General features: G+C 67.0%; 49 protein-coding genes (2 of these 49 only partly in view). 27 read left to right on the top strand and 22 right to left on the bottom strand.

Annotation, left to right across the window (positions count from 1 at the left end; translation table 11 throughout):
- Both QH168_RS27210 and QH168_RS27205 read left to right on the top strand, forming a co-directional pair.
- On the top strand, nt 1–851 hold the 3' portion of the coding sequence (locus tag QH168_RS27210; RefSeq protein WP_280468832.1) for a DUF475 domain-containing protein. It extends 244 nt beyond the left edge of the window; the window shows 851 of its 1,095 coding nt (coding positions 245–1,095); its start codon lies beyond the left edge, outside the window; the stop codon is at nt 849–851.
- Nucleotides 852–934: 83 nt separating this feature from the next.
- The gene (locus QH168_RS27205; RefSeq protein ID WP_280468831.1) at nt 935–1,537 is read left to right on the top strand and encodes a Tellurium resistance; all 603 of its coding nucleotides are present in this window, start codon (nt 935–937) and stop codon (nt 1,535–1,537) included.
- Between the two features lie 37 nt (nt 1,538–1,574).
- Here QH168_RS27205 and QH168_RS27200 read toward each other — a convergent pair whose 3' ends face one another.
- Together QH168_RS27200 and QH168_RS27195 are read right to left on the bottom strand one after the other, a co-directional pair.
- Nucleotides 1,575–2,534, bottom strand: a complete 960-nt coding sequence (locus QH168_RS27200) for a DUF389 domain-containing protein (protein WP_280468829.1) — start codon at nt 2,532–2,534, stop codon at nt 1,575–1,577.
- A 96-nt stretch (nt 2,535–2,630) separates the two neighbouring features.
- Nucleotides 2,631–3,092 (bottom strand): SRPBCC family protein, encoded by a 462-nt coding sequence (locus QH168_RS27195; protein ID WP_280468827.1) that lies wholly within the window; start codon nt 3,090–3,092, stop codon nt 2,631–2,633.
- Nucleotides 3,093–3,180: 88 nt separating this feature from the next.
- On the opposite strand from QH168_RS27195, the gene QH168_RS27190 reads away from it, so the two are divergent.
- Nucleotides 3,181–3,747: a hypothetical protein gene (locus QH168_RS27190; protein ID WP_280468826.1), complete on the top strand. Its 567-nt coding sequence runs from the start codon at nt 3,181–3,183 to the stop codon at nt 3,745–3,747.
- 2 nt (nt 3,748–3,749) lie between these two features.
- On the top strand, nt 3,750–4,724 hold the full coding sequence (locus tag QH168_RS27185) for a Kiwa anti-phage protein KwaB-like domain-containing protein (protein WP_280468824.1): 975 nt from the start codon (nt 3,750–3,752) through the stop codon (nt 4,722–4,724).
- Here QH168_RS27185 and QH168_RS27180 read toward each other — a convergent pair.
- The 4 genes from QH168_RS27180 to QH168_RS27165 all read right to left on the bottom strand — a co-directional run bounded on the left by QH168_RS27180 (nt 4,700) and on the right by QH168_RS27165 (nt 9,539).
- Nucleotides 4,700–5,764 carry a hypothetical protein gene (locus QH168_RS27180; protein ID WP_280468823.1) on the bottom strand — a complete coding sequence of 355 codons (1,065 nt, stop codon included), beginning with the start codon at nt 5,762–5,764 and terminating at the stop codon, nt 4,700–4,702. The genes QH168_RS27185 and QH168_RS27180 overlap by 25 nt on opposite strands.
- Nucleotides 5,761–6,102 (bottom strand): PadR family transcriptional regulator, encoded by a 342-nt coding sequence (locus QH168_RS27175; RefSeq protein ID WP_280468822.1) that lies wholly within the window; start codon nt 6,100–6,102, stop codon nt 5,761–5,763. The genes QH168_RS27180 and QH168_RS27175 overlap by 4 nt, the downstream gene beginning before the upstream one ends.
- Before the next feature lie 46 nt (nt 6,103–6,148).
- Complete coding sequence (locus QH168_RS27170; protein WP_280468821.1) at nt 6,149–7,561, bottom strand: lipase family protein; 1,413 nt, start codon at nt 7,559–7,561, stop codon at nt 6,149–6,151.
- A 286-nt stretch (nt 7,562–7,847) separates the two neighbouring features.
- The gene (locus tag QH168_RS27165; protein ID WP_280468819.1) at nt 7,848–9,539 is read right to left on the bottom strand and encodes a cutinase family protein; all 1,692 of its coding nucleotides are present in this window, start codon (nt 9,537–9,539) and stop codon (nt 7,848–7,850) included.
- Nucleotides 9,540–9,730: 191 nt separating this feature from the next.
- Here QH168_RS27165 and QH168_RS27160 point away from each other — a divergent pair, with 191 nt between their 5' ends.
- On the top strand, nt 9,731–11,644 hold the full coding sequence (locus QH168_RS27160) for an acyl-CoA thioester hydrolase/BAAT C-terminal domain-containing protein (RefSeq protein WP_280468818.1): 1,914 nt from the start codon (nt 9,731–9,733) through the stop codon (nt 11,642–11,644).
- A gap of 69 nt (nt 11,645–11,713) precedes the next feature.
- Here the strand turns inward: QH168_RS27160 and QH168_RS27155 are convergent, their stop codons facing one another.
- On the bottom strand, nt 11,714–12,064 hold the full coding sequence (locus tag QH168_RS27155; RefSeq protein WP_280468816.1) for a DUF6463 family protein: 351 nt from the start codon (nt 12,062–12,064) through the stop codon (nt 11,714–11,716).
- 29 nt (nt 12,065–12,093) lie between these two features.
- Here QH168_RS27155 and QH168_RS27150 point away from each other — a divergent pair, with 29 nt between their 5' ends.
- The gene (locus QH168_RS27150; RefSeq protein WP_280468815.1) at nt 12,094–12,702 is read left to right on the top strand and encodes a TetR/AcrR family transcriptional regulator; all 609 of its coding nucleotides are present in this window, start codon (nt 12,094–12,096) and stop codon (nt 12,700–12,702) included.
- A gap of 75 nt (nt 12,703–12,777) precedes the next feature.
- Here the strand turns inward: QH168_RS27150 and QH168_RS27145 are convergent, their stop codons facing one another.
- The 5 genes from QH168_RS27145 to rpsF form a co-directional block, all read right to left on the bottom strand.
- Nucleotides 12,778–15,435, bottom strand: a complete 2,658-nt coding sequence (locus QH168_RS27145; protein WP_280468814.1) for a replicative DNA helicase — start codon at nt 15,433–15,435, stop codon at nt 12,778–12,780.
- Nucleotides 15,436–16,130: 695 nt separating this feature from the next.
- On the bottom strand, nt 16,131–16,589 hold the full coding sequence (gene rplI / locus QH168_RS27140; protein WP_280468812.1) for a 50S ribosomal protein L9: 459 nt from the start codon (nt 16,587–16,589) through the stop codon (nt 16,131–16,133).
- A 17-nt stretch (nt 16,590–16,606) separates the two neighbouring features.
- Nucleotides 16,607–16,858 (bottom strand): 30S ribosomal protein S18, encoded by a 252-nt coding sequence (rpsR, locus tag QH168_RS27135; protein ID WP_036541619.1) that lies wholly within the window; start codon nt 16,856–16,858, stop codon nt 16,607–16,609.
- 56 nt (nt 16,859–16,914) lie between these two features.
- Entirely contained in the window at nt 16,915–17,466 is a 552-nt protein-coding gene (locus tag QH168_RS27130; RefSeq protein WP_130918294.1) for a single-stranded DNA-binding protein, read from the bottom strand.
- 94 nt (nt 17,467–17,560) lie between these two features.
- The gene (gene rpsF, locus QH168_RS27125) at nt 17,561–17,848 is read right to left on the bottom strand and encodes a 30S ribosomal protein S6 (protein ID WP_280468811.1); all 288 of its coding nucleotides are present in this window, start codon (nt 17,846–17,848) and stop codon (nt 17,561–17,563) included.
- 139 nt (nt 17,849–17,987) lie between these two features.
- Between rpsF and QH168_RS27120 the strand changes: the two genes are divergently transcribed.
- From QH168_RS27120 to QH168_RS27105, 4 genes are all read left to right on the top strand, one after another.
- Nucleotides 17,988–19,376 (top strand): hypothetical protein, encoded by a 1,389-nt coding sequence (locus QH168_RS27120; RefSeq protein ID WP_280468809.1) that lies wholly within the window; start codon nt 17,988–17,990, stop codon nt 19,374–19,376.
- Nucleotides 19,377–19,399: 23 nt separating this feature from the next.
- On the top strand, nt 19,400–20,053 hold the full coding sequence (locus QH168_RS27115) for a class I SAM-dependent DNA methyltransferase (protein WP_280468808.1): 654 nt from the start codon (nt 19,400–19,402) through the stop codon (nt 20,051–20,053).
- A 113-nt stretch (nt 20,054–20,166) separates the two neighbouring features.
- Nucleotides 20,167–21,519, top strand: a complete 1,353-nt coding sequence (locus QH168_RS27110; RefSeq protein WP_280468807.1) for a WS/DGAT/MGAT family O-acyltransferase — start codon at nt 20,167–20,169, stop codon at nt 21,517–21,519.
- Between the two features lie 207 nt (nt 21,520–21,726).
- The gene (locus QH168_RS27105; protein ID WP_280468805.1) at nt 21,727–22,854 is read left to right on the top strand and encodes an NAD(P)H-dependent flavin oxidoreductase; all 1,128 of its coding nucleotides are present in this window, start codon (nt 21,727–21,729) and stop codon (nt 22,852–22,854) included.
- Nucleotides 22,855–22,985: 131 nt separating this feature from the next.
- Here the strand turns inward: QH168_RS27105 and QH168_RS27100 are convergent, their stop codons facing one another.
- Nucleotides 22,986–23,759, bottom strand: coding sequence for a winged helix-turn-helix domain-containing protein (locus tag QH168_RS27100; RefSeq protein WP_280468803.1), 774 nt, complete (start codon nt 23,757–23,759; stop codon nt 22,986–22,988).
- 99 nt (nt 23,760–23,858) lie between these two features.
- Here QH168_RS27100 and QH168_RS27095 point away from each other — a divergent pair, with 99 nt between their 5' ends.
- Nucleotides 23,859–25,328, top strand: coding sequence for an ABC1 kinase family protein (locus QH168_RS27095; RefSeq protein WP_280468801.1), 1,470 nt, complete (start codon nt 23,859–23,861; stop codon nt 25,326–25,328).
- 96 nt (nt 25,329–25,424) lie between these two features.
- Here the strand turns inward: QH168_RS27095 and QH168_RS27090 are convergent, their stop codons facing one another.
- Nucleotides 25,425–26,024 (bottom strand): GDSL-type esterase/lipase family protein, encoded by a 600-nt coding sequence (locus tag QH168_RS27090; RefSeq protein WP_280468800.1) that lies wholly within the window; start codon nt 26,022–26,024, stop codon nt 25,425–25,427.
- 64 nt (nt 26,025–26,088) lie between these two features.
- Between QH168_RS27090 and QH168_RS27085 the strand changes: the two genes are divergently transcribed.
- From QH168_RS27085 to QH168_RS27075, 3 genes are all read left to right on the top strand, one after another.
- A complete protein-coding gene (locus QH168_RS27085; RefSeq protein WP_280468798.1) occupies nt 26,089–26,871 on the top strand; it encodes a 2OG-Fe(II) oxygenase family protein in 783 nt (260 codons plus the stop codon).
- Nucleotides 26,858–27,622, top strand: coding sequence for an SDR family NAD(P)-dependent oxidoreductase (locus QH168_RS27080; RefSeq protein WP_280468796.1), 765 nt, complete (start codon nt 26,858–26,860; stop codon nt 27,620–27,622). Before QH168_RS27085 ends, QH168_RS27080 begins: the two co-directional genes overlap by 14 nt.
- Nucleotides 27,623–27,902: 280 nt before the next feature.
- Nucleotides 27,903–30,278 (top strand): lysylphosphatidylglycerol synthase transmembrane domain-containing protein, encoded by a 2,376-nt coding sequence (locus QH168_RS27075; RefSeq protein WP_280468794.1) that lies wholly within the window; start codon nt 27,903–27,905, stop codon nt 30,276–30,278.
- 124 nt (nt 30,279–30,402) lie between these two features.
- On the opposite strand, the gene fadD5 is transcribed toward QH168_RS27075, so the two are convergent.
- The gene (fadD5, locus tag QH168_RS27070) at nt 30,403–31,971 is read right to left on the bottom strand and encodes a fatty-acid--CoA ligase FadD5 (RefSeq protein WP_280468792.1); all 1,569 of its coding nucleotides are present in this window, start codon (nt 31,969–31,971) and stop codon (nt 30,403–30,405) included.
- Nucleotides 31,972–32,305: 334 nt separating this feature from the next.
- Here fadD5 and QH168_RS27065 point away from each other — a divergent pair, with 334 nt between their 5' ends.
- The 3 genes from QH168_RS27065 to QH168_RS27055 all read left to right on the top strand — a co-directional run bounded on the left by QH168_RS27065 (nt 32,306) and on the right by QH168_RS27055 (nt 35,627).
- Nucleotides 32,306–33,283: an NAD(P)H-dependent flavin oxidoreductase gene (locus tag QH168_RS27065; protein WP_280468790.1), complete on the top strand. Its 978-nt coding sequence runs from the start codon at nt 32,306–32,308 to the stop codon at nt 33,281–33,283.
- A gap of 105 nt (nt 33,284–33,388) precedes the next feature.
- Entirely contained in the window at nt 33,389–34,003 is a 615-nt protein-coding gene (locus QH168_RS27060; RefSeq protein ID WP_280468789.1) for a TetR/AcrR family transcriptional regulator, read from the top strand.
- A gap of 22 nt (nt 34,004–34,025) precedes the next feature.
- The gene (locus tag QH168_RS27055) at nt 34,026–35,627 is read left to right on the top strand and encodes an FAD-dependent oxidoreductase (protein WP_280468788.1); all 1,602 of its coding nucleotides are present in this window, start codon (nt 34,026–34,028) and stop codon (nt 35,625–35,627) included.
- Nucleotides 35,628–35,644: 17 nt separating this feature from the next.
- Here the strand turns inward: QH168_RS27055 and QH168_RS27050 are convergent, their stop codons facing one another.
- On the bottom strand, nt 35,645–36,604 hold the full coding sequence (locus QH168_RS27050) for an MBL fold metallo-hydrolase (protein ID WP_280468787.1): 960 nt from the start codon (nt 36,602–36,604) through the stop codon (nt 35,645–35,647).
- Between the two features lie 149 nt (nt 36,605–36,753).
- Here QH168_RS27050 and QH168_RS27045 point away from each other — a divergent pair, with 149 nt between their 5' ends.
- Genes QH168_RS27045 through QH168_RS27035 form a run of 3 tightly spaced genes read left to right on the top strand, consistent with a single transcriptional unit; the run spans nt 36,754 to nt 44,335 of the window.
- The gene (locus tag QH168_RS27045; protein WP_280468785.1) at nt 36,754–37,026 is read left to right on the top strand and encodes an acyl carrier protein; all 273 of its coding nucleotides are present in this window, start codon (nt 36,754–36,756) and stop codon (nt 37,024–37,026) included.
- Nucleotides 37,023–42,662 (top strand): type I polyketide synthase, encoded by a 5,640-nt coding sequence (locus tag QH168_RS27040; protein ID WP_280468783.1) that lies wholly within the window; start codon nt 37,023–37,025, stop codon nt 42,660–42,662. The genes QH168_RS27045 and QH168_RS27040 overlap by 4 nt, the downstream gene beginning before the upstream one ends.
- Nucleotides 42,659–44,335: a fatty acyl-AMP ligase gene (locus QH168_RS27035; protein ID WP_280468782.1), complete on the top strand. Its 1,677-nt coding sequence runs from the start codon at nt 42,659–42,661 to the stop codon at nt 44,333–44,335. Before QH168_RS27040 ends, QH168_RS27035 begins: the two co-directional genes overlap by 4 nt.
- Nucleotides 44,336–44,352: 17 nt before the next feature.
- On the opposite strand, the gene QH168_RS27030 is transcribed toward QH168_RS27035, so the two are convergent.
- A complete protein-coding gene (locus QH168_RS27030; protein WP_280468781.1) occupies nt 44,353–44,754 on the bottom strand; it encodes an RNA-binding S4 domain-containing protein in 402 nt (133 codons plus the stop codon).
- Between the two features lie 3 nt (nt 44,755–44,757).
- Nucleotides 44,758–45,348 carry a C40 family peptidase gene (locus tag QH168_RS27025; RefSeq protein ID WP_280468938.1) on the bottom strand — a complete coding sequence of 197 codons (591 nt, stop codon included), beginning with the start codon at nt 45,346–45,348 and terminating at the stop codon, nt 44,758–44,760.
- A 622-nt stretch (nt 45,349–45,970) separates the two neighbouring features.
- Between QH168_RS27025 and QH168_RS27020 the strand changes: the two genes are divergently transcribed.
- The gene (locus QH168_RS27020; RefSeq protein ID WP_280468779.1) at nt 45,971–46,408 is read left to right on the top strand and encodes a hypothetical protein; all 438 of its coding nucleotides are present in this window, start codon (nt 45,971–45,973) and stop codon (nt 46,406–46,408) included.
- A gap of 81 nt (nt 46,409–46,489) precedes the next feature.
- Here QH168_RS27020 and QH168_RS27015 read toward each other — a convergent pair whose 3' ends face one another.
- A complete protein-coding gene (locus QH168_RS27015; protein ID WP_280468778.1) occupies nt 46,490–46,765 on the bottom strand; it encodes a hypothetical protein in 276 nt (91 codons plus the stop codon).
- Nucleotides 46,766–46,916: 151 nt separating this feature from the next.
- On the opposite strand from QH168_RS27015, the gene QH168_RS27010 reads away from it, so the two are divergent.
- Together QH168_RS27010 and QH168_RS27005 are read left to right on the top strand one after the other, a co-directional pair.
- Nucleotides 46,917–48,101 (top strand): AAA family ATPase, encoded by a 1,185-nt coding sequence (locus QH168_RS27010; protein ID WP_280468777.1) that lies wholly within the window; start codon nt 46,917–46,919, stop codon nt 48,099–48,101.
- 91 nt (nt 48,102–48,192) lie between these two features.
- Nucleotides 48,193–50,145, top strand: coding sequence for an acyl-CoA dehydrogenase family protein (locus QH168_RS27005; RefSeq protein WP_280468776.1), 1,953 nt, complete (start codon nt 48,193–48,195; stop codon nt 50,143–50,145).
- Nucleotides 50,146–50,164: 19 nt separating this feature from the next.
- Here QH168_RS27005 and QH168_RS27000 read toward each other — a convergent pair whose 3' ends face one another.
- From QH168_RS27000 to QH168_RS26990, 3 genes are all read right to left on the bottom strand, one after another.
- Nucleotides 50,165–50,587, bottom strand: a complete 423-nt coding sequence (locus QH168_RS27000; RefSeq protein ID WP_280468775.1) for a peptidoglycan-binding domain-containing protein — start codon at nt 50,585–50,587, stop codon at nt 50,165–50,167.
- A gap of 110 nt (nt 50,588–50,697) precedes the next feature.
- Nucleotides 50,698–51,885, bottom strand: a complete 1,188-nt coding sequence (locus QH168_RS26995; RefSeq protein ID WP_280468774.1) for a BTAD domain-containing putative transcriptional regulator — start codon at nt 51,883–51,885, stop codon at nt 50,698–50,700.
- Complete coding sequence (locus QH168_RS26990) at nt 51,825–53,480, bottom strand: serine/threonine-protein kinase (protein WP_280468773.1); 1,656 nt, start codon at nt 53,478–53,480, stop codon at nt 51,825–51,827. Before QH168_RS26990 ends, QH168_RS26995 begins: the two co-directional genes overlap by 61 nt.
- 424 nt (nt 53,481–53,904) lie before the next feature.
- On the opposite strand from QH168_RS26990, the gene QH168_RS26985 reads away from it, so the two are divergent.
- The 4 genes from QH168_RS26985 to QH168_RS26970 form a co-directional block, all read left to right on the top strand.
- Nucleotides 53,905–54,873: an alpha/beta fold hydrolase gene (locus tag QH168_RS26985; RefSeq protein WP_280468772.1), complete on the top strand. Its 969-nt coding sequence runs from the start codon at nt 53,905–53,907 to the stop codon at nt 54,871–54,873.
- Between the two features lie 163 nt (nt 54,874–55,036).
- On the top strand, nt 55,037–55,324 hold the full coding sequence (locus tag QH168_RS26980; RefSeq protein WP_280468770.1) for a hypothetical protein: 288 nt from the start codon (nt 55,037–55,039) through the stop codon (nt 55,322–55,324).
- A 274-nt stretch (nt 55,325–55,598) separates the two neighbouring features.
- Nucleotides 55,599–56,429, top strand: a complete 831-nt coding sequence (locus QH168_RS26975; RefSeq protein WP_280468768.1) for a hypothetical protein — start codon at nt 55,599–55,601, stop codon at nt 56,427–56,429.
- Nucleotides 56,430–56,444: 15 nt separating this feature from the next.
- Nucleotides 56,445–57,671, top strand: the 5' portion of a protein-coding gene (locus QH168_RS26970; protein ID WP_280468766.1) for a fumarate reductase/succinate dehydrogenase flavoprotein subunit. Its footprint extends 711 nt past the window's final position; only the first 1,227 of its 1,938 coding nucleotides appear in the window; its start codon is at nt 56,445–56,447; the stop codon falls past the right edge of the window.

Here is a 57,671-nt window from a genome sequence, read left to right as displayed (position 1 = left end):
CGCTGGCGATCGTCTGGATCACCGCCGGGCTGAACCCGGTCGAGGCGTTCGACCTGGCGCTCAACCCGCCGCCCAACGATGCCGCCACCTTCCCGGACGGCAGCCCCAGCTACGAGACCCTGCTCACCGACGCCCATCCGCAGATCGCGGCGTTCGGCGGCATGTTCCTCGCCCTGCTGTTCCTGAACTTCATCTTCGCCGACCGCGAGATCACCTGGCTGTCGTGGCTGGAGCGGCCGCTGGCCAAGGCGGGCAAGCTCGACATGCTGTCTGTGGTCGTCGCCGGCGTCGGCCTGATCCTGTGCGCGGAGTTCCTCGCCGAGGAAGAGGTCCGCTCCACGGTGCTGCTGGCCGGTCTGCTCGGCATGATCACCTACATCGCGGTCGACGGCCTCGGCTCGATGTTCCACGCCGAGGACCACGCGGGCCCGTCGGAGGCCGCCAAGGCCACCGGTAAGGCCGGCTTCTTCCTGTTCCTGTACCTGGAGGTGCTCGACGCGTCGTTCTCCTTCGACGGCGTCATCGGCGCGTTCGCCATCACCGCCGACCCGATCATCATCGCGCTCGGTCTCGGCCTGATCGGCGCCATGTTCGTCCGGTCGATCACGGTGTACCTGGTCCGCAAGGGCACGCTGGCGGAGTACGTGTACCTCGAGCACGGTGCGCACTGGGCGATCGGCGCGCTGGCCGCGATTCTGCTGGTCTCGATCGGCGTGCACGTCAACGAACTCATCACCGGTTTCATCGGTATCGCGTTCATCGGTGCGGCGTTCATCAGCAGCATCATGCGCAACCGGCGCGAGGGTGAGCCGGAAGCGGCCCTCGAAAAGGAGCCGACCCCGGTAGGCTGACCGGCGGACGCAACCGAAGACTCGAACGGCAGCGGCCTGGTCAGGCCGCTGCCGTTCTCATCTCCTGAGGGGGGATCGCGGCGATGGCGATCGACGAGCAGCGGGCGGGCGGCGGGAAGGTGACGCTGTCCAAGGCCACGCCGAGTATCAATCTCACCAGGCCGGGCGAGCTGCAAGGTGTCATGCGAGTCGAGCTGACCTGGACGGCCCGCGCCAGGAGCCTGTTCCGCAGATCCACCGCGGTCGAACTCGAACTCGGCTGCCTGTACGAACTCGCCGACGGCCGCACCGGCGCGCTGCGGGCCGCCACCGATGCCGGCGCACTCGAATTCGAGCCGCACATCCTGCTCGACCGCGACGGCGCCCGTCCGGGCGGCGCCGGTCTGAACATGGATCTGGCCCGGCCCGAAACGTTCCGGCGAGTGCTGATCTTCGCTCTCGGTGCGCAGGCGCCGAACTGGGCCGCCGCCAGGGGCACGCTCACCTTGACGCCGACGATCGGCTCGTCCGTGGCGGTGGCGCTCGACGATCCGGTCGCCGATACCCGGTCCTGCGCGATCGCGCTGTTGCAGAATCAGGGCGCCGGAATCACCGTCTACCGGGAGACCCAGTACCTCGCAGGCGCATTGGACGATATCGTCGCGGCGTACCGATGGGGTATGGATCTGGATTCCGCACGCGCTTGATCGCCCGGCCCTGGCGTCAGGACACCCCTGGTGATGCTCACAGCATGCGGCGCGGGTACAGCCTCGCCTTCGGCCGGTGCACCGCCACCCGAGACCACAGCGCGTTCTGCAAAGCCAGTGTCCCCCAACCGGCCACCGCCATCCCGAACAGGTTCAGCGCCAATTGCAGTACGCTGCCCCAGACTTCGTGCCAGGCGCCGAAGACCGCGCCGAGGGCGATATTGCCCGCGGCGGGCACGGTCGTCACCGAGATGAACACACCGACAAGGGCGCCCGCGCGCGCCGAAGTCAGTGAGAGCACACCGGCCGCGGCGGCGATGACGGCCACGATGAACGACCATTTGTCCGGGGAGTAGATGAACGCCGTCTCCGGCCCGTACACGATATCGGCGCGGGTGATCCAGCCGAGCCAACGCGCGATCAGCACCAGCAGGAAGGTCATCACGATCGCGGTGAGGAAGCCGAGCACGAGGGTGCGAACGGCCAGCCCGAACAGTACGAACCGCCGCCGCACCAGTGCGACGCCGAGCGCCGCGATGGCACCGAACTCCGGGCCGAGCACCATCGCGCCGATCACCAGGATCTGTGAATCCACCACGATGGCGATGGCGGCCAGTGTGGTCGCCAAGGTCATGAAGCTCAGATAGGTCCAGTTGAGTTCGGTTTCCTCATAGGAGCGTTGCGCGACATCGGCCCACACCACCGCGTCGGCGCTGCTGCCCGGTGTGCGGACTTCGGCTTCGAATCCGGCCAGCGACAGCCAGGTTCGCACCGGTTCCAGCTCGATGCTGCCGCATTTGTGCACGCCGGTCGCGCGCAGCTGTTCCACCAGGTCGTTGGCGGCTTCGCGGGCGATCTGAGCGAACACCAGATCTCCCTGCGGGCGCAGCGCCGCACCACGCAACACCGCAAGGCCGCTCACCGCGTCTTCGGCCTCGAGAATCGCGATCACGGCGTCGGTCTTATCGGCCGGTGCCATTATCCGCACATGCAGCATGGGCTCAGTCTGGCCTACGAACACGCACCGAGCCGGGCGAAACCGGTGGGCGAGTCCGATTCGGCGAGCGCGCGCGTGCGGCGACGATCGGTTCGCCTATGCCTGCCGCTCGGCCAGTTCCGCCAAACGCTCGATCGAGGCCGCCAGCTTGTCGGAGGTGGTGGCGCGGGCTCGGGGCAGCCGGTTCTCATCGGTCAGCCGCGACCAATCGTAGGTGTGCCGCACCAGGGCACGACCATCGTCGAGCGCCTCGACCTCCCAGCGCCACAGATGCCCCGGCGGCTGCTTGCCGGGCTCGGAGGGACGCCAGGCCAGCAACCGGCCCTCGGTGAACTCCTCCACATGGTTGTCCCGGACGTGCCCGTTGGTGAGCGTCATGGTGAACACATCGCCCACCGCGCGCACCCGCTGATCGAGCCCCGCCTCGGCCAGATTGTCGTTACCGTCCCAGCGCGGTTGCTGCGCGGGATCGGCGATCAACTCGAATATCACCGACGCGGGCGCCGCGATCTCCCGTTCGGCGCTGACGATGCGAACCTCTTCTGCTTCGGTGCTCATATCACCGATCGAAGCACAGTGCCCGCGGCCGCGCAGGTCTCGATCGGTTCGCGCCGATCTTGTCGGTACCCGGTTATACAGTGGCGCTATGGCAGCAGCGGTTCACCCTGCGCCGGGCCCGTCCCCGCGGCGCGCAGCCGACGATCTGGTGCAGATCGCCGCGCGAACGCCACTGTTCTTCTCCAGCTACACACCGCTGTTCGCGATCCTCGCGGCCCGGTTCGCCGGGACGCCGTGGCTGGCGGTGGTCTGCCTCGCGCTCATGGCGTTCGGGGTGGCGTGCACGGTGTGGGTGCTGTATCTGCTCGGTTCCTCGGCCCGGTCGAGCATCACGGTGGCCCAAGTGCACGACACCGGCACCGAATCCGGTGGCTATCTGGTGTCCTATGTGCTGCCGTTCCTCACGGTCGAAACACCGGACGCGCTCGACGCGCTCGCCTACGCCCTGTTCCTGCTCGTCCTGCTGCTGATCTACGTCCGCACCGATCTCATCCAGGTCAACCCGATGATCTATCTGCTGCTGCGTCGAATCGTGAAGGTACAGACCGATACCGGCGACAGCGCGTACGTGATCGTACGGTCGGTGCCTCGGCCCGGCGATACCGTGACGGTGGCCCAGCATGCGGGTATTCGAGTGATGACGGAACGAGGGTGATCATGCGAACCAGCCAGGCATGGGCCGACACCGATATCGCTGGTGAACCGATCGACCTGCTGTTGGGTTGGCGAGACGGCCGTAAACGCCTACAGGCATTGCGCATCGAGTTCGCCGCCGCCCTCGGTGCGGAGTTGCGCGGGATCGCCGCCGCGACGCTGGACCGGATCGGTGCCATGGCGCCGATCGACTACGACACCACCGCCACACTGGTCGACGGCGAGGAGTTCTTCTCCTTCCCCCTCGATCGCCTGACCGCCGACGCCGCACCCGGCGAACCCGACGCGCACATCACCCAGCTGTTACGGCTGATCGCCCGCTCGGCCACCCTCGACACCGTGCTACCGCGCCAGATGCGCGACGGCACCTTCCTGTTCTACGTCCTGATCTGCGAATCCGCGGGCCCGGACCGGCGCCGAACGGCTTTCGTCCGGTTGCAGCACGGATTGCGGGTGGCCTCGGCACACCGCATTCTCGCCACCTTCGGTGAACGCCTGAACCGGGTCGGCGATCCGGTGTTCGCCTTCGCCGAGGAATTCGATCTGGTGATCGCCGCCGACGAGATCGCGATCCTGAAACCCGATACCTTCCTGCGCCTGTTCACCGATCTGGAGCTGCTCACCAAGGCCACACCCGAATTCGTCGACCACATCAGCGAATCCCTCGGCCTCGACCTGACCGACGAGGTCAAACACACCATTGTCGCCGTCTGCGCGAAACGACCCAGCTACGCCAAACTGCTCAAACGAATACACGCGGTCGACTACCTACCCAAGATCACGCTGACCTCGCTGCGCACCGAGATCGAGCGCTACCCGGAATTACCCGAGGGCATCGAGGTCGATGACACCGGAATCGTGTTGAGCGAGCAGGGCGTTCCCACCTTTCTCGATATCCTCGACCAGCGCATCTGGCGCGGCCCCTTCGACGATTCGTCGCGGGTCGCCACGGCCTATCGGCGACTGCGGCCACCGTGAGCGGCCACCACTCGTAGTCGAGCCACCCCGCGCCCCATCGCGGCACCCGTCGCCGCCGCGATGATCCCCAGCGGCAGGGCAACGACGGCGGTGAAGACGACGATCCAGCTGACCGCACTGCTCAGCGTGTCATTGATCGGCACGGCGGCATTGTCGAGAAACGCCATACCGTAACGGTCGTAATAGGCCATGCTCTCCGGCACGTACACCGCGACGACCGCGGGAACGCCCGATACGACGCACCAGACTGCCGTCTGCACGCCCGGCCACAGCGATCGACGCAGGACGCCGACCGCGGCCGGTGCGAGCAGCAGCGCAAGCAGCATCAGCGGCACCGCAGTGAAACCGGGTCCGTCGGCATTGCCGAGGGTGCGCGCGGCGAGGAACACACCCGCCGCAGTGAACAGCCCGGCTCCGATACCGGTCCAGCGTGCGAGCGTCTGCCCGCGCAACTGCTGCGGCGGAAACAGCACCAGCCATCCGCTCACCAGGATCGCGACGGACATGGTGACCAAGGTCAACGGCATCGCACCGGCTCCAGATGGATGATTCACAACGAACCATCCGACCGACGCGGCCGCTGCGGCCACACCGGCCGAACCGATCGCGGCGGCAACACCGTTCGCCCGCGTGTCCAGCCTCGGGTCGCCCGGCGCGAACACGGCGGTGCGCGCCGCGCTCACTGCGAATCGGCGCCTGGCGGCCGGATCCTGGATGTGGTCGAGTTCGGCGAGCATCGCCGCGCCCCAGTCACGACGGTGCTCCGGCAGCGCCGCGGTGGCCAGGCCCAGTACCCGGGCCGCACCATCACGCGCCTGCCGCGGCGCCCGACGCACCAAGGCCAGCCAGAGGATCGACGCTGCCAGCACGAGCAGGACCGAAATGATCGACACCGTCGAGACGTAGGTCGTCACGGCTTCCGGATTGTCCGGGTCGGTGACCCAATCGGATTCGAGCGCGAACACCACGCCCGCGACGACGGCCGGTATCACCAGAACGATCCCGGCGAGTCCGATCACGCGCGGCCACGGGGCGTTCATGCGGTCCCCCGCACCGGTCCGCCCGCACCGAAAGTGCCGATGCCGCTGACACTTCGGGCGACGCCGCCGGTATCGGCCTCGGCCAGACCGGCGGCGAAGGATACACCGTCACCGGTAAGCCGATACAGGTGCCGGGGCGGTCGCCCCGCAGGTATATCGGTCTCCCAGCGTGTTTCCAGCAGACCGCGATCGGTGAGGCGGATGAGGATCGGATACATCGAACCGGATTTGATACCGCACATTGCGCACAGCTCATAGCCGTATCGCCAGCTCGCCGGTTCATCGGCGAGCGCGCGGACGACTGCGATGGTCTGCGCGGAGGGTCTACGGACTCGCATCAGATAACTCTACATAGGTAGACTTACCTGGACAAGGGCGATGGCGTCACCGATGCCCGAGGATCGCGGCGAGCATCCCGCCGATGAAATCGGGGCCGAGCGAGTTCAACGCCTCCGGCGTGGTCGGGGTCGTCGCGGTCCGGATATCGCATCCCGAAAGCGGTAGCCCGGCGGCCCGGTCCTTCAACCAGGCGAAGGCGGCCGGTGCGCCGAGTCCCCATTCGAAGGTGTGCGGCGACACCGCCGACGGCACCACATCACGCCGGTAGGTCACCGATGTGCCCGCGGCGCAATACCGGTCGACGAGATGATCCGAGGAGGCGATGGTGCTCAGCTCGTCGTCGACGGCGTTGTACACGTAGACGGGTGCGGTGGGAGCCGTCGCGCCGAGCGTCCGCTCCGCGATCAGGCGCTGCGTCAGCGGTGCGTCCATGACGTCCTGCAATGGCACGGTCAGCAGATCACCGAAGTCGAGGAATGGGAAGCTCATCAGATTCTGCGGTGTGCAGCTCGCGGCCGCCCCGGCGAGCAGTTGCTTGCCTTCGGGCGTGAGTACCCGGTCCATCATCGCGGCGAATTCCGGCGAATCCTGTTGCATGGCCGCGAAACCCACCGGCGGCAGACCCGCGACCGCGGTCCCGTTTCCGTTCCTGATCGCGGCGAGCAGATCGGCGACCGGCGCGCCGATGGCCATCCCGGCGACGTTCATATCCGGTGCGTAGTCGGGTTGTACCTGCGCGGCCCAGGCCGTGGCGATACCGCCGCCGGAGTATCCCCAGAACATCGCGGGCACCTGCGCTCCGACCGGACCGAGTTCGGCGAAATTCTGGGTGGCCCGAACGCCATCGATCGCTACATAACCCGGTTCGCGCGGTGTCAGGAAATTGTTGTCCACCCCACCGAGATCCGGCACCGACACCGCCCAGCCCTGCATCAGCCCGGCCGCGATCATGGGCACTTCGTTCGCGGTGGTGGACAGCGCGAACGGCCCACCGGCACCGGCGAAATCGAACCACGGCGCACCGGCCTGCAAGACCTGCGAGGGCATGCAATTCGGCGCGATCGCGTCGATCATGCTGTCGTAGGACAGGATCGCGGTCGGCGGCCTGCCGTGATCACCCATCAGAACCGTGGTCACCGCGGCATACGGATCACCGGCGGAATCGGTGGTCCGGTACAGCAGCTGCCAGGCGCGCACCCGCATGGGAAACAGCTGTAGCGAGACGGGCGCGATCGGCCGGGTCCGCAGAATGGTGCCCGGTTCGGTCGATTCGTATCCGGCGGGCGGCAGATAGAACGCATCGGTGGTGTTCGGAATCGCCGCCGCGGGAGACGCGAGTGCGAGGAGGAACGCGCAGGTCGCGGCGATGGTGAGCGCCAGCGCCGTGATCCGTGCCCGCCACGCCCGCACCCGACCCGCTCGTGATGCCCTCGACTGTCCGATCCCCGCTGTCCACATCGGCCCACTTTAGAACGTGTTTCAGTTCATGTTCACGTTTCCGGCATCGACGCTGCGGGCACGGAGTGCACACTCGACAGGACACCCAGCACCCGGCTGCCATCCGCGCGACGCCTCCGTCCGTGCGCTGCTTCGTTCATGTGCCGCTCCGCTCATGCGGGAAAAGACAAAAGCGGCGGACTCACCTGTGGTGAGTCCGCCGCTTTCGACGATCGCCCGGCACGATCCGATGTGCGGTAGTGGTCCTATCGCACGTGGCCGGTCGGAGCACCGGCGAACTCGCCGGTCAGTTCGACGCCTCCGCGCGCGCGTCCGTGGTGGGCGCGGCGGGTTTCGTCGTGGTGGTCAACGGTGCCGTTGTGGTCGGCTCCGTCGTCTCGGCGGGCGCCTGGGTGGTGGTCGGCGCCGGCTGGGTGGTGGTCGCCTCGGGCGAGGTGGTGACCTCCGGTGTGGTGGTCGCGGCCTCGCTCGGCGTGGTCGGAGCCGTGGTCGACGGGTCGGTCGTGGTGTTCGGCTTCGTGGTGGCGGTCGGCGCGGTGGTGGTCGTGGTCTTGGCCGGTTCGGTGGTCGGAGCGGCCGAGGTGGTCGATTCCGCCGCCTCGTACGCGGCCGCGAGATCGGCCTCGGTCGGCTTCGACTTCGTGTCCACCTTCTCCCCCGCCTGCGCCTGCTTGGCCAGATGGGTGATCCACGCCGCCGCGTACTCGGCCGAGGTCATCGGCCGGCCGTTCTCCGGATCGGCGTCATCCCAGTAGTCGAAGTGGTGACCGGTGTGATCGGGGCCGAGGGTCTGCTTGTACGGATCGCTCAGGATCACCGGGATGGTGTTCTGGTTCGTCACGATCAGCCCGACGATCTCGTTCAGGATCTTCTGCGGCAGATACGCCAGCGGCGACATCTGATCGGCCGCGATCACATCCGCCTGCACCGGCTCCTTCGGCGCCTCACCTGGCTTGTACTCGGGGTCCGAAACGCGCAGCAGCACCTCGAGGAAGGTCTCGTCGCTGGCCATCCAGTTCGGCTGGGACGCGATATCGGCGAACGCGGTCATCGCGATCCGGCCGAGCACCACCGCGACATCCTGTCCGGTCGCCGGGGTCAATCCCTCACGTTCGAGATCATCGATGTTCAACTGCCTACCCACATTGACCGCCAGGTTCAGCAGGGAAATGTTCTCCGGAGCCGAGCAGGTGAGATCACCGTCGGAGCAGAACGAGGCGATCTTGCCGTTCAACGCACCGAAATCGCCGCTGGTCCCCGGCAGCGCGCCCTGACCCGGTACCGGCTTCTGCCCGTTCTGATAATCCTGGTCGAAGCCATCGGGGTTGTTGAACGGGTCCTCCGAACCGGGGAACGGTCCATCACCCTTCGAACGCCCCGGGTCGGCGAGGATGACGACGCCGAGCACATTCTCCGGATCGACGATCCCGTACTCGCCGTCCTGACCGGGCTCCTGATGCCCGACCTCCATCGCGACACGCCGCACGACATCGGCGCCCTCGCTGTAGCCGACGATCGAGAACTTGGTGTCCGGGCAGGCCGCCGCGATCTCCGACATCACCTGCTTGGCATTGGCGACACCCTGATTGACGGCGTCCTCATAACTGGACATATTCGCCGGATACGCGATGTAGACCGCGGCGTAGGAACCCTCGGCGACGTCATCGCGCGGCGCGTTCACCACCGGGTCCAGCCATTCGCTGTTGTGATCGCCCGACAGCGCGGCGGGCAGAGGGTTGCCATTGGCATCGACGAGCATCGCCGTCGTCCCCTCACGCGGCGTGTCATTGCGACCGGCCACCGAGATGGTCACCATGTCACGGCATTCGGTGACCGAGGCGACCAGCTGGGTGTCCACCTCTTCCGGCGTGGATGTCAATGCGAAGGTGGCCGCCACCGCCGCCGCGACCCCGAGAACTGCGGGCGCGGCAACGACCGAGGCCATCCGATGTCGCGCGAGAAACTCACGAAGAGCCATGTCCAAATCCCCATATTCCTGTGACCGACAAGTGGACGGACAGGCCCCCCGACGGGCCATGTGTCACGTATGAGGTCGTGGCAGGGGAGAAGAGTGTTACTGGGTGTGTGCCTGGGGTGTATGAGGTGAGCGAGCCGGCGGCGAGCTGCGATCTTGTTCCGCTGACAGTTCATCGGGGATAAAATCCGCAGGTGGGCTTCCTGATCGGTTTCGCCCCGTGGATCGTCTACTGGATCCTGGTCGGAAACACCGGGTTCGTAGCCGCGGTCGGAATCGCCCTCGCACTGGCGGTCGCAGGCCCGCTGATACTGCGGCTGCGCGGCCGGTCGTGGCATTCGCTCGAGGTCGGCACCGCCGTCATGTTCGCACTGCTGCTCATCGCCGCGTTCACCGTCGACGACCAGGTGCTCGAACGCTGGCTACAGCCGGTCACCACGCTCGGACTGTTTCTGATCGCCCTCATCACAGCCCTGATCGGCCGACCCTTCGTCGAGGAGTACGCCGCCGAATCCGTCGATCCACAGACCGCGGCCACCGATGGTTTCCGGGTGATCACCGTCGCGATGACCTGGATGTGGATCGCGGTATTCGGTGTGATGACGGTGTCGGCGCTGATACCGCCGCTGGTCGACGGCGACGCCACCATCCGCGATACCGGACATCTGCTGTCGGTGATCTGCTACTGGGTCGTCCCCTACACGGCGATGGGCGCAGCCGGCGTGGTCTCGGCACTGTTCCCGACGTGGTTCGCCCGGCGATCGGAGCTGGTCGCCGCGCATACCGGAGACCAGCGCAGGCCCGTCGCGCCGACCTCCGCACCCGCGCCGATCCACAGCGATTCACTCGTGCTCACCGCGCCAGAGGTCTCCCGGCACGACGAACCGTTCGCCTGGTCGGTGCGCGGTTGCACACCCCATGCGAGCGTGGAAGTGCATGCGTCCGGGATCGATCTGGTCGGCGCGGAGTGGGAATCGGCGGCGATCTTCACCGCGTCGGCGAAGGGGGTTGTCGATCCGGCGATCACCGCACCGGTCACCGGGGACTGGAGCGCGCCCGACGCCGACGCCGTGCTGTGGGCCATGCGCTTCGAATCCGACCACACCCCTGAGCTTTTCCTGCCACCCGCATACGAATGGCAGGTGACCATCGACATCCGGTGCGGCTCGGAGCGCTTGCGTACCACCGTGAATCGGGTCCCCGCACCGGCGGATGTGCGCCTCACCGAGGTGTCCATAGCCGGACGTCGCGCGGTGTACGCATCACCCACCGGCGCACCGCCGCCGAACGGCCGACCCGGCGTCGCCTGCTTCGGTGGATCGGAGGGCGGATGCGATTCGCAACGCGCCACGATCGCCATGCTCGCCGCGAACGGCTATGCGGCGCTTGCCTTTTCCTGGCTCGATGAAAACACCGATATCGCGCGCGTTCCGTTGCACCGATTCGTGCGGGCGATCAATTGGCTGGCCGGACAGGAGGAAGTCGACGCCCGGCGCACCGCGGCTATGGGCATCTCGCGCGGAGCGGAAGGGTTACTCGCCACCGCCGCGCACAGTCGAATCTCGTTGAGCGGCCTGATACTGGTGAGCCCGAGTTCGGTGTCCTGGCAGGCCATCGGTTCGGACGGCGAGATTCCCGGCACACCGTCCTGGACGCTGGACGGCGCCGACCTACCTTGGTGCGCACTACCCTCCGGCGAACTGATGCCACAGCTGGTGCGCAACGCCTGGTCGGCGCACGGCAATATCGCCCACCACCAGCCGATCCTGCTGCGCCTGCGCCCCGCCTACGACGAGGGACTCGACCACGCAACTCCCGAAACCGAACTCCGATCCGAACGCATCGACTACCCGATACTGTGCCTGACCGGCGATGATGACGCGGTGTGGCCGTCTGGCACCATGGCCGACGCGCTGCTGTCGCGTCGATCCCATCCCGGTGACGCGCACCTGCGGTTTTCCGGCGCTGGCCACCTCATCCGGCCCGGCATCTTCCCGGTCGCCGCCCAATGGACCGGCGGTATCACCTTCGGCGGCAACGGTTCCGGACAGGCAGCCGCGCAACGCGGGGCGAGCACCGCGATTCTCGGGTTCCTCCGGCGGATGTAGTGATAGCCGAGCCATCGGTGCTTGCTCGATCGCGCGGCGCTCCCGTTGGGAAGGAGATCTGCCCGCTCTCTACCGAGCTGCGGCAACCACGGCGCCCCTCCGCCGGACCCATCCGCGAAGGCCGACGGCCACCGGAACGAGCACCGTGAGAAACCCCGACAGCGGTTCGAAGACCAGCCCGAACCCGGCCACGACCGCGGTCGCGGCGAGGATCGGGCCGGGAACGTAACCCCGGACCCGCTCCACTTCGATGACCGCGATGCCGAGCGCGATGGCGGCCACACCGAAGGCGGTGAACCAGAACGACAGCTCGGTGTCCTGATCTTTCGTCGCCCATATGACGGCGCCCAAGACGGTGTGGGCGGCGCCGATGAAGGTGAGCATGCTGCCGACAAGCGGAAAGCCAGTTTTTGAATCCATATTCCAAAACTAGGCCCTAGGCTGTATGCGTGGCAAGACCCAGGCGATTCACCGATGATCAGGTCCTCGACGCGACCCGCGATCTATTGCGCGACCCGGCGATCACCCGGCCCGGAATCGCCGCCATCAGCGCCGCCTCCGGCGTCCACACCGGTTCGATCTACGTCCGCTTCGCCTCCCGTGAGGAGTTGCTGGCCCGCCTGTGGTTGCGTTCGATCCGCCGCTTCCAGACCGGCCTCATCGAGGCGCTGACCGAATCCGACCCCATACTCACCGCCGCCGCCTACCTACCGCGCTACTGCCGCGACCACCCGACCGAAGCCCGAGCGATGAAAATGTTCCACCGCGACGAGCTACTCGACATCGGCCCCGACGACCTCCGAGCCGCGATCGCCGCCGTCAACGACGATATGAACGCCGCCCTCCGCGAGGCCGTCGCCGTCCAATTCGGTACCGCCGACGCACAAGCGATGGCGATCGCGGGCGCTGCGGTGAAAGCGATCCCCTACGGCCTCGTCCGCGATTTCATCGCCCGCGCCGCCCCGATACCCCAGTGGGTCGACGATGTCGTCGCCACCGCCTCGGGCGCGGTAGTGCGCGAATTCAGCCATCACCTCGCGGTGCGACCCGTTCGCTAGACAGTCGGAGTAGCGCTTTCGACGCGGACGCCGGTGACGCCTCCCCAGCCGCAGACCGCTACGCCGCGACCAAAATCAGCCCCGCGCCATATCCACGAACCGACTCAAATGCAGCTGGTGCGCCACAGTGATGGTGGCAGTCGGACCATTTCGATGCTTACCCACGATCAGATCGGCCTCACCACCACGCGGATCGTCGCGCTCGAAGGCATCGGGGCGGTGCAAGAGGATGACCATGTCGGCATCCTGTTCCAAAGAATTATGCAAACTTATGCCATTAGCCACAAAATTTTCGGTCCCGGGCACGGTCCCATCGAATACATCTTGCATGCCAAGGCTGGTGATGTCGACGACTCTGTCCCAGAACACGTCGTTGGTCGCGAGCATCTCGATATCGGCGTCGTCGAGGACCGTCGCTACTCGGGCGAGGCGGGAACGGCTCGGGGAGTGCTTCCACATGGCCGAGCCGCAGAAGCGAGAGCCCATGGCAGCCGAGAACTGGCGGTGTGTCATCTGTTTGGTCGCCAGCAGATCGCGGACGTGGGTCCACACTTCCTTGGGCACGGTGTCGACATTGACGTTCGGGGAAACCACCTCCAGCTCGGCGCGCACCGCTTCGGCCGACCGGCCGCGGGCTCCGTGGACACCGATATCACGCAGGAAGATGTTCTGGTTCTCGACGCCGTTGATCGTCAGGTGCCAGCACGGACGGTAGTCGCCCTTGCTGACCATCTTGATCCGACCGTGCACACCCAGGCGAAGCAGCAGCTGTGCGACATCGTCGATCAGGCGGCGGCTGGTGGATGCGTAATAGATCCGGGCTTGACGACCCGTGGCGTCCCATCGCACGGAACCATCGGTGGCCCACAGATGCCGCAGGAACAACGCCACCTGATCGTTCGGCAGCGCGAAGATCGGCTGAGGAACGAACTTCTCGTAGCTCCGCAGCCCGAACAGGCCGAGCTGGTCCAGCCACGCAGCGATCGGGTTTCGTCTGCCGTGAGTGAGTCGGTAGGGCGCCGGAAGTCGCAAGGTCGTCACACGGGCTGCCGCGTATTCGTCACGTACGGCGGTGACTCCGAAGTGTTCGGCGGCGGTGGTGACTGCGGTCAGATTCTCTTCGTCGACACTCGCGTAACGAATGGGCTGGCGTTTCACGCAGGAGCCGTCGCCGATCATGTGCGCGAGCAGAATCACCTCGGACTCGGCCATCCTGGTGGTGTGCACCGGCTCGGGCACCATGCGCGGTGTGGCCAGGCGGTCGCCGACCGAGAGTTTGTCGAGGGCGATCCAGCCGTCGACGGTGAGGAACGGATGGTTCCCGGTCGCTTCGACTTCACGCCCGGAGGCCAGCCGCAGTCGGAAGACTTCCTTGCGGCCGCTGGGGAACACTTTCACCATCGGACGCGCGACCATCCGCAAACGCTCATCGAGCGACCAGACCAGCGGCTGTTCGCCGGTGGCAAGCAGCTCCCCCAACGTGGTCTCTGCACCGGTATCGGCACGAAGAATCCGCGCCGATGCCGGGAGGCAGCCCGATTCGCGCAGGTCGGAGACCATGGGGCGCTTGTCGGTTCGTTGTTCGGGGCCTCGGTTCAGCTGGCTGATGGCGATGACGGGGACTTCGAGTTCCTTGGCCAGTAGTTTGAGGTTTCGGGAGAAGTCCGAGACTTCTTGCTGGCGGGATTCGACCTTCTTGCCGGAGGTCATCAGCTGGAGGTAGTCGACCACAACGAGTTTCAGGTCGTGACGCTGCTTGAGGCGCCGGGCCTTGGCGCGGATTTCCATCATGGTGAGGTTCGGCGAATCGTCGACGAACAGCGGCGCCTCACTGATCTCACTCATCCGCCGCGCCAGCTTCGTCCAGTCGTCATCGCTCATCCGCCCGGACCGCATATCCCCGAGCTTGATCTTCGCCTCCGCCGACAGCAGCCGCATGACGATCTCGGTCCGACTCATCTCCAGCGAAAAGATGACACTCGCCAACCCATGCTTGATCGAGCAACTCCGCATGAAATCCATGCCAAGGGTCGACTTGCCAACTCCAGGACGCGCCGCGACGATGATCATCTGGCCGGGATGGAGGCCGTTGGTGAGTTCGTCGAGTTCGGTGAAGCCGGTGGGGACGCCGAGGGAGATGCCGCCGCGGCTGGCGATGGAGTCGATTTCGTCCATCGTGGGCTGGAGGAGTTCTTCGAGGGGGAGGAAGTCTTCGGTGGTTCGGCGTTCGGTGACCTCGTAGACCTCGGCTTGGGCGCGGTCGACGACCTCGGCGATGTCTTGGCCGTCGGCGCCCGCGTAGCCGTATTGGACGATGCGGGTGCCCGCTTCGACGAGGCGGCGCAGGATGGCCTTTTCGGCGACGATCTCGGCGTAGTAGCCGGCGTTGGCGGCGGTGGGGACGGTCTGGGTGAGGGTGACCAGGTAGGGGGCGCCGCCGATGCGTTTGAGTTCGCCGCGACGGTCGAGGCCCGCGGCGACGGTGACGGGGTCGGCGGGTTCACCGCGGCCGTAGAGGTCGAGGATGGTGTCGTAGATCGCCTGATGGGCGGGGCGGTAGAAATCGCCGGGGCGCAAGGCCTCGATGACGTCGGCGATGGCGTCCTTGCTGAGCAGCATGCCGCCGAGGACGGATTGTTCGGCCGCCATATCGTGCGGCGGTTGCCGCCCGAAGTCCTCGCCGGGCGGTTCGGGTGGGTAATCGGTATGCCCACGGTCATCGACGACTGCCACCAGACTCGACCGTCCTCTCTTCCCGACAGGGCTCACCCTATTGACGACTGGTTCTACCCCCGGGGTACGACAGATTCGGCGTGTCGGACAGGTATGACCAGCACCGTTGCCTGCCCCGGGCCATGGGCTCAGTTACCGTTCCGGCACCGGGCCGGACCGTGACCGCTCAGGGCTTCGCGCACGGCGATGCGACGAACCTAGGCGACCGTGCATCCACACGCCAAACCGGGCTGTGCACACATCTGTGGATAACTTGTGGACTGTTTACCCAACCGTGTGCACCTCCTGTGCACTACTTGGGGAAAACCCTGGTCAGCTATCACAAACACGCAGATAGGTACGTATTTCCACAGGTGTGCACGTGTGGATAAATAAAGTCTCGGCGTGTCGGTGGAGTTGAACAGCCGGGCGTGTTGAGTTAACAGACGGTAGACAAGCTATGAGGTGAATCACATTACGAGCAGTTGGTTTCTCCAGTGATCCACAGCATGCACATCTGGGGATAACTTCCCGTCGTCCGGGCAGCACGAAGCCACCCCCGTGATCGCGGAGCGACCGATGCATGACAGGGCTAACCCACGGCTAACAGCATGGGGATAAGTCCTGAGAACAGACAGCGCACGGTCGAAGGCCACCCTCGTACCGAACACGAGCGTGGCCTTCGACTATGGAGAAATCAGCGCGAGTGCGCGGACTCAGCTCTCGACTGCGACGACGTCCAGGTCGAACTTGGCAACCACGTCCGGGTGCAGGTGCACCGAGATCTTGTGCTTACCGGTCGACTTGATGTGCGACTTCGGCAGGTCGATGCTGCGCTTGTCCACGACCGGGCCGCCGGCCGACTTCACCGCGGCGGCGACGTCGGACTGGGTCACCGAACCGAACAGCTTGCCGGTGCCAGCGGTCTTCACGCTCAGCGACACCGACTCCAGGCCCTCGATGGCCTGCTTCAGCTCGTTGGCGTGGTCCAGGTCGCGCACGCGACGGGCATCCTGCGCCCGGCGAATGCCCTCGACCTGCTTCTGCGCGCCACGGCTGGCGACGATGGCAAGGCCGCGCGGGAGCAGGTAGTTGCGCCCGTAACCGTCCTTGACCTCGACCGTGTCGCCGGGGGCACCGAGGTTGTCCACATCAGCGGTCAGAATGAGCTTCATTTGCGTGCCTCCCTTGCTCAGCGAGCCGTCGACACGTAAGGCAGCAGCGCCACCTCACGCGAGTTCTTGACGGCAACCGCGATATCGCGCTGGTGCTGCACGCAGTTGCCGGTGACCCGGCGGGCACGGATCTTGCCGCGATCGCTGACGTACTTACGCAGCAGCGCCGTGTCCTTGTAGTCGATGTTGACGAGTCCGGTCTTGCTCTCCTTGCAGAAAGTGCAAGCCTTCTTCTTGAGCACCTTTTCGCGCGCGGGCGCTTTAGGCATGGTGTTCTACTCCGTAATCTTGGTGGCCCGCCGTCGCGGGCCGATATGAGCCGTTGTCAGAACGGCGGTTCGTCATCCATGCGGCCGCCCCCGAAGGAGCCGGCCGCGGGCGCGCTGCCCCACGGGTCGTCGGCGGCACCCTGGCCGCCGGAACGTCCACCACCACTGTTGGCCTGCTGGTAGTTGCCACCACCGCCGCCGGAACCACCGGAGCCGAATCCGCCGCCACCCCCACCGCCGCGGCTGGTCTTGTTGACCTTCGCGGTGGCGTAACGCAGCGAGGGACCGACCTCGTCGACCTCGAGCTCGACGACCGTGCGCTTCTCACCCTCGCGGGTTTCGTAGGAGCGCTGCTTGAGCCGTCCGCTCACGATCACACGTGAACCCCTGGTCAGACTCTCGGCGACGTTCTCCGCGGCCTCGCGCCAGATATTGCAGCGCAGAAACAGCGCTTCGCCGTCTTTCCATTCGTTGGTATTACGGTCGAACACGCGGGGCGTGGAGGCGACGGTGAAGTTCGCCACCGCGGCGCCCGCGGGCGTGAATCGAAGCTCGGGGTCGGCCGTCAGATTTCCGATGACGGTGATGACCGTGTCGCCTGCTGCCATGAGGTTCCTCCTGCTCGGTGTGCAGTTCCCGGGTGCACTCGCTGTGTCGTGCTAGAGCCTAGAGACAGGCACCGACCAAACGAGGCACAAAGAACTACTTGCCGTGGCGCAGGACCTTGGTGCGCAACACCGACTCGTTGAGTCCGAGCTGGCGGTCGAGTTCGCTCACGGTGGCGGGCTCGGCGGTCAGATCGACCACGGCGTAGATGCCCTCGGCCTGCTTGCTGATCTCGTAGGCGAGCCGGCGGCGGCCCCAGATGTCGACCTTGTCGATCTTGCCGCCTTCGGTGCGAACCACGCTGAGCATGTTCTCCAGGTTCGGACCAACGGTGCGCTCGTCCAGGCTCGGATCGAGGATGACCATTACTTCATATTGACGCACGGACCAATCACCTCCTGTGGACTAGGAAACGGCCACGGACGGTCCGTGGCAGGAGGGTCGTCGCGTCAGCAACCCGGCAAGGTTACCTGACCAGGTGTTGACCGACGAAATCGATCCCCCCGCCATTACGCTGGTCTCCATGCCGAACGGACCCGCAGCAGGCGAGCTCGTCGCCGGTCGCCTGGCGCGTCGCGTGACGCCGGCAACCGTCGCCGTGCTGCTGTGCGGGCTGACGCTGCTGGTCGCGTTCTGGAACAAGGCGCGCTGCGCGGGTGCGCCGTTCCGCACCGACGGGCGTTCGGTGGCCTTCGATCTGTTCAAGGATTCGCGGGTCTGTTATTCCGATATCCAGTTCCTGTGGCTCGGTCGCGATATCGATCAGCACGTCTTCCCCTATATCCACGGCGGCATCACCGACGACGGTTCGCTGGTCGGTGGTGCGGTGGAGTATCCGGTGCTCAGCGGCGTGCTCATGTGGCTCGGTGCGATCGGCGCGGACAACGACGCGATGTTCCTGCTGCATTCGGCGCTGCTGCTCGCGCCGTTCGCGCTGCTCACCGCGTGGCTGCTGGGCCGGATGGCCGGATGGCCCGCCCTGTTGTGGGCGGCGGGACCGCCGCTGGTGCTCTACGCGTTCCACAACTGGGAGCTGCCGGTGGTGTGCGCGGCGGTCGCGGCGATCTATGTGGTGACGGCGCTGCCGCGATATTCGCTGCGCACGAGAGGTGTGCTCGCCGCGATTCTGTTGGCCGTCGGGTTCTGTCTGAAGTTGTATCCGGGGATCTTCGTTCTGCCGTTGATGGCATATGTGTTGACCGGGGGCGCCGAGTCAGACAGTGCACGTGTGCGCAAATTCGATATGCGTGGTGCATTGCTCACGGGCGCGGCGGCGCTGGCGACAGTGGTGGCGGTGAATCTGCCGTTCGCGCTGGCGGGCTATGAGGGCTGGCGGGCCTCGATCACCTTCCAGCAGTTGCGTCAGGCCGATATCACCACCAATTCGATCTGGTACTGGGGATTGCGGCCGCTGTTCGGGCCGGACGCGGTGAGCGAGGAGAATTTCCAGCAGGTGGTCTCCGGCGCCTCGCCCGCGCTGATCCTGGTCTCGTTCGCGGTGGCGATGTGGTTGGGCTGGCGGCGTTTCGGCACCACCGGAGTGTTTCCGTGGGTGGGTGTGAGCGGTGCGATGCTGTGTGGATTCCTGTTGTTCCACAAGGTGCATTCACCGCAGTACACGCTGTGGATCATTCCCTTCCTGGTGTTGCTGCGGGTGCCGTGGACGTTGATCGGCGCCTATCTGCTGGCCGATGCGGCCATCGGTATCGGAGTGTTCCGGTATTTCTATGCGCTCGGCACCGGAAATTCTGTCGAGACGACCGAGGCGATCGTGCAGTTCGGGGTGTGGGGCCGCGCGGCGCTGTTGCTCGTGCTGTTCTTCGTGTTCGTGCGGGCGAGGCCGCGAATCGACAAGCCCACCGCGCCACCGGCGCCGCACCGCGACTCCGGCGATCTCGTGCCCGTCGGCTGAGTCCGGTCCGAGACAATGGTGCGATGACCGACTTCGCCGATATCGACCTCACCCGCACCGCCTACGACGGCGTCGCCGAACTCTATGCCGACCTCGTGGCGGGCCACCTGGACCGCAGCCCCTGCGACCGAGCCATGCTCGGCATCCTCGCGGAGCTGGTGCGCGACAACGGATCCGGCCCGGTCGCCGATATCGGTTGCGGTCCCGGCCGGATGACGGGGTATCTGGCCGAACTCGGGCTCGACGTCTTCGGAATCGACCTGTCCCCGGAGATGATCGCGCTGGCCGAGCGGCTCCATCCGGGCCCGCGTTATGCGGTCGGCACCATGGAGCGACTCGATATCGCCGATGGTTCGCTGACGGGGCTGCTGGCCTGGTATTCGATCATCCACCTGCCGCCGCACCGGGTGCCGGATGTGTTCGCCGAGTTCCACCGGGTCCTCGCCGACGGCGGTTACGCACTGCTCGGCTTCTTCGCGACCGATCCGCCCGCGCTCGTGACGGCCTTCGATCACAAGGTCACCGAGGCCTACTGCTGGTCGCCGGAGCGGCTGCTCGAACTGCTTGGCACCGCCGGTTTCGCGCCGGTGACGCGGATGGTCCGCGACCCGGGCCCGGAGGAGCGATTCGGTCAGGCCAGCGTGCTGGTGACCAAAGTCCCTCCGCGCGTTCGTTAGTCCGACGGGTGGCGGGCGTCCGGGTACCGTGAGGTGGCGCCGCCCGCGGCGCGCCAGCTCCGACACCGTGGTCGATCGCCGAATTCACCGTCATCGTCAGGGGGACGACCGCCATGGAACTGACGTCACCGATCGACGCCGCTTTCTTGATCGGCGAATCCCGCGAGCATCCGATGCATGTCGGTTCGATGCAGTTGTTCGAGCCGCCAGAGGGCTCGGGGCCCGATTTCGTGCGGCGATTGCACGACACCATGCTGGCCGAGCGGGAGCTGCATCCGACCTTCCGTAAACGTCCGGCCACGTTGTTCGGCTCCCCGCAGCTGGCGTGGTCGCGCGATGACGAGGTGGATCTCGAATATCACCTGCGCCGGTGGGCGCTCCCGGATCCCGGGCGCGTCGAGGACGCGCTCGATATGGCGTCGCGGTTGCACGGTGGCTTGCTGGACCGGCATCGGCCGCTGTGGGAGCTGCATCTGATCGAGGGCCTGGCCGACGGTCGGTTCGCGGTGTATTCGAAGATGCATCACGCCCTGATCGACGGTGTCTCGGCGCAGCGGTTGTTGCGGCGGACGCTGACCAGCGATGCGAGTTCGACGCAGGTCCGGGTGCCGTGGCACCTCCCGCGCCGGCAGCGTCGGCCGCGTACGGACTCCGGCTCGAACACCGTGGCGCGAAACCTGTTGTCGGCGGCGGCTTCCGGGCCCGCACTGATGCGCGTCGCGCGGTCGGCACTGGTGCAGCAGCAGTTGACGCTGCCGTTCGCGGCGCCGCGCACCATGCTCAATGTGCCGATCGGCGGTGCTCGCCGCTGTGTGGCCGGATCGTGGTCGTTGCAGCGGCTCGAACAGGTGAAGAAGGCGACCGGGTCGACGATCAACGATGTCGTGCTCGCCATGTCCTCCGGCGCCCTGCGCGGCTATCTGGCCGAGCGGGACGCGTTGCCGGACAAACCGCTGATCGCGATGGTGCCGATCTCGTTGCGCCCGGCCGATGACGACGGGGACGGTGGCGGCAACAAGGTGGGCGCGATCCTGTGCAATCTGGCCACCGATATCGCCGATCCGATCGAGCGGTTGCGGGTGATAGGTGAGTCCATGCGGCGCAGCAAGCAGGTGTACGCGGGGCTGTCCAGTACGCAGTCGATCGCATTGTCGGCGCTGATGGTGAGCCCGTTGGCGTTGTCGCTGTTGCCGGGGCTGGTGTCGATGACGAGTCCGGCGTTCAACATCGTCATCTCGAATGTGCCCGGCCCGCGTGAGTCGATGTTCTGGGGTGGCGCGCGGCTGGACGCGGCCTATCCGATGTCGATCCCGCTGGACGGGCAGGCAGTCAACATCACGCTGACCACCACTGCGGACAATCTGGATTTCGGGATCGTCGGCTGCCGTCGCAGTGTGCCGCAGCTGTCGCGACTGCTGATCCATCTGGAGGATGCGCTGGCCGCGCTGGAGGACGCCGCGCGCTGACATTTTCCCTCCCCAGCAAAACTAGAACGTGTTACATTCGAGGCATGGCACCGATGCCGATCGATGGCGCCGCGGCCGCATACTGGCGATATCTGCGGTACGCGGCGGTTTCGAGCGGCAGGGGCCGCCACGGACGTTCGCGGGATCGGATCCGGCGAGCCGAACATTATGCAACCCGTTCCAGGGCATAGGGAGACCAGAACCGCCATGCGTACCGAAATCTGTGACCGCCTGGGGATCGAGTTCCCCATCTTCGCCTTCACCCATTGCCGCGATGTGGCGGCCGCGGTCAGCAATGCCGGTGGTCTCGGTGTGCTCGGCGCGGTCGGCTTCACCGCCGAACAGCTCGAGGTCGAGCTGACCTGGCTCGATGAGCACGTCGGCGACAACCCCTACGGCGTGGATCTGGTGATCCCGTCCAAGTACGAGGGCAAGGGCATCGATGGCCTCTCGCCCGAACAGCTCGAAGCCGAGCTGGTCAAGCATGTCCCGGATGGGCATCGCGATTTCGCGGCCAAGCTGCTCGCCGATCACGGTGTGCCGGAACTGCCCGCCGATGAGGTGCATCCGCAGCTGCTCGGCTGGACCGCGACCACCGCGGCCCCGCAGATCGAGGTGATCCTGCGGCATCCGAAGGCCAAGCTGGTCGCCAATGCGCTCGGCACGCCGCCGCCGGATGTGGTGAGCAAGATCCAGGAGTCCGGTCGCCTGGTCGGCGCGCTCTGCGGTTCGGTGAAGCATGCGCTGAACCACAAGGCCGCCGGTCTGGACTTCGCGGTCTGCCAGGGCACCGAGGGCGGCGGACACTGCGGTGAGGTGTCCTCGCTGGTGTTGTGGCCGCAGGTGATCGATGCGGTCGGCGATATGCCGGTGCTCGCCGCCGGTGGTATCGCCGACGGCCGTCAGGTGGCGGCGGCGATGGCGATGGGCGCGGCGGGCGCGTGGACCGGTTCGATCTGGTTGACCGTCGAGGAGGCCAATGTGCCGCCCGCGCAGATGCAGACCTATATCGACGCGACCAGCCACGACACCGTCCGTTCGCGGGCGTGGACCGGTAAGCCCGCGCGCATGCTGCGCAACGATTGGACCGAGGCGTGGGAGCGGTCCGATACCCCTGATCCGCTGCCGATGCCCTTGCAGATGATGGTCGCGCTGGATGGTGTGAAGCGTGGGCACCGGTATCCGGAGGCGGCGAAGGACGTCAATTTCAATCCGGTCGGCCAGGTGGTCGGCATGATGAACAAGGTGGAGCGTTCGGCCGATGTGATGGCGCGGTTGGTGGAGGAGTACGTCGAATCCTGCGAGCGCTTGAACAAGCTCAACGGTTCACTCTGAGCGCGGAACGCAGCTGACCGACGGCCGCCGGATCTTCGGATCCGGCGGCCGTCGAACACGATATAACCGCTGCGGGAGCGCCGAGAGATCGCGAATCCGCCAGCGGTGACGGCAGATTCGGGCTCAGCGATTCAGGCTGTTGCCGCGTGTGGCGCTTCGGTGGGCTCGGCGCGATCGAGCAGTTCCGCGAAGCGGGCGAGCACCTTCTCGTGGTACATCCCGAACAGGTCCTCGAAGAGCGCGAGCTGGGCCTCCGACGGTCCGGAATCGGACTCCCACACCGCCATCAGCGCCCGCCACACCAGCACGTGCAGATCGGCGGCGCCGGCGAAATAGGCCTCGATCGCCTCCGGCACCTCCAGCACCATCTCACCGATGGAGTTCAAGATCGCCCGCTGCATGGTGGAGCCGAGCCCGCTGAGCAGTCTGCGCACCAACCCGATCTCGACCGAGAGGATCTCCCGATAGTCCGGAACCTCCAGGCGGGCAAGCGCTTCCAGGGTGTCGATATCGGCCTTGAGCGCCACCGGATCGGCCTCGCAGCGGCCCGCGGTATAGGCGAGCAGCGCGTCCATCACGATGCCGCGTTCCACTTCGACGATGTCGTGGAACATCTCGACCGCGACCTCGGGCATCTGCACGGAGTAGCGGAACAGATGCCGGTAGACGTCGATACCGCCGAACTCACGGACATCGCGGATGGTGAAGCCCTTACCGCGACGCGCGTCTACGAAGCCGTAGGACTCCAGCCGTCCGAGTGTGAGTTGCGCTGTGGCGCGGTTCATGTCGAATTCATCGGCGACCTGCCGCACCGAGGGCATCAGTTCGCCGGGCCGGTACTCCCCCGCGGCAACCCGGCGTGCCAGCTCATCGGCAGCGTCGGCGACCACCGTCCGGGATCCCATCGTGTACCTCTCACCTTCATCCATACGTCCCAGACAGTCTAGGCGCAATGTGCCAGACTGCACATGGATACTACGGGGCGGCGCAGTGTGAGGTGAATCATGACCACTCGATGGGGTAGCGGCCGGGCCGGAGGCGAGCCGACGGGGCGGTCCGGCCTGTTCCAGGCACGCACCGAGGGCGCGCCGCCGATGAGCCGGGCGGCGCGCAATGCCAGGTTGGCGGCGCTGCCGGTCGCCTACGCGGGTCGGCGCGCGGCGGGAGTCGGGCGGCGGGCGCTCGGCCGCTCGGCGGACGAGGTGGACCGGGAGATCCAGTTGCGCACCGCGCAGCACATCTTCGAGGTGCTCGGCGAGTTGAAGGGTTGCGCCACCAAACTCGGTCAGCTGCTGTCGATCTATCAGCTCGCACTCCCGGAAGATATAGCCGATCCCTATCGCATCGCGCTGACGCGGCTCCAGGACGCGGCGCCGATCATGTTGCCACCCGCGGTGGATGCCGCGATGGCGGCGAGCATGGGCGGCTGCTGGCGGGCGGCGTTCGGCGAGTTCGACGATCACCGGGCGGCGGCCGCCTCCATCGGGCAGGTGCATCGCGCGATATGGCATGACGGAAGGCCGGTGGCGGTCAAGATCATGTATCCGGGCGGGCGAGCCGCCGTCGAGGCCGATCTGACCCAGTTGCGCCGCATTTCGACACTGGCCTCGGTGTTCCTGCCCGGCGCCGATGTGAAGGCGGTGACCGAGGCGATCTGCGATTGTGTGCGCGACGAACTCGATTACGGCGCAGAGGCGGACAATCAGCGCGCCTTCGCGGCCGCGTTCGCCGATGATCCGGATTTTTATATCCCCGCCGTGGTGCGCCAGCGCGGTGATGTGCTGATCAGCGAATGGCTCGACGGTACGCCGGTCTCGCGAATCATCGCCTCCGGCAGCAAGTCCGAACGCGATCGAGTCGGTATGTTGATGACGCGGTTCGTGCTGTCGGGGTGGCGTCACGATCTGCTCTACTGCGATCCGCATCCGGGTAATTTCCGGCTGCTGCCGGATGGGCGGCTCGGCATCGTGGATTTCGGCGCCTGTGCCCCGTGGCCGTCCGAATTCCGCGCATTGGCCTACGATTTCTGCGACGCGTTCTTCACCGGCGGCGCGGCCGAACTCGAAGCCGGGGTGCGCGCACACGGATTCGTCGATCCCGGCCGCGCCCTCGACGCCGACGCGCTGGTCTCGGCGCTCGGCGAATGTGGGGAACCGCTGCGGCACAGCACGTTCCGGCTGACTACCCGCTGGTTGCGCAAGCAGGTGGTGCGGACGACGAATCCGCGGCTGTCGAATGTGGTCAGGGAGCTGACCATGCCCGCGCCGTTCACACCGTTCGCCCGCGCCGGGCTCACACTGATCGGCGCGCTGAGCCAGTTGGAGGCCGAGGGCTCCTATCTCGACGAGGTGGTGGGTGCGTTGCCGTTCCTCGACGAGGTGTTCCAGCGAGCGGATGTGGTTGCGGATGCCCGACCGATCGATCTGGCGGCGCAGCGGCGGATACGCGCGGCGCAGCGGGTTCCCATCAGCTGAGAGAAGTCCTGACCGCATCCCGCGGTGTCCCAGACAGAATGTGTTGCTCGGCGGCGATGCCGGTGCCCCGCAACGGCGCCGCCGGATACGACAAGGTCAGTACGACAACCACTCTCGCCATGCAGGCCGGATCAAGTCGGCCACGATCGCATAACCGTCCGCACCCGGATGCGCACCGTCACCGATCCGCACCTCGTGCCGCCACGTCGGATTCGCGGCGAGCGGCTGATGGGTGCGGACGTAGGGCACACCCGCGGTGGCGCAGATCTCGGTGAACAACCGATCCACGACGGCGGTGCGGGCATTGTGCTCGTCGTCGTCGATCGGCGGCGGTGCGACGACCAGCGCGGGCCAGCGATGTTCGGTGGCCGCCTCGAGTATCGCGGTCAGGTTGGCCGCGGAATCCTCCGGTGCGACCCGCGCTCGGCCGCCCTCCCACAGGGTGTCGTTGACGCCGAACGAGAACACCACGCGTGCGTCGACTCCCTCGGGGAGGCGCGGCAGGCATTCGGCGAGCCAGCGTGCCCGGATATCGGTGGAGGTCTGCCTACGCACACCGAGGTTGTACGCGGTGACCGGATGGGTGGCGGTGTGCGCGTCGGCCACCAGGCGACCGGCCCAGCCGAGCGCCGACGGATCGCCGACACCGGCGACGAACGAATCGCCGACGAAACAGATACGGGTATCACGACTCACCGGATGATCATGCCCGCCGCCCTCGTGCCATAAGATCGCGGTGTTCGTTCGGGAGGGAGTGATCGTGGCAGGGGAATCGGAGCGGCGGGCCGCCGCCCCGCAGTGGTTCGCGGATCTGCTCGGCAGTCGGCACTGGATACGCCGCACCGAGCCGTTTCCGCATGTCTACGCGCGCGATGTATTCGCGCCGGAATTCTATCGACGCCTCGCCGACGAGTTCGAGCGAGCGCGCAAAGACCATCCTGACCGGTTCGGCAAGGTCGCCGACGGGTACGGCGCCACCGGCCTGCGGCTCACCGAACTGCGTGACGGACCGCTGGCGGTGTTCCAGTCCCGTGAATGGCACGACACGATCGCCGGCGTCGCCGGGGTCGCGGCGACCGGTGACATCGAGGCCTCGCTGCATTGCCATCCGGTCGGCAGCCCGCGCGGCTGGCCGCACAACGATCTCGCGCCGGCCTGGTTCTCCGGTGCCGCACCGGGGCCCGGCGAAGTGCGCGTCCCCGATTCGACCGTGGAGACGAAGACGGGCAGGCGCGCCGACGGCGTCGAGGCCAGGGAGACCGTTCGCGCGGTCACCCTGCTGTTCTATCTGGCGAACTCGCCGTGGGAGCCGGGCGACGGCGGCGAAACCGCGCTGTTCAGCCGGGGTGAGCGCGGAGCGCGGGCGGTCAAAGCGGTCCCGCCGCTGAACAACTCGATGGTGATGTTCGAATGCACGCCGCGCTCATGGCATGCCTTCGCCGGTGCCAATACCGCCGAACGCAACTGTGTGGTGATGTGGCTGCACCGGCCGAAGGCCGATGTGGTGCGGCGTTGGGGAGGAGACCGCATTGTCCAGTGGTGAGCGTCGCGTCTGCCTGATCACCGGCGCCGGCGGCAGGCTCGGGGATGCCTTCTGTCGCGCCACCTACACCCACTACGACATCGTCGCGGTGTGCCGGAACCGGGTACCGGCGGCGCCCTCGCAGCACGAGTGGTTCGTCGACCCGCTCGACCCCGACCGCGCGGTTGCGCAGAACGAGTCGCGGGTCTTCGTCGTGCACTCGGATCTGGCCGAGCCGGGTGAGCCCGAACGGGTCGTCGATCTGGCGCTTGCCCGGTTCGGCCGGGTGGATCTGCTGGTGAACAATGCGGCCGATATGACGCTGCACCCGCTCGGCGTCGTCGACGGTGACGCCGCGCTCGACGCGTTCGCACCGGTGTTCACGCTGAATGTCGAGGTGCCGCTGCGGCTGGCGACCCGGCTGGCGCAGCGGTCCTGGCTGCACGACGATGCGGCCAACCGCGCGAACAACCGCAATGTCGTCAATGTGTCCAGCATGTCCGGGCCGGAGGTGTTCGGCGGTCAGACCCTGTACGGCACCTCCAAGGCCGCACTCAACAAGCTGACCCGTCATCTGGCCGACGAGTTCGACGAGTTCGGCGTGCGAGTCAACGCGATCGCGCCCGACGCCTTCCCTCGCTCCATTCCCACCAGCAAGGTCGTACGCTCCATCGTCGAACTCGACAGCGGCGAGATGACGGGCACCGTGTTCAGTGTGGTCCCACCGGAAGGGCCGCCGGTCGGTCGGCATGCTCGTCTGACCGGGGCGTGAGTTCGGTCCACACCGGAGCGGGACGAATCCCGGCGCATACTCGCTATGCGGACGTCCCTGCGTCGAGAAACCGATCGCCGTCGGGGCCGTGCGACGGAACCGCTATGGGGCGGGCTCGGCGCACCGCCGATACCACCTCGCGCCCGCGCGGGCAACCGATCGGTGGACATCGGTGCGGCGTGTTGGTGTGTATCGTCCGCGTCGGCCTCCTGCATACTCACGTGCAGTGAGCGAGGGTGGCCGACGTAGCTTCAACTCGATCCGAAAGTACCGATACGACATGCGAGTCGATGGGCGGGACATCCCGGTCACGGGCAGCCTGCTGCAACCGTTGACCAGGCGCACCAGTGACATCGTTCGTGTCGTACTCGCCGCGATCGGGGTAGGGGTGGTGATCGCCGGCTCGGTGATCACCCGGCCGGAATGGCTGGCGCTGGAACGTTCGGTATCGACCATCGTCGGAGTGCTCAATCCCGATCAGGCCAATCTGGTCTATCTGCTCTACGGCATCGCCATTCTGATCCTGCCGTTCGCCATTCTGATCGAACTCGTGCTCGGCAGGCAGTGGAAACTACTGGCCGGATACGCCGCGGCGGGCCTGGTCGCCGGGCTGCTGCTCTCCATCACCGGCACCGGTCTGTCGGCGCCGAAATGGCATTTCCAGGTGCCCGATAAACTCGACAACACCTTCCTCCAGCAGTTCCTCGACGATCCGCGCTGGATCGCGATGTTGGCCGCGGTGCTCACGGTATCGAGTCCGTGGCTGCCGGTGCGGGCCCGACGCTGGATGTGGTTTCTACTGCTGGCGTTCGCGCCGATCCATCTGGTGGTCAGTACCGTCGTGCCCGCGCGCGCCATGTTCGGGCTCGCGGTGGGGTGGCTGGTCGGCGCGGTGATCGTGCTCGTGGTGGGCACCCCCGCGCTGGAAGTTCCGCTCGAGGCCGCCGTGCGAGTACTGGCCAAGCGCGGGTTCACCGTCACCGCGGTCACCGTGGTGCGGCCATCTGGTCCGGGACCGCTGATGCTGTCGGCGGCCGTCGCCGGGCCGGAGCGGCTGCTCACGGTGGAGCTGTACGGAAAGAATCAGCGCAGCCACGGCGCGTTGCGGCAGGTGTGGCGCTGGCTCAACTTCCGGTCCAGCGAGACCGCCCCACTGCACGGTTCGATGCACCGGGCGGTCGAACATCGGGCGCTGATGGCCATCGCGATCGGCGATCTGGGAATGGCCGCGCATGCACCGGTCGCGGTGGCGTCGCTGGATCGCGGGTGGATGCTGTACGCGCATACGGTGCCGCGCGGCCAGGCGCTGGCCGAGTTGGACGAGCAGGTATTGCCGGGGCTGTGGCAATCGCTGGACTCCCTGCACCGCCGACAGATCGCGGTCGGCGATCTGCGTCCCGACGAGATCCGCGTCGAGGACGGCGTCGCCCGGTTCGGCGGATTCGTCGGCGCCGAACTCGGCGCCACCGACGCACAGGTGCAGTCCGATGTCGCGCAGCTGTTGGTCACGACGGCGTCCATCTTCGGCCAGGAAGCCGCGGTGCGCGCGGCGATCGCTGGCCTCGGTGAAAAATCGGTGCTCACCGCATCGCGCAGGCTGACCAGATCGGGGATGCCGTCGGGGATTCGTAAATCGGTGCCGGACTGGAAGTCGGTGCTGTCCGGCACTCGCGAGGAGGTGCGTAAGCAGACCGGCCAGGACCGCATCGAGGCCGAGCAGATCACCCGGTTCAGCCGCAAGAGCATCATCCAGCTGGTCCTGCTGATCGGCCTGGTGTACGTGGCGTATCCGTTCATCAGCGCCGTGCCGACCTTCTTCAGCCAGCTGCGCACCGCGAACTGGTGGTGGGCTTTCGCGGGTCTCGCGCTGTCATCGCTGACCTATATCGGCACCGCCGCCGCCCTGTGGGCCTGTGCCTCGGGGGTGGTGAGCTTCCGCAATCTGGTGATCATGCAGATCGCCAATACCTTCGCCGCGACGACCACCCCGGCGCGCGTCGGCGGTCTCGCGTTGAGCGTGCGGTTCCTGCAAAAGGGCGGCCTCGGTGCGGTCCGTGCGACGGCCGCGGTGGCGTTGCAGCAGGCGGTGCAGGTGATCACCCATATCGGCCTGCTGGTGTTCTTCAGTATCGCCGCGGGCACATCGGCCGATCTCTCGCATTTCGTACCGGACGCGACGATTCTCTATCTGCTCGCCGGGGTCGGCGTCGGCATCATCGGCACCTTCATGTTCGTGCCGAAACTGCGTCGCTGGCTCAATAATTCGGTGCGGCCGCAGCTACAGGAGGTGCTCGGCGAGCTGACCGATCTGGCGCGTGATCCGAAGCGGTTCGCCATCATCATCGCCGGATGTGCCGCCCTGACGCTCGGCCAGGCGCTGGCGCTGTGGGCCAGTGTGGAGGCCTTCGGCGGCGGGACGACCTTCGTCACGGTCACGATCGTCACCATGATCGGTGGCACGCTAGCATCGGCGGCGCCGACCCCCGGTGGTGTCGGCGCGGTGGAGGCGGCATTGATCGGTGGTCTGGCGACCTTCGGTCTGCCCATCGAGATCGCCGTGCCGTCGGTGCTGCTCTACCGCGTGCTCACCTGCTGGCTGCCGGTGTTCTGCGGTTGGCAGGTCATGCGTTGGATGACCAACAAGAACATGATCTGAGCCGACACCCGCGCACTGATAGGTGCACCCATCCCGCACGAAACTCGTTGTCGCGCAGAGATGGGTGCAGCACCACCGTTCCCGCCGTCACGAGCGCTGGCGGCGGGAACGATTCACGTGAAACCTACGAATGACTGTTGCGCAGCTCGACTTTCACGACCTTGCCGCTGGCATTGCGTGGCAGCTCCGCCACGACCACCAGTTCCTTCGGATGCTTGTACCTGGCCAGGTTCTCGTTGAGGAACGGCTCCAACTCCGCGAGGGTCAGTTCGGCATCCGGATCGGCGAGCGCAACCACCGCGACCGGCACCTCACCCCATTTCTCGTGCGGGCGGCCGATCACCGCCGCCTCGCGGATACCCGGATGGGCGAACAGCACGTTCTCCACCTCGGCGCAGTAGATGTTCTCGCCGCCGGAGATGATCATGTCCTTCTTGCGGTCCACCACATAGATGAAGCCTTCCTCGTCCTGGCGGACCAGATCACCGGAGTGGAACCAGCCGCCGGCGAAGGCATCGGCGGTGGCCTCCGGCTTGTTCCAGTAGCCCTGCATGAGAGTCGGCCCGCGATACACGATTTCACCGACCTCACCCGGTGCGACATCGTTCATCTCGTCGTCGACGATGCGGGCCTGAATGGTCGGGATCGGTTTGCCGACCGAACCCAGTTTGCGGATCGCGTCCTTACCGTCGAGCACGCAGGTGATGGGCGACATCTCGGTCTGGCCGAAGACCGCGACATTGAACGCGTCCGGGAAGCAGTCGGCCATGGCCTGGAGGACGGTGTCCGAGGCGGGTGCGGCGCCCCAGCTGAGCGCCTTCAGCGCCAGCTTGCGCTCGGTGACCGTCGGTTCGGCGCAGATGAGCTGCCATTGGGCGGGCACACAGAACGCGGTGGTGGCCTGTTCGGCTTCGATCGCATCCAGGAATTCGGTGGCGTCGAAGGCGCCGAGCGGATGCAGCACCGTTTTCGCACCGACCACGAAATACGGTGCGAGGCTGCCCAAACCGGCGATATGGAACAGCGGCGAGGTACAGAAGCCGATCGACTCCTGATCGATGGCCAGCGCCCGGATACAGGTGAGGGCCTGCGCGTTCATATTGGCGTAGGACAGGACCGCGCCCTTCGGGCTGCCCGTGGTGCCGGAGGTGTACATGATCAGGCTCGGCGTGTCCTCTGGCAGGTCGAGGGGAGTGTGCGCCCGGCCCTCTTCGGTGAGCAGATCGTCGAAGCCGAGCACACCGTCACCGGACTGCCCGCCGATGACGACACAGTTCTCCAGCGACGGGGTCTGCGCGCGGACGGCGGCGGCCAGCGGTTGCAGCACCGTGTCGGTGACGATCACCTTCGCGCCGCTGTCGGCGGCGATATAGGCGACCTCGGGCGGAGTGAGCCGGAAGTTCACCGGGACCGCGATGGCGCCGAGCGCGTTGATCCCGAAGACGGTTTCGAGGTATTCGGGGTAGTTCAGCGCCAGGATCAGCACCCGGTCACCGAAGCCGACGCCGCGGCGGGCCAGCGCGTCGGCGAATTTCAGCGAGCGTTCGTGCAGCTGCCGCCAGGTGGTGTCGGCACCACGGAACCGCACCGCGACCTCGTCGGGCCGCATGACCGCATGGGTCGCGATCTGATTGTTCCAATGGTTGCGCCGCGATCTGATCGGCTCGTCCAACGCTTGCACACCGGTGGTCATCCCAGGCACTCCTCTCCCGCACGGTGGCCGTCGGAGCGTCCGACGGTGGTGACGGGCTCAACCTGTGCGAAGAATAACAAGTAACTTACCTCTCAACAAGGATTCGCGGGGCCGATTCTGCGTTAATCCTCCACTTCCGGAGCCAGCGGGGAGCCGCGCAACAAATCTCCAGCTAGATCGGCGTTTATCCGACTCGACAAGCCGGTCGAAGCAACCAGCGATATCGAGTTCGCATGCGAATCACGACTCACTTCCATCTTGTCGTGAGCATGATTCACATGCCACGATCTCCCCCGAGAGCGGGTGCGCCCGCGATGAGCAGAGGAGAAGCGCAATGCTGCGGACCAGGTTCACCGAGACCTTCGGCGTGGAACATCCGATCGTGCAGGGCGGCATGATGTGGGTCGGTCGCGCCGAACTGGTGGCGGCCGTCGCCAATGCGGGCGGGCTCGGCTTCATCACCGCGCTCACCCAACCGACGCCCGAGGATCTGCGCCGCGAGATCGCGCGCACCAGGGAGCTGACCGATAAACCGTTCGGCGTCAACGTGACCATCCTGCCCTCGATCAACCCGCCCCCGTACGCCGAATACGTACAGGCGATCATCGACAGCGGCATCACCATCGTGGAAACCGCGGGCAGCAACCCGGAACCATTCCTGCCGTACTACCGGGACGCGGGCATCAAGGTGCTGCACAAGTGCACCAGCGTGCGGCACGCACTCAAGGCCGAACGGATCGGCGTGGACGGCGTCAGCATCGATGGGTTCGAATGCGCCGGTCACCCTGGCGAGGACGATGTCCCCGGCCTGGTGCTGATCCCGGCCGCCGCGCGAGAACTGAGCATCCCGATGATCGCCTCCGGCGGTATCGCCGACGCCCGCGGCCTGGTCGCCGCGCTGGCGCTCGGCGCGGACGGGGTCAATATGGGCACCCGTTTCCTGTGCACCCAGGAGTCGTGCATCGACCACAAGGTCAAGGAGCGGATCGTCGCGGGCAGTGAGCGCGACACCCAGCTCATCTTCCGCACCATGCGCAATACCGCCCGCGTGGCCGATAACGAGATCAGCCGCAAGGTGGTCGAGATCGAAAAGGCGGGCGGCACCTTCGAGGATGTCCGCGATCTCGTCGCCGGCGCGCGTGGCCGCCGCGTCTTCGACGAGGGCGATCTGGATGCGGGCATCTGGTCGGTCGGCCTGTGCCAGGGCCTGATCCACGACATCCCCACCTGTGCCGAACTCATCGAGCGCATGGTCGGCGAGGCCGAGGACCTGATCACCGCACGGCTGGCGGAAACCGTCGTCGTGGGCTGATTCGCCGGATCGAGTCCCGCCGCCCGGCGGACCAACGCGGGCCCGGCCTTCATTGCCTAATAGGCAATATTGCCTATTAGGCAATTTTTATCTAGGGTTGGCGGCATGCCGAAACCGGGCCTGCGTGAACGCAAGAAACGAGAAACCCGCCTCACCTTGAGCCACGCCGCCATCTCCCTGTGTGCCGAACGCGGCTGGGCCGAGGTGACGGTGGAAGACATCGCCGAATCCGCTGGGGTCTCGGTGCGCACCTTCCGCAATTACTTCGCCAACAAGGCCGAGGCCATCGCCTCCCGACATCTCGAGCGAATGCGCCAGATCGCCGAGGAACTGCGCGAGCGGCCCGCGAGCGAACCACTGTGGGAGGCCATCTCCGCCGCGGTGCAGGACCGATTCGCGTTGGGCCACGACATGTTCGACGCCTCGCACGCCGATGCCCGCTGGGTCGCCGGCGTGCGCACCATGCTGGCCGAACCTGCCGTGCAGCGCGCGGTCCTCGAGGCGGGCGCCATCGCCCAGCGCGAACTCGCCATCGTCATCGCCGAACGCACCGACACCGACCCGGACCACGATCTGTACCCGGATCTCGTGGCCGCGATGGTCGGCGCGGCGTGCACCGTCGCCGTCGACCACAGTCAGCGGTCCGACCCGCCGCGACCGGTCGGACCGCTGCTACGCGAGGCCTTCGACCGGCTGGCCGCCGGATTCCCCGTGCCATGAGCGCCGCCATGAGGAGAACCTTTTGATCACCGATATCGTCATCGCAGGCGCGGGCCCGACCGGGCTGATGCTGGCCTGCGAGCTGAGCCTGGCCGGTATCCGGCCGATCGTGCTGGAACGGCTCGCCGAACCGAGCGTCGAACCCAAGGCGAACGGTCTGGTCGGACAGGTGGTCCCGATGCTCGACCGCCGCGGGCTGTACTCCGCCATCAGCGGAGACAGCGCCGCCCCACAGCCGAATTCGGCGTACTTCATGTTCGCGGCGATGCCCTTGAACCTCGGTCTGCTCGCGCACAGCCCGGTGTACAACCTGCCGGTACCGCAGGCTCGACTGGTGGCGGCGCTGAGCGAACGCGCCCATGAACTCGGCGTCGAGATCCGACGTGGTTCGGAGGTCGTCGGTCTCACCCAGGATGAGGACCATGTCACCGTCGAGGTCGCCGACGGCGACGAACGCGAACAGATCCGGGCCAGATATCTGGTCGGTGCGGACGGTGCGCACAGTGCGATCCGCAAGCTTTCCGGCATCGACTTCCCCGGTGTCAGCTACGACCGGACCACCGCGCGCACCGTGCACGCGACGGTGCCGCCCGAGTGGGTCGACCCGGCCACCGGGGGTCTACGCATCCCCGGCTCCGGTGTGATCCGACCATTTCTGCCGATCCGCACCGACAGCGGCGGCTTCGCCTACGCTCCGTTCCCTGGGCATCCGCCGCTCATCAGCACCAGCGAACAGGATCAGCCCGAGACCGACGAGCCCATGACATTCGATGAGATGCAGGCCAGCATCGCCCGCGTGCTCGGTGTCGATATCCCGCTGACCCCACCCACCGGCGATGGACCGCATCTGCTGCGGCGGCTGGTCGGCGGAAACACCAGGATGGCCGATCGGTTCCGCGACCGGCGGGTATTCCTCGTCGGCGATGCCGCGCACGTCTTCTCGGTGATGGGTGGGCCTGGACTCAATGTCGGACTCCAGGATTCGATCAATCTGGGCTGGAAGCTGGCGGCAGCGCTGGACGGCCGGGCGCCGGAACACCTGTTGGACAGCTACGACCGCGAACGCAGGAAGGTCGCCGAGCGCACCATCATTTCGGCGCAGGCGCAGTCGGCGTTGGTGGCGCCTGGCAGCGATACCACCGCACTGCGGGAGGTCGTCGGCGAACTGCTGACCGACGAATCGACGGTGCGCAGACTGGCCGACCTGATCGCGGGCACCGATACGCGCTATGACATGGGTATCGATGATCCGCATCCGCTGGTCGGGTACTTCGCACCCGATCTGCTCGTTCACCTGCGGGAGCGGACTGTGCGGCTGGCCGAGTTGGTTCGCAACGGCCGTCCACTACTGCTGGATTCGGGCGATGGGACGGCGGGTCGAGAGGTGGCCGCGGGGTGGGGCGATCGGGTGGATGTCGTCACCGGACGAGTCGATGCAAAGGGCGATCTACCCGATGTGCTGCTGGTGCGGCCGGATTCGTATGTCGCGTGGGCTTGTTCGCCGGCCGAAGCGTCTGCCGAGTACTCGGACGGTCTGCGGTCGGCGCTTCGACGGTGGTTCGGCGAGGCACGCGGGCACGGCTCACCGAGCACCGCGACGCCCGCAGCGATGGCCGGAGACTGATCGGTCGGCGGCGGGACTCAGTGGTGGCGGGCCGCCAGCGCCATGACCGCGTCGTGGTCGTGGGCGGCGACGACTTCGATGCCGTCGGGGAGGGCGTGTAGGCGGTGGATGGTGGCGAAGGTGGCGTCGCGATCGGCGTCGAAGAGCAGGCCGGGCATGGGCGCCTTTTCGCGGATCAGCTCGATCTGGAGCTTGTTCCAGACGGCGTCACCGGCCAGCAGGACGCGGGAGCCGTCGTCGACGGCCAGCAGCACACCGATGCTGCCGGGGGTGTGGCCCGCCAGATCGACCAGCACCACCGATCCGTCGCCGAAGAGGTCCTTGCTGCGGTGGAAGGTCAGTACCGGTGGACCGTCGAGTTCGAACGGGGCGCACGGGCGGTTGTCGAGCGTCGCCCGCACCACCGACATGGGCGCGTGTGGGCCGGTGGTCGCCCAATCCAATTCCGCCGCGGGCAACTTGATCTCGACCGAAGCCGGGAGTTCGAGCAGCCCGGAGACGTGATCCCAATGCAGATGGGTCGGCAGTACGAAATCGATATCGGCGACGGCGATATCGCGGGCGGCCAGGGCGTCGGACAGGCCGAGCACCGGCTTATCGGGGGCCACCAGCATCGGGATGGGGAACGGCAGACCGGGTAGCACGCGACTGTGCGGGTCGGCGCACAGCGCCGGATCGACCAGGAAACGGGCGCTGGGATGTTCCACCAGATACGACCCCATCGCCATCGGGAGTTCACGCAGGCTGCGCACCCCTTCGGCGACGATGGTGGCGGGCGCGGCCAACGTCGCCTGCGGGATCACCCGTAGCCCGACGCGCACCCGATCCGGGGGTAGCGGCGCCTGCTCGATACTCGCCAGCAAGGCCGGATCCGGGCGGCGCGGACGCAGCAGCCGAGGCGGCGTCGCGGCCAGCGCGGCACAGCAGCGCAGCAGGGTCGGTACGGTCGGAATTCGCCCTTCGCGGATATCGGCCACGGCTGTCACGGTAGACCTTCCGGCGTGTCGGCGAAAGGGCGCGCGGACAGCACGGATCGCACCTTGCCGACACCGGATTCTCCGGCATAATCGCGTGGGTACCAGCCGCGATAGCGGCCGCCGATACATGAGTCGGGGAGGGAGGACGGATGCGGGCGAATCAGCAAGGTGGCCAACCTCTTCGCCGTCCGCTTCGCCGCACCGCACTGACCGGTACCGCTGTCGCCGTCATCGCCGACATACTCGCTGTCGACCGGTCGCGGATCAGCACCACCGCCCCGTTCGCCGACCTCGGTCTGAGTTCCGCGCAACTGGCCCGGTTGAGCGCGCATCTGGAAGACGCGTTCGGCGTCGAGGTGCCGGTCACCGCACTGTACGACCATCCCGATATCGAACAACTGGTCGACTCCCTCATGCGATGACCGCATCCCATTCCACCTCGCCGCCGATATCGGTCATCGGAATCGGCTGCCGACTGCCCGGAGCCGATGGCGCCGAAGAACTCTGGCGACTGTTGCTCGACGGCCGCGACGCCACCGGGATGCCACCGGAGGGCCGGGCGGGGCATCGACGCGGCGGCTATCTGCCACATATCGACCGGTTCGACAACGAATGGTTCGGCATCTCCGGCCGGGAGGCCGCACTGATGGATCCGCAGCAGCGGATCATGCTGGAGGTGGCGGTCGAGGCGCTCGATGATGCGGGGATCGGTTATCGCGCAGCGGGTTCGGCCGCGGCGGTGGTCGTCGGTGCCTGCGGATTCGAGCACGGCGGGATGGTGCTCGGACGCGGCGGATACGATCCGCCGTACGCGGTGACCGGTTCGGCGGCGAGCATCATCGCCAATCGGCTGTCCTATGTGCTCGACCTGCGCGGGCCGAGCATGGTGATCGATACGGCCTGTTCGTCATCGCTGGTCGCGGTGGACCTCGCGGTGCGGATGCTCGCCGATCCCGCGGTGCCGTTCGCGGTGGTCGGCGGCGTGAATCTGACACTGCTGCCGCATACCACCGATTATCTGGCCGAGGCCGGGTTCCTCTCCCCCGAGGGCCGCTGCGCACCGTTCGATACGGCCGCCGACGGGTACGTTCGCGGTGAGGGGTGCGCCGTCGTCGTGCTGCAACGCAGTGCCGACGCGATGCGCGAGGGGAACCGCGTCTACGCCGAGATCGCCGGCTCCGCCGTCGGTTCCGATGGGCGGTCCAACGGGTTGTACGCGCCGAACGGGCGGGCGCAGCGCGAGGTCATCCGGGCTGCGTGGTCGCGGGCGGGCACCACCCCCGACGTCATGGGCTATCTCGAATGCCACGGCACCGGGACCGCTCTGGGTGACGCGGTCGAGATCGGCGCCCTGGCCGAAGTGCGCGGCAAGGCCGATCGCACCACGTGGATCGGTTCGTTGAAGTCCGGTGTCGGGCATCTGGAGGCGGCGGCCGGTGTCTGCGGGCTGATCAAGGCGGCGCTGGCGGTACATCACGGAACCATCCCGCCCACCGCGAATTTCGTGTCGCCCAGCTCCCTGCTGCGCCTCGAGGAACGTGGGCTGCGGGTACCGGACGTGCCGATCGATTGGGGTGGCGTACCGGTCACCGAGCGGTACGCCGGGGTCAGCTCGTTCGGTTTCGGCGGAACCAACGCGCACGTCGCGCTGCGCGGCGCGGCGGCGCGGGTGGCGGTCCGAGAGTTGGATCCACCATTTCTCATTCCGTTGACGGGGCGTGATGCGGACGATCTGCGAGAAGCGGCGCTGCTGATGGCGCGGATGGTCGATCCGGCGAGCTTCGATGTCAGCGAACCGGATACTCCCGGTGACTGGTTCAGCCATGGGGACAGTCCGCGGCCAGCTGGTGAGATCGAGAAGTTCGATATCGAGTCGGGTCGCGATATGGCCGATCCCGTATCGAGCGCGGGAGAGCTGTCGCCTCCGTTCGAGCCCTTGTCCGAGGTCGGCGATCCAGCGCATTCGCCCCGGTCGAGCAATCCACACCCAGCGACCGGGCCCAGGGTCGGGTGGACCGCACCGACCGCGAACCTTCGCGCGGACCGGATTTCCTTGCCCACCTTGGCCACTGGATCGGCCCGACGCATCGGTGAATCCGCACGGGCGGCGGTGCTCGCCGATGGCCGCGAGGACGCCGTGACGCGGCTGCGGGCTTTGGCGGCGGGTGCGTCCGATCCGCGGGTGATCGGCCCGACCACACGCAGACGCCCCGGCGGACTGCTGTTCCTGTTCTCCGGCCAGGGTGGGCAGCATGCGCGGATGGGGCGGGTGCTCGCCGCGCGCTATCCGGTGTTCGCGCAGGCCCTCACCGCCGCTGCCGATGCCGTCGCGGAAGCGGGCGGGCCACGGGTGTGGACACCGCGCCGCGGGTTCGGCGGAGACGGAACCGACCGGAGCGCAACGGACTTCGTACAGCCCGCACTGTTCGCCTATCAGATCGCGATGGCCGAACTGCTCACCGCGCTCGGCGTGCGGCCCGACGCGGTGGCCGGACACAGCCTCGGTGAAGTGGCGGCCGCCGCGGTGAGCGGGGCGTTGACGCTGGACGATGCGGCCAGGGTGGTGGTCGCGCGCAGCCGGGCGCTCGCCCGGCTGGACGGTCGCGGTGCGATGGCGGTACTGGAGGCCGAGGCGGAGCAGGTGGCGCTGATGGTGGAGCCGCTGCGCGCCTCGGTGGGGATCGCGGCGATCAACGGGCCGCGGTCGGTGGTGGTGTCGGGGGAGCTGCGTGCGGTGGACACCGTGGTGCGGCGGGCCCGGCGGCGCGGGATCTTCGCGCGGCGGGTCGCGGTCGAGTTCGCCGCGCACAGTCCGCAGGTCGAGGCGGTGCTGCCGGAGTTCGGCGCGGCCATCAAGGATATCGTCGCGCGCGTCCCGCATACGCCGGTGCATTCCACCGCGTACGCGGGACACGTGATCACCTCCGACGCCATGGGCGCGCAGTACTGGCTCGATAATGTCAGGGGCACAGTCGAACTCGCGCGGGCACTGGACGGCGCCGCGGAGACCGGGATGACGACGGTGCTGGAAATCGGCCCGCATCCACTGCTGACCCCGGCGGTGCGCGATCAGCCGGATTTCGGTGCGTCCGCCCATCCCGCGACCACCCGCGAGGATGAGGCGACCGGCCTGCTGACCTGTCTCGCGCAGCTGTATCTCGAAGGCCGATCGGTGGATTGGTCGACGCAGGGCCGTTTCGACGGTGTACCGCGCAGGCAGTGGCGGCGGCGCCGGTTTCCCTTGGTCACCGGTGCCGCACCGGTGCGCGCGGACGATCTCGGCGAGCATGTGGTCGATGGTGTGCCACTGGTACCCGCCGCCTACTGGTTGCGGCGGTTCATCCAGCTGGCGCGGGAATCGGGCCGGTCGACGATCACCGAGGTGGTCGTGCACCAGCCGCTCGCGGCCGACGCGACGGCCGAGGTGGTGTACCGGCGCGAATCGGCAAGTGTGCGGGCGGAGGCCCCGGGTGCCGGAACGCTGGCTAAAGCACGGCTCACCGATGACCCCACACCCGGTGACATCATCGCATGGATGCGGGTGGTCGATGCCAATCGGGCTGGTCGCAGTGGTTTGCGGGTCATCGCCCCCACCGCGTTCTACGCGGCGTTGCGCGAGCGCGGACTCGAATACGGCCCGGCGTTCCGGCCGCTACGCGCCATCGCGGGCGGCCGCGAACGCGCCATCGGCGCTTTCACCGCGGCCGATATCGAACACACCGCGACCATCGACGGCTGCCTGCAACTGCTGGCCGCCCTAGAGCACACCGCACTGCCCGCCGACGCCACCCCATTGCCGATCGCCATCGGCTCGGCCTGGCTGTCACCGGCGCCGGACTGCCGCATCCACGAAGCGCACGCCCTGCTGCGCACCCGCACCACCTCCGGCCTCATCGGCGACGTCATCGCCACCGACCAGCACGGTGCTCCCGCCCTCGCCCTCACCGGCGTCCAGATCCGCTTCACCCGGCCGTCCCACGAACCCGCGGGTCGGCCCGCGATTCCGGGAACTCGCGCGCATGCACCCGCGCTCTCCAGTGGCGACCACGCGCGTGCGAGCGCCGGGCACGCCAGTGATATCCCCGCCGACCTCGACTTCGATCCCTGGCAGCCGATTCCGCCGATAGCCGTCGACGGGCGCACCAAGCACCCGACAGGATTTCGCCCGGGACCACAGTCGGACCGCCCGGCAGATCGGGCGATTCACGCCTTGTCGCGCGGCATCGGCCAGTCGCCGACACGGACGGGGCACCTCTCGATCGGCTCGGCCGATCACACCGCGCCGGAGCACGGGGGCACACCGAACATCTGGTGGCGCGAGGTGTGGGAACCACTCTCGCTCACTTCGGTGGAGCCGAGACGATCTCGCGATCCGGTTGCCGATCTCCGGCGGACGCTGGTGGTCGGGGAATCGGATGCTGCGGTTCGGCTGACACGGGTGTTGGATCGGTTGCTGCCCAGTGAACGGGTCGCGCGGGAGGTCGACGCGGCGGGCCCGATCGTGGACGCGGTGCTGGCGGGGCGGACGGCGGCCGCGCGTACGGCTGTCGTGGTGGTGTGGCCCACGGACGGCGCGGAACCCGTCGCATCGGGAGCAGGGGCCGTCGTTGATCGGATCGGACGGGTGTTGGATCTGGTGCGGCGGGTGGTGCGGAGTCCGGCCGCCGCATCGCTGACGATGGTGCTGCCTGTTCCGCGTCCCGGTCATGAGCGCGGGGCCGAGCTGAGCGCGGCCGGTGGTGTCGCGGGTCTGCTGCGTTCGGTGCAGCTGGAATCGGGGCGGACGCTGCGGCTGGTGTGGGCCGACGAGGCAGCCGACCCGGAAACGCTCGCCCGCTTCATCACCGACCCGTCGCCGCGAGTGCCGACCGAAGTGCGACTCATGGCGGACGGGGCCGCAATCCGCAGGTTCGTGGCGGCCGATCCGCAGCCGCTGCCCGCCACCATCGACCCGCACGGCACCTATGTGGTGTCGGGCGGGCTCGGTGCGCTCGGTTCGGTGGCGGTGCGCTGGCTGCTCGACGGCGGTGCGCGCGATGTGGTGGTGCCCACGCGGGCGCCGCGCCCGGTGCCACCGCTGCTGGACGGTCTGGAGGATCGCATCGTGGTGGTGCGCTGCGATACCGCCGACCGGACCGATCTCGATCACGCACTGCGCGATATTCGCGAATGCGGTTCCACCATCCGCGGTGTGGTGCATGCCGCTGGTGCGTTGGAGGACGCCCTCATCGAGGATGTCACGACCGCACAGTTGGATCGGATGTTCGCGCCGAAGCTGGCCGCCGCCACCAATCTCATCGAACTCACCGCCACCGATCCCACCGATTTCGTGCTGCTGTTCTCCTCGGCGACCGGCGCGTTCGGCGCCCCCGGCCAAGCCGCCTACGCCTGTGCGAACGCCGCCATGGACACTCTCGCGCACTGCTATCCGCGCCGCCGGATCACCAGTATCGGCTGGGGTCTGTGGGATTCGGGTCTGTCCGAAGGGGCAGGTGGGGCCCAGCATCTGCGGCTCGCGGGCATCGTGCCCTTCGACGGTGCGCGCGGCGCCGAGCTGTTGCAGGAGGCCATCGGCCATCAGGCGCCGCATCTGGTGGCGATGGACTACCGGCCGACCGCCGACCGGTCACCGGTCGCGATACGTCTGGCGCAGCTGTTGGGTCCCCGGCCCGACCTGGAATCCCCTCTCACGCCGGGTAGCCTGCCTGCCGCCGACCAGCGGAAGGCATCCGGTGCACGCCCGAAGAGCCATGGGTACGAACCGCTCGCCCGACGCCTCGCGCCGCACGCATACCGGGTGGAGGAGCCCGAGCCGTTGATTCCGCTGATACGCCGGGTCCTGGCGACGACGTTGCGTATCGCGTTCGAACATGTGGACACCACCGCCGATTTCAACGATCTGGGGTTGACGTCCCTCCTCGCGGTGGAGATGCGGCGCGCGCTGGAACAGGAGCTGAATATCCGTATCGCGACCGCCGAATTGTTCCGACATCCGACTGTCGAAACCCTCGCGGCCGCGCTGGCCGAGCGGATCGAACCCGCCGACCGGATCTCATGACGACGGCTTCGGACCTTTTACCCGAGCAGGTCACTCGCCATGCGCGCGACCGTCCGGGAGCGACCGCTTTCATCGAATTACGCTATCGGGGAACCGAATACGATCCCACGACACTCACCTATGCCGAGCTGGATCAGTACGCGCGACACTATGCGCGGATACTGCGTGATATCAGCGCGCCCGGTGACCGTGTCGCGATCATGTGCCCGCACGGATCGACCTATCCGATCGCCTTTCTGGCCTGTCTCTATGCCGAACGCATTGCCGTGCCATTGTTTCCGATGACACGCCCCAATGATTCGGAGCGGCTGGAATCCGTGCTTGCCGATGCTCGACCGACTGTCGCGCTGATCGGCGCGGGTGATCACCGCACAGCCTCGGCTTGCGATCGCATCCACACCGTGGCCGTCGAGTTCCCCGCTACCGGCCACCCGGCCACGAATCCCGAATCGCCGACGGTGTCGCAGGTCCGCGCCGAGAATACGGCCTACCTCCAGTACACCTCAGGCTCCACACGCACACCCACCGGTGTCGAGGTGACGCATGCGAATCTGGCTGCCGCACTGAAACAATTGCGCACCGCACTGCCGCCCACGCGATCGGCGCCCATCGTGTCCTGGCTACCGTTCTTCCACGATATGGGTCTGGTATTCGGTCTGTCGCTGCCGTTGTATTCCGGTGTGCCCGCCGTGACCATGGCCCCGACCGAATTCGTCAAACGCCCGGCACGCTGGCTACGCGCTTGCGCCGACTACCGTGCCGGTGCGACCGCCACCCCGAATTTCGGTTTGTCCCTGGCGATTTCACAGACAACTCCAGCCGAACGCGCGAACCTCGATCTCTCCGCACTTCAGGTGATCCTGAACGGAGCGGAACCGGTGCGAGCGGACACTCTCACCGAATTCACCGCGACCTACCGAGCCAACGGATTCCGGCATCAGGCCCACACCCCCGGATTCGGCCTTGCCGAGGCGACGCTGCCGGTGACCATCGCCGCCCACGATGAAGAACCGGTAATACGGCTGTTCGACCGCGCGGCCCTCGGCGCTGGACGAGCGGTCGTCGTCGACGATCCGAGCGGAGTGCGGCTGGTCGGCTGCGGTACGCCGGTGGGGCAGCGAATCGCCATCGCCGACCCGGATCGCGGCATCGCCTCGGGGCCCGGCGAGGTCGGTGAGGTCTGGGTCGCCGGTCCGAATGTGTGCGGCGGCTATTTCGAGAGCCCGTGGTCATCGGCACGGACCTTCGACAACACGCTCCCCGGAACAGGCGAACGCTGGCTGCGCACCGGCGATCTCGGTTTCCGGTACGACGGACAGCTGTTCATCGCGGGCCGCCGCAAGGATCTGATCGTGGTGGACGGCCGCAACCACCATGCGGCCGATATCGAGGCGACCGTCGCCGATTGCGCACCGGAACTGCGGACCGGGCGGATCGCCGCCTTCGGCCATGATGACGGCGCCGGCGAGCGGTTGGTCCTGGTCGCGGAGATATCGGCGCCCGGCATTATCGCGGCCGAGGTGAGCAGGCGGATCGGCGTCGCGGTCGCCGCGGTCCATGACATCGCGCCGATGGATATCGTGCTGACCGCCCGCGATCGGCTACCGCTCACCAGCAGCGGAAAGCTACGCCGTTCGGCGTGCCGGGACCGGTATGCGGCGGGCACACTCTGAGTTCAGAGATGGCGCGCTCAGTCGGTACGCCCGAGTAGCCTGTCGGTTTCGCGGCGTTCACGTTTGGTCGGCCGACCGGCGCCACGGTCGCGGCGCGGCATGGTGGCCAGGATTTCCCGCGACGGTGGCGGCGGGCTGCGGTCGATCAGGCATTGTGCGGCGATCGGAGCGCTGACTCGTTTGCTGATGACGCGCTCGACGATCACGATGCGTTCGATCCCGCTGACCCTGATGCGGACCTCATCACCCGGCCGGACGGGCTGGGCGGGTTTGGCGGTGGCGCCGTTGACGCGGACATGTCCGCCGCGGCAGGCTTCGGCCGCCGCGGAGCGGGTTTTGAACAGGCGCACCGCCCACGTCCAGGAATCCACTCGGGCCTGGACTGCGGTGTTCTGGTTGCCGGGTTCGGCGCGGGCCACTCGTCAGAGGATACGGCGTGCGGTGACCACGTCGTCGGGGGTCAGCGAGGTGTAGGAGACCGGGGTGCCGGACTGCACCGCATTGAGCAGCTGACCGCCGCCCGCGTAGATGCCGACGTGACCGCCACCGTTGGTGATGACGATATCGCCGGGACGCAGTTCGTTGAACGACACCGGAGCGCCGACGTGCGACTGTTCGAAGCTGGTGCGTGGCAACTGGACTCCGGCCTGCCGGTAGGCCCACTGGACCAGACCGGAGCAGTCGAAGCTGAACGGGCCCGCCGCGCCCCAGGAGTACTGGGCGCCGACCTTGGTCTTGGCGGCATTGAGGGCGATATCGCCGGGGGAGTTGTCGAACATGCCCGGCATCACCGGGGCGAAACCGGGGACTCCCGGCGCCGGGGCGGCGGCCTGCGGCCCGCCCTGTGCGTGCGGGGCCATCGCGGCCTGCAACTGATTGTTGAGCTGTTCCACCGGCTGCTCGAACTCGGGCGGAACGTCCACGTCGAACTTGCCGACGCCGGGGATGTCGATCGTGGCCGCCGATGCCGAAATGGCGGGCATGGCCCCTGTGGATGCTGCCACCGCGCCCATGACGAGCGCACTCTTGACGGAATTCGGCAAACGAGAATCCCGCTGCAAGCTGTGTTTACCCACTGAGCTGCGTCTCCGATCTTCGTGCTCTACCGCCGACCGAACGAGGCTGGGTACAACCTGTCGAGGCTCGGTTCGACAGCCGAGATCCACGAATCCCGACCGACGATGAAGCGGTGACTCAGGTGGCGCCGCCTCTCTGACGAAGCGACAGACTCCACTAAGTCACGAGAAGATTACGGTGCCGACGCGATGTTGTCCAGCGCACAGAGCAGGGACTTTCCCCGAACTGCATACGCGAATGCAAACACAGTGCGAAACCTGATCATTGGCCGAACCGACCTCGGAATAACGTACCGATATCGCCGAACTGATCCCGTTATCCGACCGATGCCGAAGTCGGGCCAGCGTCCGAACTGGTCACAGCGCTACGAGGTACCTCGGTACGCGGTGGTGGACAACTCGGCATCCGCACAGCAATCACCCATGGCCGCCCGCGATGGGGTAGGTCGATCACCTCGATTGACGTAGCCATCTACTCGCGTTCCGGAACCGGAGCGGACAGATGCTCGATACAGCGGACCGATCGGGCCGCGATCGAATCGAATGGAAGTGATCAATCATGCGTACAACCACATCGACCAGGGCTCGTAGACGACGCGGCACCCGGATCGGTATCGCCGTGACCGGATTGGGCGCGGCCGCGGCCGCATTCACGATCGCGGCGCCGACCGCGGGAGCGGGGGCGCTCGGCGTCAATGTGCAACCGGGGATGAGCATCGGACTGGGCACCCCGTACGGGACCGGCTGCTCGTACCAGGTGACCGCATCGGTCGACAACCCGGGCCAACCCGTCCACTTCAGCGATAACGGTACGGGCGCGACATTCAATCCGAATCCGAAGAACCCGACCGGCCTGACCGCGACCACGACCTGGACACCGGCCACACCCGGCACACACGCCATCCTGGCGTGGCAAGGGGGAGTCCCCTCGCCGCCACAGATCATCGTGGTCGGCACCGGCATCAACACCGGATCCGGTTGCGCGGTAATGCCCTGACCGCTCGGCCACGGACTCCCCTCGCCCGACGCGGGCACGACCGGCGGTGCGGACCAGCCCCAGGTCCGGACCACCGCGTGGTCACGAGGGGGCCGACCCACTCGCGATATCGGCGACCGTCCGCTCGAGTTCCTCGATCCGGCGCCGCGCCGCGGCCAACTCGACCTCCAATTGCCCGACCGCCATCACCAGCGGACCGACGGCCAGATCGGCCACCAACTGCGGATCGTCGTAGCCGCGTTCGATGGCGATCAGAATATTGGCGCGAATCCGGCGTGCGACCACCGATCCGGCCGGAACCTCCCAGGACTCGACGACCTCGGCCGTGCCGGAGGGAATGTCCTCGTCGCCGGACATGTGTGACTCCAATCCTCGGGGAAACCCAGCTTAGTTTCGGTGCCGTCGGCGCCGGTGCCGCCGCTGCGTGATCATGATCCGATAGCCGTATCTAGGACACGCCGTAGAGATCCCCAGATATCGCTGATCGAACGCGCTACGGTGTCGAGGCATGGACCCCGTGCGCAATCCGTATGCTCCGGGCGCCGGACAGCGCCCGCCCGAATTGGCCGGGCGTGGCAAACAACTCGACGCCTTCGATATCGTGCTCGAGCGCATCGCGCGTGGCAGGCCCGAACGCAGCGTCGTGCTCACCGGCCTGCGCGGGGTCGGAAAGACCGTGCTGCTCAACCAGCTTCGCTCGGCCGCCGTCTCGCGCGGCTGGGGCACCGGCAAGATCGAGGCCAGACCCGATCAGGAATTGCGGCGCCCACTCTCCTCGGCGCTGCACATGGCGGTGCGCGCCATCGCGATGGCACACCGCAATCCGGAACGGGTGGACGATTTCCTCGGTATCCTCAAGGCCTTCGCACTGCGCTCCACCGCCGACAAGGGCATGCGGGAACGCTGGCAGCCCGGTATCGACGTACCGGCGGTGACCGGCCGCGCCGATTCCGGCGATATCGAGATCGACCTGGTGGAACTGCTGATCGAGGCGGCCGCGCTGGCTGCGGATATCGGGGTGGGGATCGCGATCTTCATCGATGAGATGCAGGATCTGGGCCCGGCCGATATCTCGGCCATCTGCGGCGCCTGCCACGAGTTGAGCCAGGACGCGGCGCCGCTGATCGTGGTCGGCGCGGGACTGCCACATCTGCCCGCGGTGCTCTCGGCGTCCAAGAGCTATTCCGAGCGGCTGTTCAGCTATCACCGGATCGACCGGCTGGATCGGGAATCGGCCGATAAGGCGCTGATCGCGCCCGCCGAACGCGAAGAGGTGAAGTTCACCGACGACGCCTTGCGCGCGCTCTACCAGAAGGCCGACGGCTACCCGTATTTCGTACAGGCCTACGGCAAGGCCACCTGGGATCAGGCTCCCGGTAGCCCGATCACCGCCGAGGACGTCGAAGTCGCGGCGCCGACCGCCGAGGAGGAACTCGCGGTCGGCTTCTTCGGCTCGCGGTATGAACGCGCGACCCCGGCCGAACGCGAGTACATGCGTGCGATGGCCGATCTGTCCGGCGACGACGGCCCGGTCGCGACCTCGGCGGTGGCCTCCGAACTCGGCCGGAAACCGGCGTCGCTGTCACCGGCGCGTGACGGCCTGATCAAGAAGGGCCTGATCTATTCGGCCGAACGCGGGACGATCGGGTTCACCGTGCCGCATTTCGGCCGCTATCTGCGCAGCGTGGCCTAGCCCGGTAGAAATACCTGCGCTCCAGACCTACCGGCGGGTAACCGACTTTCCTACACTCGGATGTGATCCCGATCACTTCCGAGGAGCAGATATGGCCACCACCGCGAAAGTCGACGCCACCGAGGAACAGGCCCGCGCACTCGTCGAAGAATCCCGCGAAACCGGCTGGGCCAAGCCATCGTTCGCCAAGGAGATGTTTCTCGGGCGCTTCCGGCTCGATCTGATCCACCCCTATCCGCGTCCCACCGCCGAGGACACCGACCGCACCGACGAATTCCTGGCCCGGCTGCGTCCGGTCTGCGCGGATATGGACGGCGCGGTGATCGAAGCACAATCCCGCATCCCCGACGATTACGTCAGCGCGCTGGCCGACCTCGGCTGTTTCGGTCTGAAGATCCCGCGCGAATACGGCGGCCAGGGGCTTTCCCAGTACGGCTACAACCGCGCCCTCATGCTGGTGGGCTCGACCCATCCCAGCCTCGGGGTGCTGCTGTCGGCGCATCAGTCCATCGGCGTGCCCGAACCGCTGAAACTCGCGGGCACCGACGACCAGAAGCGCGAATTCCTGCCGCGCTGCGCCGCGGGCGCGGTCAGCGCGTTCCTGCTCACCGAACCCGATGTCGGTTCCGATCCGGCCCGTATGGCCAGCACCGCGACACCGATCGAGGACGGCGAAGCCTATGAACTCAACGGGGTGAAGCTCTGGACCACCAACGGCGTCGTGGCCGAACTGCTGGTGGTGATGGCGCGCGTACCCAAGAGTGAAGGGCATCGCGGCGGCATCTCGGCCTTCGTGGTCGAGGCCGATTCACCGGGATTGACGGTGGAGCGGCGCAATTCGTTCATGGGTCTGCGCGGTATCGAGAACGGCGTGACCAGGATGCACAACGTCCGGGTACCGGCGCGCAATCTGATCGGCCGTGAGGGCGACGGGCTCAAGATCGCGCTCACCACGTTGAACGCGGGCAGGCTCGCCATCCCCGCCCTGTGCACGGCGGCGTCGAAGTGGTCGCTCAAGATCGCCCGTGAATGGAGTACCCAGCGGGTGCAGTGGGGCAGGCCCGTCGGTGAGCACGCCGCCGTCGGGGCAAAGTTGTCGTTCATCGCCGCCACCACCTTCGCCCTGGAAGCCGTGCTCGATCTGTCGGCCACCATGTGCGACGAGGGCCGCAACGACATCAGGATCGAAGCCGCGCTGGCCAAACTGTGGTCGAGCGAGATGAGCTGCCGGGTGGTCGACGAGCTGGTTCAGATCCGTGGTGGGCGCGGCTATGAGACCGCCGCCTCGCTGGCCGCGCGTGGGGAACGCGCCGTCCCCGCCGAACAGGTGCTGCGCGATCTGCGGATCAACCGGATCTTCGAGGGTTCGAGCGAGATCATGCGGCTGTTGATCGCCAGGGAGATGGCCGATGCGCATATGGCCGCCGCGGGGGCGCTGGTCGACCGCGACGCGGAGTTGAAGGACAAGGCCAAGGCCGCGGTCGGCGCCGGTGGGTTCTATGCCAAATGGTTTCCGCAGCTGGCCGTCGGCGCGGGCACCGTACCGGCGAGCTATCCCGAATTCGGCCCGCTGGCCACGCATCTGCGTTTCGTCGAACGCAATGCCCGCAAGCAGGCGCGGTCGCTGATGTACGCGATGGCGCGCTGGCAGGCCGGGCTGGAGTACCGGCAGAACTTCCTCGGCCGCATCGTCGATATCGGCGCGGAGCTGTTCGCCATGTCGGCGGCCTGCGTCCGGGCCCAGGACCTGCGGACCGCCGGCGCCGTGGAGGCGAGCTCGGCCACCGAGCTGGCCGACACCTTCTGCCGACAGTCACGGGCGCGGGTGCGGGCCCTGTTCGACGCGCTGTGGGACAACACCGACGACGAAGACCGCACCCTCACCCGCGGCATCCTCGACGGGCGCCACGATTGGCTCGAGGACGGTGTGCTGGATCCGAGCGAGGGCACCGGCCCGTGGATCGCCGAATGGCAGTTCGGACCGTCCACCGAAGCCAATCTGCTGCGCCCGTTCCTGCCGTCGACCCGCCGGGTGGGCACCTGACGGGCCGACAGCGCGCCGATCAGCAGGTGCCGTCCCTCCCACACATACGCATCATCATCTGCCAGGTATCCGACCCGACGACGCCGTCCGCGCGGATGCCGACGTGGCGCTGGAAATTGCGTACCGCCGCGATGGTGTCATCGCCGTACTTTCCGTCGACGGCGACGCTGCCGTTGCCGTAATTCCCGCTGAGGAACCTCTGCACCGCCGAGACGCAGTCGCCGCGCGCGCCCGATCGCAATGTGTCCCCCTCGGCGGCGCAGTCGACCAATGTCTGCACCGCCGCGGCCGAACCCCGCCCCGCCGATTCCCCGCCGGGGGAGGCCTCCTCCGGGGAGGCGTGCGCGACCGCGCCGAACGCGCTCGCGGCCACCGCCGCGATCATCACCGCGCGCAGCGCTCGGCGGGCCCCATTGCGGCGCATCCGGTTCATTCGATTCATCTGGATCTCCTCGTCTTCCACTGCCGGACAAGTGATTCGGAGCTGCTCCGAATCCGATGAACCGAATGTAGGAATCCGCGCCAATACCTCGGTAACGCCGCGGTAATGGCTCACCAGTCCGGCGTCAGCGCACCTGCCGGACACACCCGAAGCAAGGTGGAGCCGAGCCGGATCCGGTCGCCCGGCTCGATGACACCGGACGGGTCGATCCGCCGATCGTTGACGTAGACGCCGTTGGACGATCCGAGGTCCTCGATCCGCGCGGTCTCCCCGTCGGTGTCGACGCGGGCGTGATCACGGCTCACCTTCGGATCGGTCAGCCGGATATCGTTGCCCGCGCCGCGCCCGATGGTGAGGCCCGCCGCGGTCACCTCGAAACGCTGCCCGTCCACAGTGGCGAGCACCACCGCACCGGGCGATTCCTGAACGGTGGCCTGTTCGGCGACGACTCGACGCGCGAGCACCGCGCCCGCGACTTCCGGCAGCGGCTCATGCCGCAGAATCCGTTCCTGCAACGACCACAGCGCCGGGGCCGCGTCCATGCCCTGCGCGCGACGCCGATCGAGGACGGCCCGGCAGGCGGCCAGGGCTTCGTCGTCGCGGCCGCATTGATACAGCGCGGTCCCGAATCGGAGCCAGGCCGCCTCATCGGTGGGTGCGGCGTCGGCCAGCACCCGCAGTTCGCCGATGATCTCGGCCGCGCGCCCGCACCTCAGATCCATATCGATCCGGTCGTTGAGCGCCTGTTTTCGCTCCTCACCGAACCGCGTGACGAACATGTCGACGAACTTCGACGGCCCGAGCCCGTCCAACCCCGACCCGGTCCATTCGTCGAGCGCCTGCCGCAGCAGCGCGGCGGCCCGTGGGTGATCGCCGTGGTCGCGGGCCGATGCGGCCCGGATACGCAGATCGGCGAATCGGCTGGCATCGCAGTGCTCACGGCCGATGGCGAGCCGGTAGCAGCCGTTATCGGTGCGCAGCAGCTCGGTGTCGGCCAGACCGGCCGCGCGGAGGGCGGATCGGATCTCGGCGATCCGGTTCTGTAGCGCCTTCCGGTAGGTGGGCGGTGGATTGTCGTCCCAGACGTGGTTGCCGAGCTGCTCGGGCGAGAGCGCGGCGCCGCGGGCGTCTGCCAGTACGGCCAGGGTGGTCAGTGTCAGATTGGCGCGGATGTCGAGCGGGCGGCCCTCGACCAGCAGCCTTACCGGCCCGAGCAGCCGGAGGTCTATCGCGGCGTTCAGCTCGACCGCCGACAGGTACCGGAGAAACGGCCGTCCGATTCCGCGAACACCGGCCATTCGACCACTTCGGTACGCGTCTGCGGGCCGTAGATGCCATCGACCTTGACGCCGTTGTCCTGTTGCAGATGACGTATCGCGGTCATGGTGGGGTGGTCGTATACGCCATTGACGGCGACCGGGATGGCATGGCACAGCGACAGCGCGCGCTGCACGGCGGCGACACCGTCGCCGCGATCACCCTGGTTGAGAATGCACAGCGAGTCGTCGCGGTCGTGTTCGCGGCTCGGCACCTGCACATATGTGCCCGCACCGGCCGGAAGACGGATCGGCCAGTAGCAGCGCGCGCTGAGGCGTTCACCCGCGTCGCCGGGCGATCCCGGTGACACGGCGGCGCCGGATCCCGCTGGCGCGTCGGGTTCGGATCCCACACCGAACAGGACGACACCGACGGCCACCGCGCCCACCACGACGGCCGCCGCGACCGGCCACCAGCGCGCAATGCCGCGACCAGCGGTCGAGCCGGGTGCCGGATGAGACGTTTCACCCGACTCCGCTCGCCCGGCGCCGCGAACCGCATCGTCCAGCGGCTCGGGTGCGGTCTCCTCGGTGTTCGTGGGCGGATGCGCACCGGTATTCGTTGCGTCGGCGGTGGCTGCGGAATCGACCGTTGCCGGATCACTCGATTCGGCGGATGTCGTCGTCGAGGCAGCCGATTCCCGCGTGGTGGACGTCGTGTCGTCGGGGAGCGTGGTGCTGGGTGACACCGCGTGCGGATCCACCGCATACCCGGCCGTTTCGCCAGGCTGCGGCGATGACACGCCGTCCAACGCCGCGCGGGCGGCGGCGGCGAGTTCGGCGCAGGACTGGTAGCGCAGGTCGGGTTCCTTCGCCATGGCCTTGGCGATCACCGCGTCCAGGGCGGCGGGCAACGCCGGGCGCAGCGCGGTCGGGACCGGGGCGGGCTCATGGCGGTGGGCGTGGATCAGTTCTCGATTGCCGCGGCCGGGATAGGGCACCGAACCCGTCAGCAGCTGGTAGAGGGAGGCGCCGAGGGAGTAGATATCGGATCGGTGGTCGGGCACGGAGCTGACGAACCGTTCCGGCGCGACGTAGTGCGGGGTGTATTCGCGCGTGTCCGCCATGGTGAGGGTGGCCGCGTCATCGAGGCTGCGGGCGATGCCGAAATCGGCGACCAGGGTGCGCTCCCGGCCGTCGAATATGGTGACCAGCAGGTTGGACGGCTTGATATCGCGGTGGACGACATTGTTGCGGTGGGCGTAATCGAGGCCGATGGCCGCATCGGCGATGATGCGCACGGCGCGGCCGGGGTCGAGCCCGCGCGGTTCGAGGGCCAGCAGTTCGGCGGCATCGTGACCGTCGACGTACTCCATCTCGATCCAGCAGACGCCGTCGGTCTCACCACGGTCCCCGATCGTGACGATGTTGTCGTGGGAGAGCCCGCACACCAGATCGGCTTCCCGCCCGAACAGCTGGATATTGCGCCTGCCCGCCTTCGCCGGGTCGAGGACCTTCAGCGCCACCGTTCTCGGTAGACGCGGATGGACGGCGCGGTAGACCACACCCATTCCGCCCGCGCCGAGCACATCCTCGATCCGATATCCGGCGAACGGTTCACCCAACCGCAGTACCACGTGTCGTCCTCTGAGGTCCCGGCGCCCGCCCGCACGAAGTATCCGGCGCAGTGCTGCGCGATCTGTCGGTTCGCATACGCTACAAGACTTTTCGCGGATACGAGAACGGAACCTCGGCACACGCTCGAACCCGCCGCGAGCAGAATCTTCCGATATCTAGCGAATACGATCGATTGCCGAATACAAGCCTGACGAATCCCCTCAGCACTTTCTGCGCATTTCTAGCTGAACCGCTAGATAGGTCAAGATTCACCTGTCGACTCGCCTCCACACCAGATCGACCACCGGACTCGGTTCGGCAACGTGTGCATAACGCCAGGTCCGCGCGGCTAACGAGGCGCAATCGGGTAGCGACAAGCGGACAAGAACGCTCCGACCACGGTGCGGGCGCATATCGCACGGTGAGGCCAGACAGGAGAAATTCATGTCGACGACGACCCTCGCTCGCCGGGCCGCCGATTACGACGGCCATCGCATCACGGTGTCCACCGACGACGGCGTCCCGCTCGCCGTGCGCACCTTCGGCTCCGAGACCGCGCCGCTGACGGTGGTCTTCGTGCACGGACACTGCCTGCGCACCGAATCGTGGTCGTATCTGCGCGAGCACCTACTGCGCCAGTGGGGCGAGGACACCCAGATGGTGTTCTACGACCACCGCGGCCACGGTGAATCCGGCGCGGGCGATACCGCGACCTACACCATCGAACAGCTCGCCCGCGATCTGGACACTGTGCTGCGGACGGTGGCGCCGAGCGGACCGGTGGTGCTGGTCGGGCATTCCATGGGCGCCATGGTGGTGCTGGCTTATTCGCGGCTGTTCCCGCAGACGATCGGGACCAGGGTCGTCGGGGTCGGACTCATCGCGGGCGCGGCCAACGGGCTCACCGAGGTGGGACTCGGCCGACTGCTGAATCGGCATGCGGTGAATTCACTGCATTTCGCGGTGCGCCGGGCGCCGCGATTCATGCAGGCATCGAAAAGGCTGTCGCGGCGAATCCTCGAACCTATCGTCCGGGATGCGAATTTCGGTACCAGAAAGGTGAATCCGCGCCTGGTCGCGCTCGCCACCGCCATGCTGAACGAGACCTCGCTGCTCACCATGGCCGGATTCCTCGCCTCCCTGATGGCCTTCGACGAGACCGCCGCCCTGCATCGACTCGGCGCGATCCCCGCACTGGTGCTCGCGGGCACCGCCGACATCATCGTCCCGTTCGCACATTCGGTCGCCCTGGCCTCGCAGCTGTCGGACTCGGAACTGGTCCGACTCGAAGGAGCAGGTCACGGCGTGATCCTCGAACGGGCGGAGGAGGTCGCCGCCTCGGTGGCCGGATTGGTCGAGCGGGCCTTCGGTGCGGCCAGCGGACACGGCAGGGAGTACGCGGTCGCCGGATGATCGTTTACCTACTCGCCGGTACTCGACGAGCCGATTCCGCGAACTCGAGCTACTGTGTTGTAGATCACGATGTGTGGTCGGTCACACGACACGCCGTCACGCGGCCAGCGAGGTCCGCGCGGTAGCCGATCCGGATGACCGGGTATGAACTCAGGAGGAATCGATGACACGCAGCGAATTCGCGGATCTCCGCTACGCCGTCGGCCAACTCCGGCAGTCCATAGAGGCACTGCGCGCGAACTACGGCGACGCCAATACGGTGCGCCGCCTGGAAAACGATCTGGAGCGGCTCGCCATCGACACCGACGAGCTCGAGCAGTCACCACCGCCGGTGGTGACCAGGCGCTCACAGGCTCCCATCTATGTCCCGGACAGCAAGTCCGACGAGGCCGCCTGGATGGGCGCGCAGGACGAAGGCCTCGGCTTCCATTCGCGTCCGCGCACGAAGTAGCCCCACCCGACGTCCGCCCGCATCGCGTGGGCGGACGTCGTGCGTTCACCTCGGGATTGGTTCCCACCTCGACGAGTTGCCACCGGTTCACCACACCGGCGCGCAGCCATCGTCAGCCGATCGACTGTGATGGAAATCACCACCTCGCGAGAGGGTCCGCGTCGGCGAGACCCTGCTCGAGCGCTAGCACCCCCGGCGTATGGTGCTCCTCATCACATTCGATCGCGGAGGTAATGATGACCACCCGCACCGCGGATCAGCGAGGGATCGACCGGTGAGTGCCGCACCGACCGTGACCCCGGAATCGGGCACCGGCGTATTCAGCAGGACCAGGGCCCGCATCTCGCAGCAGACGCTGCGCACCGACCGATGGTGGGTGCCCCCACTGTTCACGGTGCTCGGTCTGGCCACATTCGTGATCTACGCGACGATCAGATCGTATGTGCGCACGGCATATTGGGTCGCCGACTACCACTATCTGACCCCGTTCTACTCACCGTGCCTGAGCACCTCGTGCGTGGCGGGGTCCAGCCATTTCGGTACGCCGTTCGGGGAGATCCCGGCGATCCTGCCGCTCGGTTTCGTGGCGCTGCCGTTCCTGCTCGGCTTCCGGCTGACCTGCTACTACTACCGCAAGGCCTACTACCGGTCGGTGTGGCTGTCGCCGCCAGCCTGCGCGGTGGCCGAACCGCACAGGGCCTACAGCGGTGAGACCAGGCTGCCGTTGATCATCCAGAACGTGCACCGCTATTTCTTCTACGTCGCGGTGATCATCTCGGTGATCAACACCTACGACGCCATCGGCGCCTATCACGGCGCATCCGGCGGATTCGGCATGGGACTGGGCAGTCTGATCCTCACCGGCAATGTGATCCTGCTGTGGGCCTACACCGTGTCATGCCATTCCTGCCGACATATCGCGGGCGGCAGGCTCAAACACTTCTCCGCCCATCCGGTGCGGTACTGGCTCTGGACCCAGGTCTCCAAGCTGAACACCAGGCATATGGCCCTGGCCTGGACCACCCTCGGCACGCTCATGCTGACCGACTTCTACGTGATGTTGGTTGCCAGCGGGACGATTTCGGATCTTCGCTTCATCGACTGAGGAGTTTTCGCGGCTATGCCAGAAGTGGAACGGCACGCATACGACGTCGTCGTGATCGGTGCCGGTGGCGCCGGACTGCGCGCGGTGATCGAGGCACGAGAACACGGCCTCTCGGTGGCGGTGGTGTGTAAATCGCTGTTCGGTAAGGCACATACCGTGATGGCCGAGGGTGGTTGCGCGGCTTCCATGGGCAATGCCAACGACAAGGACAACTGGGAGACCCACTACCGCGACACCATGCGCGGCGGCAAGTTCCTCAACAACTGGCGGATGGCCGAACTACACGCGCGCGAAGCACCGGACCGGGTCTGGGAGCTGGAAAGCTATGGTGCGCTGTTCGATCGGACGCCCGACGGCCGGATCAGCCAGCGCAATTTCGGCGGCCACACCTATCCACGCCTCGCCCATGTCGGCGACCGGACCGGGCTCGAGATCATCCGGACCATGCAGCAGAAGATCGTCTCGCTGCAACAGGAGGATTTCGCCGAGACCGGCGATTACGAATCGCGGATCAAGGTCTTCGCCGAATGCACGGTGACCGAACTGCTCAAAGACGGCGACCGGATCAGCGGTGCGTTCGGCTACTGGCGCGAATCGGGCCGGTTCATCCTCTTCGAGACCCCGGCGGTGGTGCTGGCCACCGGCGGCATCGGCAAGTCCTACAAGGTCACCTCGAACTCCTGGGAGTACACCGGCGACGGGCACGCCCTCGCGCTGCGGGCCGGAGCCGCGCTGATCAATATGGAGTTCTTGCAGTTCCACCCGACCGGCATGGTCTGGCCGCCGAGCGTGAAGGGAATCCTGGTCACCGAGGGTGTGCGCGGCGACGGCGGGGTCCTGAAGAACACCGATGGCAAGCGGTTCATGTTCGACTACATTCCCGCGGTGTTCAAGGGCCAGTACGCCGAGACCGAGGCCGAGGCCGATCAGTGGTTGCGCGATAACGATTCCGCGCGCCGCACTCCCGATCTGCTGCCGCGCGATGAGGTGGCCCGCGCCATCAACGAGGAGGTCAAGGCCGGTCGCGGCACCGAGCACGGTGGTGTGTATCTGGATATCGCCTCCCGTATGCCCGCCGAGGAGATCGTGCGCAGGCTGCCGTCGATGCATCATCAATTCAAGGAACTGGCCGATGTCGACATCACCAAGGAACCCATGGAGGTGGGCCCGACCTGCCATTACGTAATGGGCGGGATCGAGGTCGATCCCGATACCGGCGCCGCGCGGGTACCGGGATTGTTC

It is taken from the genome of Nocardia cyriacigeorgica (assembly GCF_029868385.1).
GTDB classification, from domain to species: domain Bacteria; phylum Actinomycetota; class Actinomycetes; order Mycobacteriales; family Mycobacteriaceae; genus Nocardia; species Nocardia cyriacigeorgica_F.
Note: the sequence above shows the minus strand (reverse complement) of the source record. Positions and strands in the feature narration are given on the sequence as shown.

Coding starts and splice junctions, on each gene's coding strand:
- QH168_RS27205 (WP_280468831.1), top strand. CDS start 935: ATGGCGATCGACGAGCAGCGGGCGGGCGGCGGGAAGGTGACGCTGTCC.
- QH168_RS27200 (WP_280468829.1), bottom strand. CDS start 2,534: ATGCTGCATGTGCGGATAATGGCACCGGCCGATAAGACCGACGCCGTG.
- QH168_RS27195 (WP_280468827.1), bottom strand. CDS start 3,092: ATGAGCACCGAAGCAGAAGAGGTTCGCATCGTCAGCGCCGAACGGGAG.
- QH168_RS27190 (WP_280468826.1), top strand. CDS start 3,181: ATGGCAGCAGCGGTTCACCCTGCGCCGGGCCCGTCCCCGCGGCGCGCA.
- QH168_RS27185 (WP_280468824.1), top strand. CDS start 3,750: ATGCGAACCAGCCAGGCATGGGCCGACACCGATATCGCTGGTGAACCG.
- QH168_RS27180 (WP_280468823.1), bottom strand. CDS start 5,764: ATGAACGCCCCGTGGCCGCGCGTGATCGGACTCGCCGGGATCGTTCTG.
- QH168_RS27175 (WP_280468822.1), bottom strand. CDS start 6,102: ATGCGAGTCCGTAGACCCTCCGCGCAGACCATCGCAGTCGTCCGCGCG.
- QH168_RS27170 (WP_280468821.1), bottom strand. CDS start 7,561: ATGTGGACAGCGGGGATCGGACAGTCGAGGGCATCACGAGCGGGTCGG.
- QH168_RS27165 (WP_280468819.1), bottom strand. CDS start 9,539: ATGGCTCTTCGTGAGTTTCTCGCGCGACATCGGATGGCCTCGGTCGTT.
- QH168_RS27155 (WP_280468816.1), bottom strand. CDS start 12,064: ATGGATTCAAAAACTGGCTTTCCGCTTGTCGGCAGCATGCTCACCTTC.
- rplI (WP_280468812.1), bottom strand. CDS start 16,589: ATGAAGCTCATTCTGACCGCTGATGTGGACAACCTCGGTGCCCCCGGC.
- rpsR (WP_036541619.1), bottom strand. CDS start 16,858: ATGCCTAAAGCGCCCGCGCGCGAAAAGGTGCTCAAGAAGAAGGCTTGC.
- QH168_RS27130 (WP_130918294.1), bottom strand. CDS start 17,466: ATGGCAGCAGGCGACACGGTCATCACCGTCATCGGAAATCTGACGGCC.
- QH168_RS27120 (WP_280468809.1), top strand. CDS start 17,988: ATGCCGAACGGACCCGCAGCAGGCGAGCTCGTCGCCGGTCGCCTGGCG.
- QH168_RS27115 (WP_280468808.1), top strand. CDS start 19,400: ATGACCGACTTCGCCGATATCGACCTCACCCGCACCGCCTACGACGGC.
- QH168_RS27110 (WP_280468807.1), top strand. CDS start 20,167: ATGGAACTGACGTCACCGATCGACGCCGCTTTCTTGATCGGCGAATCC.
- QH168_RS27105 (WP_280468805.1), top strand. CDS start 21,727: ATGCGTACCGAAATCTGTGACCGCCTGGGGATCGAGTTCCCCATCTTC.
- QH168_RS27100 (WP_280468803.1), bottom strand. CDS start 23,759: ATGGGATCCCGGACGGTGGTCGCCGACGCTGCCGATGAGCTGGCACGC.
- QH168_RS27095 (WP_280468801.1), top strand. CDS start 23,859: ATGACCACTCGATGGGGTAGCGGCCGGGCCGGAGGCGAGCCGACGGGG.
- QH168_RS27075 (WP_280468794.1), top strand. CDS start 27,903: ATGCGAGTCGATGGGCGGGACATCCCGGTCACGGGCAGCCTGCTGCAA.
- fadD5 (WP_280468792.1), bottom strand. CDS start 31,971: ATGACCACCGGTGTGCAAGCGTTGGACGAGCCGATCAGATCGCGGCGC.
- QH168_RS27065 (WP_280468790.1), top strand. CDS start 32,306: ATGCTGCGGACCAGGTTCACCGAGACCTTCGGCGTGGAACATCCGATC.
- QH168_RS27060 (WP_280468789.1), top strand. CDS start 33,389: ATGCCGAAACCGGGCCTGCGTGAACGCAAGAAACGAGAAACCCGCCTC.
- QH168_RS27045 (WP_280468785.1), top strand. CDS start 36,754: ATGCGGGCGAATCAGCAAGGTGGCCAACCTCTTCGCCGTCCGCTTCGC.
- QH168_RS27040 (WP_280468783.1), top strand. CDS start 37,023: ATGACCGCATCCCATTCCACCTCGCCGCCGATATCGGTCATCGGAATC.
- QH168_RS27035 (WP_280468782.1), top strand. CDS start 42,659: ATGACGACGGCTTCGGACCTTTTACCCGAGCAGGTCACTCGCCATGCG.
- QH168_RS27025 (WP_280468938.1), bottom strand. CDS start 45,348: ATGGGCGCGGTGGCAGCATCCACAGGGGCCATGCCCGCCATTTCGGCA.
- QH168_RS27020 (WP_280468779.1), top strand. CDS start 45,971: ATGCGTACAACCACATCGACCAGGGCTCGTAGACGACGCGGCACCCGG.
- QH168_RS27015 (WP_280468778.1), bottom strand. CDS start 46,765: ATGTCCGGCGACGAGGACATTCCCTCCGGCACGGCCGAGGTCGTCGAG.
- QH168_RS27010 (WP_280468777.1), top strand. CDS start 46,917: ATGGACCCCGTGCGCAATCCGTATGCTCCGGGCGCCGGACAGCGCCCG.
- QH168_RS27005 (WP_280468776.1), top strand. CDS start 48,193: ATGGCCACCACCGCGAAAGTCGACGCCACCGAGGAACAGGCCCGCGCA.
- QH168_RS27000 (WP_280468775.1), bottom strand. CDS start 50,587: ATGAATCGAATGAACCGGATGCGCCGCAATGGGGCCCGCCGAGCGCTG.
- QH168_RS26995 (WP_280468774.1), bottom strand. CDS start 51,885: ATGGCCGGTGTTCGCGGAATCGGACGGCCGTTTCTCCGGTACCTGTCG.
- QH168_RS26985 (WP_280468772.1), top strand. CDS start 53,905: ATGTCGACGACGACCCTCGCTCGCCGGGCCGCCGATTACGACGGCCAT.
- QH168_RS26980 (WP_280468770.1), top strand. CDS start 55,037: ATGACACGCAGCGAATTCGCGGATCTCCGCTACGCCGTCGGCCAACTC.